Consider the following 57,671-nt stretch of genomic DNA (forward strand, 5'->3'; position numbering starts at 1 on the left):
CTCTTATGACCATTTAATGCAATAAATTGGCGAGGATCTCGCAGTCCACTATGGGTACCATCCTTAAAAAACATCAACAAATTTTGATAATAAACCACATAACTGCTGACATCTTTGTGTGAGCCTGCAGCTAATGGGAAAACCGTGTCAAGAAATGTTTTAGCTTGATCCACCACATTGACACTAGCAGACACTGCGTAGTCATCCATTGATACAATTTCAGCACTGATAAGGTCATTAATATTCTGTTTGTTTTGCGTATTTCTCATGGTTGATGTATTCATAGCCTTATCCTTTTCGCTCAATTTAAATGTCATATTCTATTTATTGCCGCACAATCGAATTTGTTTATATTGTAAAAAACTGTTTTATACGTTTTTTCGATTGCTTGATTTGTAGTCTAGCTAATTTTTTACTACAATTTCACAATTAAAATTTTACATTGTGAATTTTACAAAATGATTAAATCTCAAAGTTTACTGCGTAAATCCCATTTTCTAGGAACAAAGATCCGTAATCTTAGAAAACGTAACAACCTCACCATGGAAGATTTGTCTGCTCGTTGCATGAGAGTCGATCCAGAGTCTTCCCCGTCAATATCTTATCTATCGATGATAGAGCGAGGTAAGCGTGTCCCTAGTGCAAATATGATGGCTGTGATCGCCGTTGTATTTCAAAAAGATGTCGATTGGTTTTTAGATGACATGCCCGAAGATCAAGCAATTACTCCAGAAAAAGGCAGCCGAGGCGGAATTAGTGGTATGGCACTTGAGCCTAGTTTTCTCTTTTCAAAAGACATATTACAAATAGCCATCCCTGAAATGCTGTCTCAAACAGGAACCACTGGCCGACAATTTGCTCATTTACTCATTCGCGCGCACCAAGAGCATCACCAAAATCATTTTCCCGATCTTGAGCGCGCCGCGGAAGAAATAGGCATGAAACGTATGCCGTTAGCAGTAGACGATATGATGACTATCGCCCACAATATGGGATTAACGATAAAATGGGTGGATCAAGCACCTAAAGATGTGATAGATGAAATGGGCGTCACTTCCACCCAAGTTATCACCTCATTCTTTGAACCCCCTTCAACCATTTATATCAATAACAAACTTAACCATATCCCCATTAGACTCAAATACGATTTAGCCGTGCATATCGGTCATTGCGCCTTACACAATAAAGATGGGTTAAAATCTGTGTTAACCACAGGAAATCAAGTAAGCACACCTGAAGAGCTAGGCACCCCTGCCTCGTCGACGGTAAATGCCCAAGATATTCTGCATGCGTGGCGTGACTTCGAATCCAGTTTTTTTGCCGGCGCTCTACTCTGCCCTAAAGTCCCATTCAGACAACTGCTCGACCGCCATGGCTATGAAATCGATATTCATCAAAAACTTGGGGTCTCCGCATCTGTCGCTATGCGACGAATGACCGTTGTGTCACCTTACCCTCATTGGCATTATTTCGACGCCTACGCGCCTGGAAAATTAAAAGCCGTATACCGAGGTAATGGAATACCACTACCTTGGGGAAACATGAGACAAGTACAAGATCCTTGTCAGCATTGGGCAGTATTTAGGATGATAAATGCGCCTAGCCGAGGAACATCAGCACAAATATCGATTCTTAATGTGGCCGATGAGCCTAGGATTTACTGTTGTGAATCGACAAAAGTAGAGGACTTAGCGGGCAATAGTCATGTGCTTTGTGCCGGCATCGATCTCAACCCGGCTATTGAGGCCCAAGGTGGCGATGCACGATCGATAGCGAACTTACTAAAGCAAGCATGTGTCGATAATCGCGGTTCTGTCATGATCCCTCGCGCCATCAAAAAAGATCTCATGAGCGTTGCTAAAATATTGAATATTAACTGGATAGAACGTGGTATAGAGAATGAAGCCAGACTTATTTGTTCCAGAGGTGCGGCATGCCCACGCCAACCAAGCTGCTATGCATCAGGAAAAGCTGAATGCGACACTCTCAATTAGCCTAAAAGTAAGGAGGTTGACAATTACTGACGTTAAATGAAGCATTGAGACTCTTTAGCACTCATGATCCCGAGTTCAGATTACTCAAGCGAAAACTTCATAGTTACATGTACTTAAATTGGTAACTCAAATAGTAAACGCCATACCTGCACACCATCACCTGAACGCACACTTACCCCCAAGCGTTCTATCCCCATCCATTCCCACAGTATGGGTTTTGAAAAAGCTAAGGTGATCCCAACTTCAAGGCTATTAGACACTAGGACATCATCAGCAAAAGGCGTAGCAAAGCGTAACTTATCAAAATACCAGTAACCAGCTGCAAATATTCTTGGCTCGACATCTACGCCAAGCCAATCCCATCGCCAATATATACCTGTGCCCATATCGATACCTGACTGAACAGCAGAATACGTTTCACTTTCGGCGGTATCGACACTTCTATAGCCTGCAAAAAACAGACGATTAACCCAAATAGGATGCGTTTTTTTAAACGCTAAATCCAACAGGCTAGACACACCAGCAGACATAATACCGACACCAGAACCCGAATTATTATTGATGCCATAGCCCAAATCAAAGTAAGTTTGCAACTCATGATGTTCTGAAGTTCGTAGATGATATTCGATACCAGGAGTAAGGGTCACAGTGCCAATACTCGATGGAAAATCCCCATTAGGCACATCATCCCATTTAAAATTAAAAAAACCAAAAGAGATAGGTGTATGAAAGAACCATGACTCGGCATTATTGTTATCAATATTGAAATTCAATGGTACATTGACAACTGTGGTATTTTGCTCGGAAGTACGATACAGACCACTGCCAAGATAGTTAGCAAATGCGTAATGAGTAAAGTCTTCATTAGCATGAGTCGATGGGGAAATAAAAATAAAAAACACAATCAGAAAAGTTAAATTATTCAAAACCATACATAAAAGATTAATTTATTGGTATGGTTTGAATATAACGTGTCATGAGATTAAAATCTACCTTAATTATGTCTCGTCGTTACCCGTAAAATGATGTTCGGACATCATGTGCCCAAGTTCTGTAGACTTAGTTTTTAGATAGTCTTCGTTATAACGATTTTTACCTACTTGCAAAGGTATACGCGCAACAACCTCAATGCCTAACTCTTTCATAGCTTTGACTTTTCGTGGGTTATTGGTCATTAAGTTAACTTTCTTAATGCCAATCTTATCCATCATAGGTAAGATCATATCGTATTGGCGCATATCGGCAGCAAAGCCTAATTTTTCATTGGCTTCTACCGTGTTTGCTCCCTGATCTTGTAATTCATACGCACGAATTTTATTCAACAAACCAATACCTCGCCCTTCTTGACGTAGATAAAGAATAAAACCTTGTCCTGCTTCTGCAATATTTTGCATCGCAGTTTGCAGTTGAAATCCACAATCACAACGTAAACTGAATAAGGCATCTCCAGTTAAGCATTCTGAATGAATTCGACCTAACACAGCGGCGTCAGTATCAAACACACCAAATGTCAATGCGACATGCTCTTTACCCGTTTCTGTATCTTCAAAACCATGCATATCAAACACGCCCCAAGAGGTGGGTAGCGTTGAGGAAGCAACATACTTAATCGACATGAATAACCTTAAACGACTCTCTTCCCTGAAATGACTATCATCAAGAAAACAACGAAATGAATGCTTAACAATGAACTAAAGGGCCAAAAAGAGTACATTTTTATCTCTAAATAATGATCCCTATTTTATCTTTTTTTGCCAGTAAGTGAAATACCTTAGTGGTGTAATCATCTATGATGTCACCTTAAGGATAGTAGACCCACCGCAACTGAGTATAAAAAGGATAAATCTGCCACAGTCAAATAATTTTAAGCCGTTAATGTATGAGTCACTAAAACTCTTTTTCGGCAAAACCCGTCACAACTTCGATGCCCATTTCACGACCAAGTGCCGTCATTGGATGAACAACCACAAGTCCTTTAACTGACTTCTTTAACTTACCCATATCCGCTTGCTCACCTTTAGTTAGTGGGCGATTGAATTGCAAACTTAAAACAGATCCACCTTGTTTACTTAGCTCACGGGTCTTTTGTGCTTTTACGCTAGCAATGCGTTTATTAACAGCATTAATTTCTTGTCTGAATTGCAGCATAATGCCTTTATCACCGCGCTTTTCTGCAGCCGCTAGTTTACGGCGAAACTGCTCTAGCTTAGAGCTAAGTTCATGAAGTTCTTCTTTTAAATTCATTTTCGAGCCTTAAAAATTCTATAAAATGCAAAAACAGCCCTGATATAACGGCTGTTTTATAATAATTAATCTGATCTAATGGCGGCATTATAGCAGCATCTAAGCACATGCAGATACCGCTTTTGTGCGTGATATCAGATAACTTGGCATCTCATTGCACACGATTAGCACATCGATATTCAAGGCTTTGATGTACAAATGTCCATTTACTGAACAGACACCTTAGCCCAATTCATGTATTGCTCATCAGCAAGCTTGAGCATATCTAAATCTTCAGCGCTATCACCATAAGCATAAATGCATTCATAGCTTGTTAAATCAAAGCATTCACGAACCTTCTTAGCCTTTGCCTCGCCACTACAATCTCCAGCAAGGTAACACCCAGATAGCCTACCATCTCTCACTTCCAGCTCACTGCAGATTAAACTTAATCCGTAGGCTTGACACCAGTGCTTTAAATAAATATCGATCGAGGCGGAGACAACGACCACCTCATCACCATTTTTTTGATGCCAATCTATTCTCTCTGGTGCACAATCTCTCAAATACAGAGGAATCATTTTGCGGCTAAATTCAAGCCCAATGTGATTTAACTCATCATATTTTCGTTGTGAAAATGCAGCATAACTCGCTAGTATTCTCATTTTTCGTGCTGATAAATAACCCAGTTTATACATCAAAAAACAGGGGGCCAATAGTAAATGACCAATCATGTCTCGACACATAGACCCCGAATAATGTAAAAACGTTGTGTACATATCGGCATCAGTGATCGTTCCGTCAAAATCAAATAAAGCCAAATTCACACCACTCTCCTAATCAAGCACTAGTATTAACGCTCACCTTGAAGCAAGTCGATGATAATCTATTTTTCCCGCCCTATTCTATACCTTAAACACTGAAAAAATGCTGACACACTTTATGAGTAATCAATGGCATTATTTGAATGAAGAATGTGACAAAAAACGGCGATATTAGCTATGGCCTGTAACATTATCAGCCAACAATCGACAGTTAAATCTGATAATCAAATACGAGAATGTCTTCAAGTAATGGACGAAACACCTCTTTAAGTTGATCATGCTCAGCATGCGGTAAATAATGCTGACGCGCTTCTTCATTGTCAAACGTCATTAAAACGGAATGCGTATAACCTTTATTTTTATTTTCTTCACTATCATTCACGCCCCATTCAACGGCAACAACCCCCGTAATTTTACTCGGCATAGATTCAAATAATGCCCTAAGCGTATCGATTTGAGATGAATCGACTGATTGTTTAAATTTGATTAACAGAATATGTCGTATCATTATTCTTTCCATTACTGTAAAAATGTCTATGGCGCAGCCATAGATTGGGCAATAAAATAACGTTGGCCTGACTCAAAACCTATCTTGATTACGCATATTAATACGATGAAAAAATGCCGCAGCCTATAATCAGAACCATCAACTCGTGCTGTAGCCCATTATTCATTGGCAGCATGCATCGTCAATTGTACATCATTAAAACCCAGTAATGCCAACTCATCAGCAGTGAAGTTAATGTCCGTCAGTTGCACACTTGCATCTTTCATGCGCTCCTTTAGAGCCCTCTTCTCTCTTTTTATCTTCGGGACATGGCTCAATGAACGACCAATTTCGATATCACCGATGAACTGACTTTCAGCAAAAAAATCTCCTGAAATCGATGTACTAACGGGCCTCAGTACTTGTGATAATATATCGGTCATCCTAGATAAACCATATTTATCTATGGTCCATGACCAATCCCACCAATTAACCTCACCTTGAATGTAACGCTTATCCCATTGATAGTGAATACTGCTAGTCTTATCCTTCCAGCGTCCAACAGTAAAAGTGTGGGTTCGAGTTGGTCTATTTTTAGGGTGAGAGGGCCAAGCATTGCCTCCCCAACGTAAAAAACCATTAAATGTTAAATCATAGCTGACATCGGCATTAAATAAATAAGAATAAGAAATACTAGAGCGATATAGGGCAACCTTAATCGGGATTGATGAGTGAGCAGGGACCATTATCCTGGCCTCAATATTTGATTCATGGGTCTCAACCCCTGAATTTTGAGCAGTCCATGGCTGATCTGCCTCAATGCTTATCGATAATTCCGTTTTCCCAACATTAGGCCAACTAAATTTATCATGCACCATGACTTTTTCACTTAGGCTGTTCATATTGGTTTTTGACCAATGAGTTGATATGTCGTACCTAAGATTAACGATCACTTGTTGAGGTCTATCTTTGTCATTAATCGCATTAGCACTAATTGTTTTAACCCATTCTTTATCGACTGCATTGACGTCTCCATAAGAAAAGCTATTCTCATCTAAACGATAATCAAAATGACTAACGAAAATCGATGATTTATCCTGACATCGCTCTCCGTCACAATCCCCTTGGTTGTTACCTTGAATAAGCCAACCGTTTTCCTCCTTGATGATATTCATATCGTCACCAATATAATCACTGTCATTTCCCGCCAACCAAGCATAACCAAGGTAATGAGCTAAATAACTATTGGGTTTAATAAAGTACGTTTTATCATGAACCAGTTGCCATTGAATATCTACCTCATCACTTGCTGAAATGAAGTTAGTTGGTAATATCGCGATCTCATTTGCATGATTATTTGTCGGATAACATAAAGTATTACTCGCCCCGCCTGGTTTTATTTCCCCTCCATAACCCTGCCCCATAATCACCCAGTGATTTGCAAGGCCTGATATTTGCCACCTATCCATATTCTTGACTATCTGTGATTTAACAGGCTGGGCTTCATCGCGTGTTAATACTCGGTAACCCACCTCGCATGCCTCATCATCTAAACTAAAAAATTTTAATTTATCAGGATAAATAGGCTCTATTGTATAACCTGACGGTATATATGCTGTAATGAATAACAAGGTAAGTATTAATATTTTATTTCTCATGTAAAACCTTTATTAAAATGATCAGGCAATAATTCTCAACGCTTGAAGTAATTAGCTATATTCAGGCTCAAATTTTCAGCTTGCCAGAAACATTTTTATGCTACATTAATTGTTTATTGCATATTACAATAAACACAGTTAATTCACATTAAATATTCCACAACATAAATATCGACAACATAAGAAATAACAGGCTATAAACTCTGCTATTAATATTAACAATTCCTTAGGGGAATGTATAAAATGACCTATCAACACTATTTACAATGTTAATTTATTTTCATTAGATACTATTACCGTTCTCAATGGTAATAGTATCTAGCTCATCAAATCAGCACCGTAAAAATACCATAAAATTTATTGATTGACGGTAGTAATACTTAATTTTACATCATTAAAACCTAAAGATTCCAATTCATCAATCGTAAAATTAACATCGTTTAACTGCACATTTTTATTCTCTTGTTGTGCAGACACATCCCTTTTACTTCTTCTTTGTAGTGTGGATTTAGTCGGAGCATTACCTATTTCAATATCACCAGCAAACTGACTTTCTGCAAAGAAATTTCCCTTCACTGAGGAGCTAGTTGGACGCAATACTTTAGCAAGTGTATTTTTCATCGTAGACAAACCGTATTCCTTTATCATCCAGGACCAATCCCACCAATTAACCTCGCCTTGGATGTAACGCTTGTCCCACTGATAATTTATGCTGCTGGCATTATCCTTCCAACGCCCAACAGTAAAGGTATGAGAACGAGTTGGCCTATTCTCCGGATGAGTATGCCAAGCATTACCTCCCCAACGTAAAAAACCATTGAGTGTGATGTCATAGCTGATATCTGCACTGAACTGATAAGGATAAGAAATACTGGATTTATAAAGCGCAATCTTGATAGGAATTGAGGAATGAGCTGGGATCATTGGCCTAGCCTCAACAGTCACCCCATTAGTCTCAGAGCCGCCATTTTGAGATGCCCATGATTGATTCGCCGCAATTTCAATTGATAATTCAGTTTCTCCAACAAGAGGCCATTTAAATGTATTTTTCGTGGTCACTTTTTCACTCAAACCATAAGTATTGGTTTTTGACCAATCCGTTGATGTGTCATATCGTAAATTAATCACTACTTGTTGAGGCACATCTGTATTATTGACTGCGTTCGCACTAATGGTTTTCACTAACTCTTTATTCGATTCGGTAATACTACCATGAGAAAAACGGTTCTCATCTAAAGTATAGGCAAAATTGTTAACTCGAATCGTGGATTTATCTCTACATCGGTACCCATCACAGGAACCTTGGTTATTGCCTTTAATAAGCCAACCATCTCCTTCTCGAGTAATATCCATATCCTCGCCAACATAATCACTGTGATCCCCCCCGACCCATGCATAACCAAGATAGTGAGTTAAATAGCTATTAGGTTTAACAAAATTATTCCGATCATTAACCAATTTCCATTGAACATCAATCTCGTCCCCTGCAGGGATCTCGTTAGTAGATAAAACAGGAATAGTATCGCTATTATCATTTGTCGGATAACACCAAGTATTACTCGCGCTGCCTTGTTTTATTTCTCCGTAGTAACCAGGCCCCATAATGACCCAATGATTAGCAAGACCTGAAATTTGCCATGTCCCCATCATATTAACAATGGATGATTTCACTGACTGCGCTTCATCCCGTGTCAATGTTCGGTAATCAGTACCACACACCTCAGAACCTAAATTAAATATCTTTAATTTATCAGGATAAATAGGCTCTATTATATTGGCAAATGCCATCGATGGCAGATAGGCCATTGTCAATAATGAAGTACCGATCCATATTCTATTTCTCATGTAAAACCTCTCTATCAATGTTGTCAGATAATAAAATTCGACGTTTTAATTTAGCAACCAGTGAATAGTTATTGAGCTTACACAACCTAACCTGCTTAAAAAACAAACTAATGTCAAACAAAATATCGTACGGAATAACAACTTAATTGATGCTGAGATGTTGCAAATGTTAATAATGACATATGTGTTCAATTCAAAGTAAAAGACACATGTTAAGCATAAAAAAACCTTTACTCCCCGCTAATAAAACATAAACCTAAAGCATTAAACAGGGCATTCTGGAGAAATAAACACCAAGTTAATCATAAGCCTTGATAACTTAAGAGATTCATTAGGTCTATTCCAAGATGAAATGGTTAATCAGACTTCTTTTCTTTTTTTAAATATAAAATGAATATTATTTTATATCAATAAAATCAAATAAATACAGTTACCAATCCAATTTAAAAAATTGATATTAGCTTGTTAAATTAAAAACCTTCACTTGAAATAAATATTTACGAATATTACTTACCACAACCTTGTAACCATCAAAAAAACAAACAATGACAATCAATTTACAGCCAGAATATTCACATTGACACATACTAATCACTCATAAAAAAACAAAATCAGCAATACTGTACAACCTGATCCTTTTCTTTGGTTTTAGTGCAGAACATCATATAAAAAAGCAACATTAGTGCCTTACTAATTATGCCAATCAAAAGCATAATAATTCATACTAAAGATGGAGAGTAAAGTAAATCGCTAACTTGACTGAACACATGAACAATCAGCCTATTAAATCAACCCATCTGAGATTCAACATACGCATTCTCTTGATACTAACGAGTAGAATGACTCATGGTTGATTTTTTACCCCCAATTTGTGGGTAGCGAGTTTTTTTAGTACTTGATGTTGAACTTTTTCTCTTATAAGCACCACCCATTGAAGAACTGACACCCTGTAAGGCTGAAGGTAATTGGGCACCCGCTTGGCTAATTAAGCTAGATAAGGTATTAAGTAACGGTGCCATAAAAGTCAGATATTTTGCTTCTTTTCGACTAATGGCATCTAAGTTACTCTCCCATAACGCTGTCATATCAGGAGTGGTTGCACTCACAGGTAAGCTATTAATCAGCCCTCGCCCCACATCGGTAGCCTGTATGAATTTACCTTGTCTGATCAAAAAATTTCGCTTAAACAATAATTCAATAATTCCGCCACGCGTCGCTTCGGTACCAAGGCCATCGGTATCTTTTAATATTTTTCGGATCTCAGGATCTGTCACATAACGATTTATGCCCGTCATGGCACTAAGTAAAGTCGCATCAGTAAAGTGTTTAGGCGCTTGAGTCTGTTTCTCCACTAACACCCCTTGGCCTGAGTGCAGTGGCTGGCCCTTTACCAGTTTTGGTAACACTTGTAATGTGTCTAATTCATGATCTTTGTTATCATTAGAAACCCCATTTTTGGGATCTTCTCTAGTAAAAAGCTGCTTCCACCCTAATGCTCTATCTTGTTTAGCTTTCGTTTTAAACTTACCACCAGCAATATCAACTACAACTAACGTTTCGTGATATTGATAAGGACCATAAAACTGCGCCAAATATTGACGCGCCACCTGTAGATAAATTTGACATTCTCGCTGACTCAACACCTTTAGGTTGACCATTTTTTCAGTAGGAATAATGGCATGATGTGCATCGATTTTCTTATCATTCCACGCCTTAGACTTAATCTTTAAATCGGGCTGTTCAGACCCTATAATCAACTCGCTAGCCCCGTTTAATACCGCACCAACCACTGCAGATGCCATTGAGTACTGCTCAACGGGTAAATAACGGCTATCAGATCTGGGATAAGTGATTAATTTATGTTTTTCATAAAGTGCCTGACAAATATCAAGCACCTCTTTCGCACTCATACCATAACGTTTAGCAGCATCAATTTGCAGAGCTGATAAACTATATGGCAAAGGTTGATTCTGTTGCTTATCTTTACTTTCAAGACTCAATACATGAGCAGGTTGCTCTGTTATCCTACTAACAACATTTTGAGCAAGTCCTTTAGAAAGCACCCGCCCCTCTTCATCCATATAAGCTTGGCATGCAACACTAGGTTGCCATTTCGCTTTAAAATTTTCACCTTTTTCAGTGGTGAGATCAGCTAATACTTCAAAAAAAGCATTGGAAATAAAATTGGTAATATCTTCATCACGGCGTACCACTAATCCCAATAAAGGTGTCTGCACTCGCCCTACTGACAATACCCCTTGGTAACCCACTTTACGCCCCTGTATCGTATAGGCACGCGTCATATTAAGCCCATAAAGCCAATCTGCACGTGAGCGGGCTAAAGCAGATGTCGACAGAGGAATAAACTCTCGATTACTGCGCATCTGACCTAATGCTCGCTTCACTGCCTGTGGATTTAAATCATTGATTAACAAGCGTTGAGTTGAATGTAATTTCTCTCCTTTTACGCCAAAATGTGCAATAACCTCATCAACCAAGAGCTGACCTTCTCTATCAGGATCCCCAGCATTCACTAATTGTGTGGCTTGCTTAACTAGCTTTCGTAACACCGTAAGCTGTGAACGGGTTTTAGGTTTCACTTTCATTTTCCACTTTTGTGGAATAATAGGAAGATGTTCAAACTTCCAGGATTTAAACTCCGGATCGTATTCATCTGGCTCAGCTTGTTCTAACAAATGTCCAATACACCATGAAACACAATCTCCATTGGCTGAAATAATATGCCCATCGCCTTTTTTATGAGGTTTTGGTAACACATCTGCTATAGCACGTCCCAAGGACGGTTTTTCAGCGATATAAAGAATCATAAGAAACACTCAACACTGTATAAATTACCAGTAACTTTAGCCTAAAGTGCTAATGTCCGCAATATACCGTTATGATATTAACTTAACCCTTTTCTTTCTCATTTAAATTTAAGGTTACCCTATAATAAAGCTAACCCTATTGAAGAAAGGGGGTAAGCAATAAAATCTATTTCAAGAAGTGAATTTAATTAGTTATTTCTATTAGATTGGGGCGTGCATTTGACTTAACGCTTATAAACCGCTGATTTTCTATCTGTACAAAGAGACCGACCATCCCTCTGGATTGAAGTACATTCCTAAATCACGCCAACATGCTCATGTCAAAGATCAATAAAAAATGATGTTACTGCATAAACTCAGGAGAGAGAAATAATGGTATCTAATTGTTAATCTTTATATTTCGTTGCCACAACAGAGAAAAGATTTTCAATTTCAACCAATGCATCCACTAAATGGGGATCAAAATGTGTGCCTTTTCCCTCTAGCACAATACTCATTGCAGCATCGTGCTGCATAGCATCTTTATACACACGTTTGCTAATCAGCGCATCGTACACATCAACTATCGCCATCATACGGGCACATAAAGGAATATTATCCCCAACTAGCCCATCAGGGTAACCACTCCCATCCCATTTTTCATGATGATAATGAGCAATATCTTTAGCAATGTGCAAAAAGGTAAAACCATCTGTTTCATCCATTTGTTTTTCTGCGGCATCTAACGCCTTAAACCCAAGATAAGCATGGCTTTTCATCACTTCGAATTCTGCTCCCGTTAACTTGCCAGCTTTCAATAAAATACTATCAGGTACACCCACTTTACCTAGATCATGCAAAGGAGCTGAAGTCGACAACTGTTCAATGTAATCAGGAGTCAGCATGTCATGGTACTTATCTTTAGTACTCAGTTGAACGGCAAGCAGTTTCATATAAATTTGAGTACGTTTAATATGAAACCCTGTATCGGGATCGCGAGTTTCTGCAAGGTTAGCCATCGCCATTATGCTTACATTTTGAACATTGACTACTTCTTGAGTACGTCGCTTGACCTCCTTTTCAAGTAACACATTTTGATTTTTTAAAAAGTCTTTTGAGGCCTTAATGTCTAAATGGGTTTTCACCCGGGCCAATAATAAGGGTGGACTAATGGGTTTAGTCAGATAATCAGCTGCCCCCAAATTAAATCCCATGGTTTCATCTTCAATGCTGCTTTTAGCAGTCAGAAAAATAATAGGAATATCACATGTTTCATGATCACGTTTAACACGTCGGCAGACCTCATACCCATCCATCTCAGGCATCATGATGTCCAATAGGATAATATCAATTCCCCCTTTATTAATGATATTTATCGCAACCACACCATTCACCGCTGCCTTTACTTGATAATTATCTTTTAAAAGTTCGTGTAATAACGTCAAGTTATCTGGAGTATCATCAACAATGAGTACTGTTCGTTTACTATCCTCTGTAAAAAAACCACTATCCAACGTCATTTTTAACTCCACACAACAATAAAATTAAGCCTATTGAAATTATAAGTCTAAAATAAATATTGCACCTAAAAAATGTCTCATCTTTCTTTATCAGGTGAATATAGGTAAATATCAATGTCGGTTAAGTTACGCTGGAGCATAGTAAAATGTCTTTAACCAAAGCTCACTTAAGTTATACATCTAAGGCCTTATTCTCATTAATACTGACAAGCCTATTCATTTGCATCACTTTTACTGTTTATCATCAACAAAACGAAGAGCACCTTATTGACAACTTTACACGTTTACATACCGCCAACGACTTACTCCATGAACTAAGAATAAGCACCAACCAACAAACTGCATTTGCTAAACTTTATGCTTTAACTGGGAGTGAGCGTTGGCTTGCTTTGTTTGAGCAAGTGATGGCTATTCGAAATGGTACCGCAACGTTTCCGGAAGGCACCTCTATCACTTATTGGGAAAAAGTGTTAAACCCCGAATTTAACCTCATAAAACTGAACGATATTTCATCAATAGATAGCTTTCCTGTTATAGATAAAATAAAAAAAATGGGTGCAAATGATTATGAGTTAACTCAGTTAAGTCTGGCACTACAACAAGCAAACGAAACCGCTGCAGATGAGCGCCGTGCACTCACTCGATTAACCAATAACCCTAATGCTAACCCCGATGTCATGAACAATTTATTGAGTGTTCAATACCTCAGTGATACCTCTAAAGTGATAACAATGATAGGCATAGCAAGTCGTTCCTTGAATGATAGGGCTTATGCGGAGCAAACTCTCAACATTGAGTCTGAGGAATTCATTTACAACATTCAAATGCTAAGCCTCTTTGTTTTCATTATCAGTATTATCTGCTTCTTTGTCTTGCAATGGCGCCTGTATATTTATCCACTTAAGAACATGCAAAAAATTGTTATTGACCATGTGGCTGAAAATAACTTCAATTTTGTGTTAGATGAAAATACCAAAGGTGAGATGGGGGTGTTCAATAAAGCGCTAAATAATGTACTTAAAAATGTCTCTGGACAGCTGCAACGTAACGCATTATTGAAAGATTTCAGTGTGGTGCTGCGAGGACAAGAGAACACAGAATCATTAGGTAAAGATGTTAATCATTTTCTAATTTCAAAACTCAACCTACCTTTAATTGGGATATACGTCTTAGATGGTGAAGCCTTAGAACGAGTCGCTGGTATTGGCTACAGTTCAGACTCTCCAAAACGTTATACCCATAATGATTCAACACATAAAAGCATTTTATATGGTCAAGAATACCGTCACTTCAAAAATTTAAACGATAAATACTCTATCATGCTAAACGGCAGCAACCTGTCATTAGCTGAAATGCATTACTTCCCTTTAGTCGTCAATCAATCGCCTGTTGGCTTACTCGAAATAGGCACCTTGTCTCCCCTGGAAGACAGTGTCGAGCTCTGGATAAAAGATGTCATCGACGATCTGGCTATTGGCGTGCAATTGACCCGCAACCTAGAGATACAAAAGAAAACAGAACTAAAAGTCGTCGAACAGCTGGAGCTGAACCGTCAAATCTTAGACGCCATCCCGAACCCGATGTATTACCGCAATGTCGACAGCGAATACATTGGTGTAAATGAGAGTTTTACCGCTTTCTTTGGATTATTTGAAGCCGATATTATAGGTTCAACCCCTAAAGATATTTTTGAAAAAGAAACAGCCCAACAATTTGAAAACTCAAAGACTCAACTGCTTGAAAATATTGGCTCACTTGACTACGAGGCACGTTTAATTAATGCCAACGGTGATTTAAGAGATGTCATGGTATATGAAGCGACATTCTTCTCCACCAAAGGCGATCCCGATGGGGTCGTTGGTTTACTGCTCGATGTCACAGAACGTAAACAAATGGAAGTTGAATTAAGAAAAGCGAAGGAGGCCGCTGATGAGGTCAGTAGAGCTAAGGGAGATTTCCTTGCCAATATGAGTCACGAGATCCGTACGCCAATGAACGCCATTATTGGTATGTCTCACTTAGCACTCAATTCTGATCTCAACCCTAAACAACGCAGCTATGTGAGTAAAATCGACATGGCAGCAAAATCACTGCTCGGGATCATTAACGACATACTGGATTTCTCGAAAATGGAAGCAGGAAAACTGGTCACTGAGAATGTTGATTTTAGACTGGATGAAGTACTTGATAATCTCACTAACATCATTGCAGTAAAAGCTGATGAGAAAGGCTTGGAATTTCTATTTGATATCGACCCTCGTATTCCACTTGCATTAGTGGGTGATCCACTACGTATAGGCCAAATTCTTATCAACTTATGTGGTAATGCCATTAAATTTACTGAATCGGGTGAAGTCGTTGTCAAAGTCCAATTACTTGAACAAACCGACTCAATACTCAGTCTTCAATTTGATGTGAGTGATTCAGGGATCGGCTTGTCACCAGAGCAGCAAGAAAAGCTGTTTAAGTCCTTCTCTCAAGCAGATGCGTCCATCACTCGTAAATATGGCGGCACAGGCTTAGGACTGACCATCTCTAAACGGTTAGTTGAAATCATGGGAGGAAAAATTTGGGTCACCAGTCAAGCAGCTCAAGGTTCAACTTTCTCCTTCACTTTAGATTGTGAGTTGCAAGATGCAAAAATGAAGAAAAACTACCAACCAATCGAAAATTTAATTAATAAGCCTATGCTTGTTGTGGATGACAATGATGTGGCTAGAGAAATATTGGTTAACTTACTTACTATGATGAAATTTTGTCCTTCTGCTGTTAGTAATGGACAAGAAGCACTCTCGGCAATCGAAAATGAAAACATTAACCCGTATGAATTAGTTTTTATGGATTGGAACATGCCAGGCATTAATGGGATAGAAACCATTAAGAAGATCAAAGCAATGGATCTCATCAAACAACCAAAAATTATTCTAGTTACTGCCTACGGCCGTGAAGTCGGCATGACCGATGATATTCAACAATTGCTTGATGGGATCATTATCAAACCCGTTAACCCTTCCATTCTTTTTGATTCTGTAATGAATGCATACGGCATAGAAAACCTCAAGCTTAAAGACCATGGTAAACATGAAAACATTGAGGAAATAAAGTTAGACTTAAGTGGAAAGTCGATACTACTTGTTGAAGATAATGAAACTAATCAAGAAGTTGCTGTAGGAATGATGGAGCCTTTTAACCTTGATATCACTGTCGCAAATAATGGTCAGGAAGCCTTAGATAAATTAGCTGAAACCAGCTTTGATCTGATACTCATGGACATGCAAATGCCCGTAATGGATGGTATTACAGCTACGGAAACGATCCGTAAAAACACACAATATGACCACTTACCTATCGTTGCGATGACAGCAAATGCCATGGAAAGCGATGTGCAAAACTGTAAAGCCGCGGGCATGAACGACCACATAGGTAAGCCCATCGACTTTACGATCCTTAAAACAAAACTCAGACAGTATATCCTTGAGTTCACCCCTGAAAATTCAAAAAAATCGATTATTAATGAGCAAGAACACACTGATAAAAACGAATTCACAGAAATTAAAGAATCCAATCTTGAATGTAAAATAGATGAGGTACCTGGTATTGATATCGCGTTAGGCATATCAAGGATTGGAGGTAATACAACTAAATATTGGGAGATACTAGAGCGCTTTGTCATTTCACAGATTGAGGCAATGATTAATCTCAAGCAAGCTATGATCATTAAAGATATTGAAACAGCGACACGGACTGCACATTCACTGCGCGGGGCAGCCTCAAATATGGCGGCAGCAACCCTGTCTGATATGGCAAAAGAGATAGAGGATTCACTCAATAACCATATTTATCCTGAAGAAGTCGAAGTTGATAGGATCATCGAACACCTACACACCCTACGTACTCATATCGAAGTAGCAAAGCCAATAGTGACTGAGTCTCCAATTCCAAAGCAAGAGCCAGTAGAGTCTATTGATGATAATGTTTCTCTAGACACGTTAATCACTATGATAGAAAATTATGACACTCAAGCACTAGAGGAAATACACAGAGTTAAACACTCTCTGATTAGTCATCCATTAGATTTTAATGACATCGAGAAAGCCATTGAAACTTTCGATTTTGATAAAGCCAAAGAATTAACTGAAAAACTGATGGAAACGGCAACCCATAAATAAAAAAACCGATCCATAAAGATGAGAACGGTTTTTTTACTGTTGAAGAATATCGTCTAATCAAGTATTACAGTGCTTAACCCACTAAGGATGACAAACATTATGCAATTCTAAATTAGTTCCTATATCTTTATTTTTATTGGCTTTTGCATCATCATTACGTAATTGTGTAATGTGGTCAAGATAAGCTTGGTCGACATCATTTGTAATATAATTACCATCAAAAACGGATGTTTCAAAACGTTTTATCTCTGGATTTTCCATGCGAACGGATTCAATAAGATCTTCTAGATCTTGAAAAATCATACCATCCGCACCAATCATTTTACTGATCTCATCCACGTCTCTTCCATGTGCAATAAGCTCACTGGCCGTCGGCATGTCGACGCCATAAACATTCGGAAAACGAATTTCAGGCGCCGCTGAAGCAAAATAGACCTTCTTAGCACCCGCTTCACGGGCCATCTCAATGATCTGCTCAGAGGTAGTACCACGAACCACTGAATCATCAACAAGTAGTACGTTTTTACCTTTAAACTCCACCCCTATAGCATTGAGCTTACGACGCACTGACTTTTGGCGCTCTTGTTGACCAGGCATAATAAACGTGCGACCAATATAACGGTTTTTAACAAAACCTTGACGATATGGAAGCGCTAAATGACGTGCAATTTCAAGCGCGGTGTCACATGAAGTTTCAGGAATTGGAATGACCACATCAATATCATGGTCTTCCCACTCACGCTTAATTTTTTCGCCTAACTTAGCCCCCATATTGACACGACTGCCATACACTGAGACTTTATCAATAGTCGAATCTGGACGGGCAAAATAAACAAACTCAAATAAGCAAGGCGCATAGCTTGGTGAATCAGCGCATTGCTGAGTATATAATTCACCTTCAAGCGAAATATAGACCGCTTCGCCAGGTGCAACATCACGCATGAGCTTAAAACCAACAGCGTCTAAAGCCACACTTTCAGAAGCCACCATATATTCAGTGCCATTTTCAGTCTCTTGTTTACCAAGAACCAAAGGACGGATCCCGAACGGATCACGAAAAGCCACTAAACCTTGACCGATAATCAAGGCTGCAACGGCGTAGGCACCACGAGTCAATGAGTGTACTTTTGCTACGGCATCAAATACTTCTTCAGCGCTTAAATTTTCATTTTTACACTGCTGGATCTCATCGGCAAGTAGATTCAACAAAACCTCAGAATCTGAAGTGGTATTGACATGACGACGTTGCTTAATCAGGCGATCATGTAACTCAACCGTATTGGTCAAATTACCATTGTGAACCAATGAAATTCCAAATGGAGAATTCACATAAAAAGGCTGTGCTTCAGATGCACTTGAACTGCCAGCAGTAGGGTAACGAACATGACCTAACCCTGCACAGCCCTGAAGACGAAGCATATGTTTAACTTCAAACACGTCTTTTACCAGACCATTCGCCTTACGCAATCTAAATGCACTACCATCAACCGTCACGATACCTGCAGCATCTTGTCCTCGATGTTGTAGTACAGTTAGTGCATCATAAATTGGTTGGTTAACCGCAGTTCGACCAACTATTCCGACAATACCACACATGGGTAAGCTTCCTCATTGTAAGATGTTCTGATTAGTTAGAACCTTAAGCTATTAATAAAAAAGCTATTTAGGAACCGATAATACGTAAATCATTTTATATTTTTGGAACAAAACTAGACGTGTTTTCCACGTAATCAAAAAACCATTGAATAACGACACCAAATTCTGGCACTATTTTGGAACTCTGCCACCAATCGGTATTGGGTGCACCAGTAAAAGCATCCATAAAAAACAATAAAGCACTCGCAATTAACGCACCTCTTAGTGCACCGAAACACAAACCAAGTACTCTATCTGTCCCAGATAGCCCAGTTTTATCCACTAATTGCCCAACAAGGTAATTAATTAACGCCCCAAGAATTAATGTTGCAATAAAAAGGATAGCAATGGCAATGCCATTACGTAACATTTCATCTTGCATCTGAGTGAGATAAACTGAGAGATCTTGATAAAACTGACTGGCAACAAAAAATGCAGCAAACCAGACCACAAGTGACATGGCTTCTTTAACGAAACCACGAAGCAAACTAATAAGAGTCGATACTCCTATAACAGTAAAAATGGCGTAATCAATCCAGACCATTGGAAAAGTAATCCAGCAAAGGAGTTAAGACGGCAAGATCTTAACAGAGACTAAAGACATTCTCACCATAATGATGAAAAATATTGTTTCTATTTCTAATCACTGTTTTCGACTGAAGCTGCCTATTGACATAAATCGAGTAAAAAACAATCATGATTTAATGTGAAAAAACTGTATTTTGACTAAAAATAGAACGGTAACACCCTAATGTTAAAAAGCCATCGGATCGTAATTAACAATACGTCCAGTCAGTTTAGTTAATTTCTTAATATCGGAACGTAACGCTTGTAATTTGCTTTTTGATACATCAGGCCCTACAAATACCTTAGTGAGCTGCCCATCTATAGGGTGTTCAGGTAGTGTATAAGCAGTAAAACCTTTATTTCTTAATTGTTTAACTAATCCATTCACATTAGTCGCACTCTTAAAACTGCCTAACTGTAAGGTATAGGCCAACACACTCGACTTGTTAAGCTTATGAGAGATTGATGCCGCTTTACTCTCTTGAGCCTCTTTCTCCTCAATTGCATGCACTAATTCATCGAGTTCATCTGGAGCAGAGTTTGACCCCGATTCAATTTCACTCAGCTCCACAGACTTAATCTCTGCTTGAGGTAATTCGACCTTTTTCACTTCTGGACGCAGTGGGATCTCCGCAAAATGCTCAATTTGATGTTCTGTTTTACCGTCTAAAATATCCGGTAAAAAGATGACCCCTAAGGCAACAAGAACGATAACTCCGACTAGGCGGTTCTGAAAATGACTAGACAATTTGCCTCCCTAAAAAACCATTGAAATACTTAAAAATTGAGTGTTAAGGCTTTAAATTCAGCCACCGTATAAAAAGATCCAAAGACTATCACGGCATCATCCGGAGTCAGGATTAAACTAAGCTCACTCCATGCCAACGCTAGATTCGTATATTGTGATGAGGAGCTTGAATCACATAATGCCGCTTGTAAATCTTCAGGAGTCGCACTTCTATCCGTATCAAGCCCGATGAATACCCAATGATCAATTTTTTCGTCTAAAATATGGATGACTTGCGTGCAATCTTTATCTTTTAGCATGCCACATACGGCAAATAAACGTGTAGGCTTAATCGCGTTTAAACGAGTCGCGAGATACCTTGCAGCATGAGGATTATGGGCAACATCAAGCATGATCAAGGGTTGCTGACTCACCACTTCTAATCGGCCCGCTAAACGGGCATCTGAAATCGCCCGCTTAATGAGCTCAGTAGAAATATTGGGCCACCCCAACTCGATAACAGCCAGAGCGGTCGCAGCATTTGGAAGCGGTAATTGTGGTAACGGCAGTTGAGTCATTGAACGACTTATGCCATTAAAATCCCATTGTTGGTTATTGTCCACACTCAATTGATAATTAAAATGCTGATTAACACAGTAAAGATCTGTGCCTTTATGCTTCGCGACCTCTAACAAACTATTGGGGATGTCAGGCTCACCTACTATCCCAGGCTTTAGCGTCCTAAATACCCCCGCTTTTTCAGTCGCAACGGAATCTCGAGTAGTGCCTAAGTATTCCTGATGGTCTAGATCAATCGATGTGACCACTGCGATATCAGAATCAATCATGTTGGTCGCATCTAATCGCCCACCTAATCCAACTTCAAGCAAGATCACATCTAACTTTACTGACTTAAATATAAAGAGCGCTGCCAATGTTGCGAATTCAAAAAAGCTTAAAGAAATATTCTCCCTAGCAGCATTTATCATCTCAAATGCTTGAATTAACTGCTCATCCTGCGCATCCTTACCATTTATTCGAACACGTTCATTATACTTGAGTATATGGGGTGAGCTGTACACACCTACAGTGTAGCCAGCCAGCAATAAAATATGCTCAACGATAGCACAAGTGGTTCCTTTGCCATTCGTCCCTGCAACGGTCACCACCTTTGTCTCACCTAAACTTCTCAATCCCAAACGATCAGCAACGATAGAAACTCTCTCTAATCCCATATCAATCTCTTGAGGATGTATGGCAATAAGATGATCTAACCATAACGCTAAACTGGTATTTTTTTCGGAGGTAATGGACATTATTGTTAGCTTCCCAACTATTTGAATAATCTTAAAGATATAACACTACATACTGATACTCAATCCAGCATAAACAGGGGACCTAACGCAAGCTTTGGCAATTCATAACGCTCTGGATACGTCACCTCTACCATATACAGCCCATTAGGTTTAGCTGTTGGGGCAGCTTTGCTTCTATCTTTTAGTGCAAGCAACTCAGGGATCCACTCATGGGTCCGTGATCCCAAACCCACTTCAATCAACGATCCCACTATGTTTCGTACCATATGATGTAAAAATGCATTAGCTTTGATGTCGACACAAATATACATTCCCTGGCGAGTCACACTGACCTCATGAACATGACGGTTTGGTGATTTGGATTGGCAATGGAGTGCCCTTAAACTGGTAAAGTCATGCTCACCTACTAAATGCTGAGCAGCGTGATGCATCTTATTTTCATCTAAATGGGTTCTATAGTGACTCACCCCAGAACGTAAAATACCAGGACGTAACGGGTAATTATAAATCATATATCGATATCGACGCGCCGTTGCAGAAAAACGAGCATGAAAATCGTCATCAACCACTTTAGCCCACCTTACCGCAATATCATCAGGTAAGTTTACATTGACCCCTAAGGTCCAAGCTGACTCTTTACGTATTGCAGTGGTATCAAAGTGAACAACTTGTCCTGTCGCATGAACCCCTGTATCCGTTCTTCCTGCGCATTGAACACTAATCTTTTCATTCGCCACTGTTGACAGCGCTTTCTCTAGCTGAGCTTGAACTGAATCAACTTCCAGCTGACGCTGCCAGCCGAAATATTTACTGCCATCATATTCGATACCTAACGCTACTCGCATACCACCTCTATACATACCGCTAACCCACTATTAAAAATAACAGGTAATACTCAAATCTATTTGGTGCTAAATTCTAACATAATGGATGACCAATCTCATGCGGTAAAGTCGACAAATAACTTCAAATCTGGTTTACATCCATTATCTTAAATTAATAGCCAATTAACTGATCAAAAATGGCGCTGAGTGCGCCATTTTTGAGTCTAATAAAACCATACTCTAGTCGAGTGTTTTAACCAGCCCTTCAGCTTCTTCTTTCTGCCTATCATTTCCATCAAGCTCAACTTCCTTAAGTAAAGCGATGGCACTGTCATTATCTTCTATCTCTATGTAAGCTCGAGCCAGATCTAATTTAGCATTAATTGAATTTTCTTCATCATCAACGTCCACCATAGCAGCATTGCCCATCAAATTATCAAGTTCTCCCATATCAACATCGAGCTCTTTATATTGATCCATGTCGGCTGTATCTTCCTCAGCCTCATTCAATAACCGATCGATATCAATAAAATCATTATCTTTCTTAAACGCCGTAATGTCATCTTCAGCAATATCACTTACCGATACGTTAATCTCTTCTTGTGCATCTAAGTCCGCTTCATCGGCAGCTTCATCAAGGTTATCTATCTCTAGCTCAGCGGCAATGTCTGCACTTAAATTAGCCAAATCATCTTCGGCCTCTGTGTCTAAGCTCTCAATTGCTAACTCTGCCGCAATCTCTGTACTTTCATCAATCAAGTCATCTTCGGCGTCTATATCTGCTGCTGTTTCTTCGACGGTCGTATCACCTGCATCATTATTGTCAGGCTCATCACTCTCATCAAGTCCGGCAAGCAATGAATCTACATCCGCTTCATCGGCAGCTTCATCAAGGTTATCTGTCTCTAGCTCAGCGGCAATGTCTGCACTTAAATTAGCCAAATCATCTTCGGCCTCTGTGTCTAAGCTCTCAATTGCTAACTCTGCCGTAATCTCTGTACTTTCATCAATCAAGTCATCTTCGGCGTCTATATCTGCCGCCGTTTCTTTGACGGTCGTATCACCTGCATCATTATTGTCAGACTCATCGCTCTCATCAAGTCCGGCAAGCAATGAATCTAAGTCCGCTTCATCGGCCTCTTCATCAAGATTATCTATCTCTAACTCAGCGGCAATGTCTGCACTTAAATTAGCCAAATCATCTTCGGCGTCTATATCTGCCGCCGTTTCTTCGCTAGCCGTATCACCTGCATCATGATTGTCAGGCTCATCACTCTCATCAAGTCCTGCAAGCAATGAATCTACATCCGCTTCATCGGCCGCTTCATCAAGGTTATCTATCTCTAACTCAGCGGCAATGTCTGCACTGAGATCAATCGAATCATCTTCAGTGTCTATACCTGCCACCGTTTCTTCGCTAGCCGTATCACCTGCATCATGATTGTCAGGCTCATCACTCTCATCAAGTCCTGCAAGCAATGAATCTAAGTCCGCTTCATCGGCCGCTTCATCAAGGTTATCTATCTCTAACTCAGCGGCAATGTCTTCACTGAGATCAATCGAATCATCTTCAGTGTCTATACCTGCCACCGCTTCTTCGCTAGCCGTATCACCTGCATCATGATTGTCAGGCTCATCGCTCTCATCAAGTCCTGCAAGCAATGAATCTAAGTCCGCTTCATCGGCCGCTTCATCAAGGTTATCTATCTCTAACTCAGCGGCAATGTCTTCACTGAGATCAATCGAATCATCTTCGGCGTCTGTATCTGCCGCCGTTTCTTCGCTAGCCGTATCACCTGCATCATGATTGTCAGACTCATCGCTCTCATCAAGTCCTGCAAGCAATGAATCTAAGTCAGCTTCATCGGCCTCTTCATCAAGATTATCTATCTCTAGCTCAGCGGCAATGTCTGCACTGAGATCAATCAAGTCATCTTCGGCGTCTGTATCTGCCGCCGTTTCTTCGACGGTTATATCACCTGCATCATTATTGTCAGGCTCATCACTCTCATCAAGTCCTGCAAGCAATGAATCTAAGTCCGCTTCATCGGCGTCTTCATCAAGGTTATCTATCTCTAACTCAGCGGCAATGTCTTCACTGAGATCAATCGAATCATCTTCGGCGTCTGTATCTGCCGCCGTTTCTTCGACGGTTATATCACCTGCATCATGATTGTCAGGCTCATCACTCTCATCAAGTCCTGCAAGCAATGAATCTAAGTCAGCTTCATCGGCCTCTTCATCAAGATTATCTATCTCTAGCTCAGCGGCAATGTCTGCACTGAGATCAATCAAGTCATCTTCGGCGTCTGTATCTGCCGCCGTTTCTTCGACGGTTATATCACCGGCATCATTATTGTCAGGCTCATCACTCTCATCAAGTCCTGCAAGCAATGAATCTACATCCGCTTCATCGGCGTCTTCATCAAGATTATCTATCTCTAACTCAGCGGCAATGTCTTCACTGAGATCTGCCGAATCATCTTCGGCGTCTGTATCTGCCGCCGTTTCTTCGACGGTTATATCACCGGCATCATTATTGTCAGGCTCATCACTCTCATCAAGTCCTGCAAGCAATGAATCTAAGTCAGCTTCATCGGCCTCTTCATCAAGATTATCTATCTCTAGCTCAGCGGCAATGTCTGCACTGAGATCAATCGAATCATCTTCGGCGTCTGTATCTGCCGCCTTTTCTTCGACGGTTATATCACCGGCATCATTATTGTCAGGCTCATCACTCTCTAAGTCAGCTTCATCGGCCTCTTCATCAAGATTATCTATCTCTAGCTCAGCGGCAATGTCTGCACTGAGATCAATCGAATCATCTTCGGCGTCTGTATCTGCCGCCTTTTCTTCGACGGTTATATCACCGGCATCATTATTGTCAGGCTCATCACTCTCATCAAGTCCTGCAAGCAATGAATCTAAGTCCGCTTCATCGGCGTCTTCATCAAGGTTATCTATCTCTAGCTCAGCGGCAATATCTGCACTGAGATCTGCCGAATCATCTTCGGCGTCTGTATCTGCCGCCGTTTCTTCGACGGTTATGTCACCGGCATCATTATTGTCAGGCTCATCAAGTCCTGCAAGCAATGAGTCTAACTCTGCCTCATCAACCTGCTCATCAATGGTGTCGGTCTCTAATACTGCCGTAATTTCATCACGTAAATTCGCCAACTCATCTTCAGTATCTTGTACTGTTTCGTTTGCCGTAGTATGACTCGCATCAGCCTCATCAAATCCAGCAAGTAACGAATCTAAATCAGCTTCATCCTCTGGCTCTTCTGCTGTAACATCTCCTATCTCCGTTACATTTTCTTCCGCTATGAGAGAATCAAGATCTGCTTCGTCTTCATCAACTGGTACTGAACTCGTATCTTTCTCATCTGTATCAAAGCCTTCTAGGAGAGAATCTAAATCTTCCTCTTCATTACCATCTTGCTCGCCCATGGCTTCAGCCCAAAGCTCATCTAAAGATTGCCCTTCATCTTCACTGGCATCATCAATATCTTCCTCTTGGCTTTCGAGATCATTTGAGTCAATAAAGACTTCTCCTGCCATATCAGTTTCATCGCCATCAATTTCCATCTCAGCTTCTGGCTGCAATTCACTGGAGTCGACATTCATCAAGAGATCAAGAGAATCATCTTCTTCCCCATCCAGATCCACCGACATCTCATCGAGACTATCTTCAGCTCCATTGTTAATAACATTAGCACTTGCTACCGGCTCAATATCCGATTGTTCAGGGCTTTCCTCTGCAACACTCTCATTGCGACGACGCTTTAAAAATACCCAGAGTAAAAACAAAAAGGCAAAGGTTGAGATCCCAGCTCCCAGTAATAACACTAATGGATCGTCCATCAACGTTTTCCAGTTTATCTCATCTTCTTTGGGTGCAAGAAGCTCCAACTGAGCCTGTTTATCTTTTAAGGCTTCAGCATAAGCTTCAGCATCGGCAGATAATGATGCATTTTTTACACTGCTTGCTTGAAGCTGTTCCTGTAAAATAGCTATTTCTTCATTCTGCTCATCAATCTTCTTCGTGAGTCCTTCTATATCATTACCACTGATATTCAGTTCATCTTGCGCTCTTCCCAATGCATCAGTAAGCTGTAAATTCTTATCTTCTAATGCTTCAAGTTTCATCTCTAGTTGACGGTTAGTAATATTGTCTTGTTTAATCGATGTTTCAGAAGGACTGGGAGGCTCTGTTTGAGTAACAGATGAAGTTTCTGCTTTAGTCGTTGTGGGGGATAAAGTAACCGTCGGCTTAGCTACTACTTTTTTCCAGCCAACATCATTACGTTCTGCCCGTTGTTTCGCTAAACTTTTTGGGATAGCTAACATTTGTTCTTTAGGCGGGATAAGAAGTATCATTCCTAATACGAGACTATTGTAATTTGGATTAGAAAATGCATGAGGGTTTGCATCATAAATCGCCCCCATGACTTGATAAATACTAACGCTAGGATCAGGTTGCATCTTTTGCGCTATGCTCCAAAACGTATCTGAAGAACGTGTTGGACCATATTGCCTTCTAGTCTCCCTAGCCTCACCATTAGGCCCTGTTATCTTCAGGCCCGCTGCAGACGCTGTTTGTCCAATCGAACTGGTAACAATAATGAGTAATACGCAGATAATCAAACCGACAAAATACGGAGTGCGAAAGTTCATTAATTCTTCCCTTTCAAGTGCAGTGGTACTACTCATAAAATCTTAGCTTTAGGCAATTGTATTCATTGAGATTACTATAAACCAGAAATCCAAGGTCTGCTACTATTCACAATTCAAAACAACAGTAAAAATAAAAAAAGCCTGCATATGGCAGGCTTTCTTAACAAAATCGGCTATTAATAGGCTATTGAACTACATTATCAGTAATAATCTCTTATAAGTACTTCAGCTATCTGAATACTATTAAGTGCTGCACCTTTTCTAATATTATCAGAAACAATCCACAAATTAATGCCATTATCGTGTGAAATGTCCTTACGTACACGGCCCACATACACCGGATCACTACCCGCTGCATCAGTTACGACTGTTGGATACTCATCATCAGATTCAAACAATACTATCCCTGGCGCATCACGCAGCACAGATTTAACATTCTCAGCATCAACAGGTTGTAATGTCTCTAAATGTACCGCTTCAGAATGACCATGAAAAACAGGTACACGAACAGCCGTTGGATTAACAACAATATTTTCATCACCAAAAATTTTCTGGGTTTCCCAGACCATTTTCATCTCTTCTTTGGTATAACCGTTGTCCATAAACTGATCAATATGCGGTAAGGCATTAAACGCTATCTGTTTAGAATAAGCTTTTGGCTCAACAGGTAAACCTTGAAGTAAATTGGCACATTGACTTGCCAGCTCTTCAATCGCTTGCTTACCAGAGCCCGACACTGACTGATAAGTTGCCACATTTATTCGTGAGATCCCAAATGCATCATAGATAGGCTTTAAAGCGACCAACATCTGAATTGTAGAGCAGTTTGGATTAGCAATAATATTACGATTACGAAAATCGGCAATCGCTTCAGGGTTCACTTCAGGCACCACTAACGGTATATCAACCTCATACCTAAAGTGTGATGTGTTATCAATAACAACACAACCTTGTTCAGCAGCGATAGGTGCCCACTTCGCTGATACATCGCCACCAGCAGAGAAAAAACCTATCTGAGCTTGGGACCAATCAAACGTATCAACATCAAGAATTTCTACCTGTTTACCGTGAAAGTTAACCGTTTCACCTGCGCTACGGCTGCTGGCAAGTGGGTATAAATTCGCTACGGGGAAATGACGCTCTTGGAGGATCTCTATCATAGTTTGACCCACTGCACCTGAAGCACCTAATACGACAACATTAAATTCTTGTGACATAATTACCGACCAACTCCTGAAAAACCTAAATTGAGCAACCAATTTACCTCACATTGCCCAGAGTTTGCTAGCATTAACGCACTAAATTCACGTCTATGCTTATGATTTTTTCTCATTAAGTCAAAACTATTGTCATTAGACAAATTAATGAGGCCTTTTTTTGCCGGATCTTCAAACATTTTAGTTCTAAACACTTCATCGTCATCACGCAGATCGTACACAAAACGACACAGCTGAAGTAGCGACTTTTCAGACAATTCACCAGCCAATAGCACTTGTTCAATACTAAACGAAGGTAAAAGCGCAAACATATCTTTATCAGCTTGCATGCAAAGGGTTTCCATCAATGCTTGATAGAGCATAAACGTACCGCGAGCCTTACCTTCCAGGCTATAGCCTGCAATATGAGGCGTTGCAAATTCAACAAAAGGGATTAGTGTCTCCATCGGCTTGGGTTCGCCTTCCCAAACATCTAGGACAACCTTAAGATCTGGACGAGTTGACTTAACTTTGATCAAAGCTTGATTATCAATCACCTCACCGCGACAACAGTTCAATAACCAAGTGTTGACTTTTAAACGATTAAGTCTGTCCTCATCGAACAAGTACCACGTTTTATGCACACCACTTTTAGTAATGGGTACATGTAAACTGATCACATTAGCGCGATCAATAAGCTCATCTAAAGAAACAAACTCACGAGGGTCTAGGGTCTCTATCAAAGGATCATGTAATAGAACTTCAACACCATAAGCCTGAAGACATTTAGCCAATGCACTGCCTGTATTTCCGGCACCAATGATACCAACCACTTTATCCTTAAGAATAGCACCAAACCTATTTGCCAACTCCAGCATAGCGATAAAAGCAAATTCTCCAACCGCTGTGGCATTACAACCTGGCGCATTGGCAAACGAAATTTTGCGATAGTTTAGGTAATTGATATCAATATGATCTGTACCTATGGTCGCGCTGCCAATAAATTTAATATGATGATTCAGGGCTAATAGAGACTCATCCACATACGTCACTGAACGAACCAAAAGCACATCAGCATCTTTCACCATCTCAGGGGTTAATGTGCGGCCGTTGACCAGCTCAACCTGGCCTAGTTCTCCAAATAACTCTTGTACATAAGGCATGTTTTCATCGGCTATGATCTTCATTATTTCTCCTGAAGGTATTGGGTACGATATTCTAGCAAGATAGAGACAGCTTGAGAATTAAGCCAGATTAGATTTTCTGTTTAATTTGTATATCTAAGGAGTACTCTTAAATAATGTCACAGCAGCGCTTACTAGAATTTTGAATGATCTTACTCTGATTGGATGTTCCGCTTGATACCAGCGTAAATTTTATCCATTTGACCGTCTAATAGCCGCTTCGAACAACATAAATCCAATAGCAAAACAGCTAAACCCATAAACAGGATTATTTTGCCACCTTTGATACACATTGTTTTTTGTCATACGACTCCCCTATCCTCACTACTCCCTTGTATATTGACTCAACACCATCAAATTATGTAGACTTACCTATATAGTAAGGGGGTGAGTTAATATGAGCAAAAGAACTGCTAAAGAAAAATTACTAGAAGCTGCTGCAGATTTGTTTTACAACAATGGGATAACTGCCACAGGAATTGACACTATTACGGCAAAAGCCAAAGTGGCTAAGATGTCACTGTATAATAACTTTTCATCTAAATCTGATCTAATTGCTGCTTATCTAAAGCAGCGTCATGAAGAATGGCTTTCTTTATATGAAAAACAACTTTTAGGTACTTCAACTCCTCAAGAAGCTATTTTAGCTATTTTCGATGCTTATAGAAATCATGCGGAGCATGAATACGAGAAAGGGTTTCGCGGTTGTGGCTTATTAAATGCGGCTGCTGAATTACCAGCAGGTAGTGAGGGGCGCCGGACAGTAAGGGGGCATAAACAGGCAGTGGAAGATATTTTATTCTTACATATACACAGCATGTTAACTGATGACCAAAGAGCAAGAGATTTGTCTGAACAATTGTCTTTTATTTTAGAAGGCTCCATTGCTAGAGCTGGGCTTGAGGGAAATAGTGATAAATTATTATCCGCTAGACGAATTGCAAAAAAGTTAATTGAAAGAGAAATTAAATAAATGCAACCAATCAACTCTTCTCAAAAAATGGGCTCTTTTGCCATTTTAATGGCCGCTTTTCTATGGGGAACGACTGGTACTGTAGCCACATTTGCCCCTAATTTGAATCCTCTAGCTATTGGTGCTGCGGCTATGGGTGGTGGCGGATTACTGCAAGCATTTGTTGTCATAAACACATTTCAAAAACAACGGTATATATTCAGAAATAACAAAAAATTGATTTCACTTGGGGTCGTTTCTGTTTTCATCTATCCATTAGCTTTTTACTCATCAATGCACCTTGCTGGTGTCGCGATTGGTACCGTCGTATCCATCGGCACCGCGCCTCTAGCTTCCGCTATTATTGAAACACTATTTGATAAAAGCCCACTTTCTAAACGATGGCTAATGGGGTTCATCATCGGAACGATTGGCATTATTTTGTTGTCTATAGGAGAGTCCCATCATGCAACATATACAGTGAGTGATGGTAACAAGATGATGGGGATATTCGTGGGAGTATTGGCAGGGATAACTTATGCGCTCTACTCTTGGACTATAAAAGGCTTAATTAACGCAGGTGTCGATTCTCCATCTGCAATGGGAGTTGTATTCGGTTTAGGCGGTACTTTATTATTACCAACATTATTGTTTACAGGAGATGCTCTCTTTCAAAATACCATGAATATTACTGTTGTGGCTTATATGATCTTAGTCCCTATGTTTATAGGTTATGTGCTATTTGGTTTGGGGTTACGTTATGTGAGTGTAAGTGTGGCGACAACATTGACACTTTTTGAACCCCTTGTAGCAGCCTTACTCGCTGTCTTTGTCGTTGGGGAGAATATCAATCTCCTAGGCTGCTTTGGGATCATATTGATCTTTATCTGTATTGCACTACTTTCAACACCTGTAAGTGAAAAAAAATAGATAAAATAAGTGAGAAAACATAAAGATTCTGCAAGCTTGTAGTCCCTTTATCATCGCACTTTATGCCGTCTCATTGGCAACATTAAGTACATTCAATATTTCATCGACTGTATTAACGACAGTGAATAATGTAAGGTTTTCTTCTCGAGCAAAATTTTCGTTAACTAAATGTTCAATCAGCACAATAAGATGATCCCAGAAACCTTCTGTATTGAGAATAATAATGGGTTTATTGTGTAACCCTAGTTGTTTCCAAGTCAGAATTTCGAACGTTTCCTCTAAAGTACCAAGACCACCAGGTAACACAACAAAAGCATCTGCTCGCTCAGCCATGGTCACTTTCCGCTCATGCATACTTTTTGTACGAATAAGTTCAGTAACCCCAGTATGAGTAATTTCCAAATCACTCAAAAAATCAGGAATAACACCAATAACCTGACCATTATTTGCCAGCACTGAATCAGCAAGTAAGCCCATTAAACCCACTTGTGCTCCTCCATAAACAAGCCTTAAATTATTATTGGCAAACTCTTGCCCAGTCATCACAGCTATCTGTCGGAAGCTCTTTTTGACATTATCATTGGCACCACAATACACACACACATTTTTTACTTGCATCTTAAAAACTCCTAAGCGACTAGAGACCGTTTCATTTCTGTCGTCATAGTACGATCTATCACGTCTTCATAGTTAGGACCCGTACCTATAATTTGTATTGGGGCACCTATGTTGTCCTCAATGAAACGAATAAAATCTTGTGCAGCCAACGGTAAATCTTCAAAATTTTGTAGTCCACAAATATCCGTTTCCCACCCTTTCAGCACCTGATAATACGGCTCGTACTCATCTTGCTCCATTTCATTCCAATCATAGACAGTCTGTAATATTTCGCCGTTTTTACGATAGCCGATACAAACAGGGATCTCCTCAAGGTAAGACATTATATCCAACTTATTAAGGCATAGTTCTGTATAGCCATTAACATGCTGCGCATATCGTAAACTAACCAAATCAAGCCAACCACATTGCATTGGGTTCTCAGTACCATAGCTAAATTCATGACCCCGCTCCCGCAGCATGGCTTCATCATCAGGCTTACAGCGGCTAACAAAAGCTCCTGTTGAGTAACGTGTCACATAGGGTTTAATCACACCAATATTACGATTCACAGCAGAAAAAGATAATCCTGCACCATGAAGCAAACCTGCTGAGCTGGTTTCCGATGACGTGACATAAGGGTAGGTACCATGAACAATATCAAGCATAAACCCCTGACTGCCTTCTATTAATACGTTCAGTAATGGATTATCAGCAGCCCTTTGCGCAATATAACGACCGGTATCACCAATAAAGGAAGCTGCAAGATCCGCTTGCCTAACGTAATCGATAGGCAAATCTGCTGTAATATCTGTATGGTTAGTTCGATAGTTTTTAAGACTAACTCCAATCCTTAATCTCCTGTCAGCGTAAGCTGGGCCTACACCCTGACCAATCGTGCCTATTTTGGCAGCAATCGAACCTACTTTTTTATTACTATCTCTATCAATGTGTTCTGGTAAGGCCAAATGAGCGTTACTACTAATGATCAACTGACTACCTACTTTACCCAATTTTTCTTCGATCTGATTAATATCTGATTCAAACCAGCGCACACCTAAAATAACATTACCAGTCAACACACAGGTACACCCATTTAACATACCAGACGGTAACATCCGAAAACGATAAGTTTCATTAAGATGCATAAAAGTATGCTCTGCATTGCTGCCACCATTGCAGCGAATACATACATCTGTATTCTTCGACAAATAATAAGAAACCTTTCCTTTACCTTCATCCCCAAACTGGGCACCATTAATTATTGTGATCTGCATTTATCTCTTCCTATATTGACCTTAAATATGCTTTATATTTATCAAGTTGAAGCTGTCATCAGTCTCGTAATTCAATTCAGCAATAACGATGTCATTACCCCATTCCATGAAAGGATTTAACACTGGTTTATGAGCCCTGTATTAGCCTATATAATGTAACGTTGTTGTTATTTTTACTGGCGAGGAAATATACCGTTTGCTCTATAAGCTGTCTATCGTACTTTTGAAGGGGATTATGTTTCGTACAAAAAATACATTTACTTATTTCACTGGGATCAGAGCCAGAAATAACTAACTTTAACTTAGGATAGCGGAGCAGAAAGCTTTAAATTACAATTATAATCAGTAACCTAGCAGCGATAGCGAATTTTAACCCCTGACTCTAGCAAGGTTGAGCGGTAACCATCATCTAGTGCCGCCATTTTCCTTTCGGATCCTCAATTCATCTTCTATAAAAGTCATGTCTAATATCCAATACATATTTCCACTTGCCTGAGGCTCCTCACTGCCGTTAATGCTTGCTCTGCATTAACCTTCAGTGAGCTGATGTATCATCTAATTTCATGGGTGACTTTACCTGTTATCTTTTCATGAACTTCTGAGCTGATTTGATAATCCTTTGATAACCAATTTGAATTGACCCAGACCTGTTCGCATATCCTTGTTTCTATTCGACCATGGCCACAGTCTATATTAGTGGCTTGTTCATCATTATCTATCGAGAATTCTTCACGTTCTGTTTTATGCCACCAATCTACTAACTCTTTTTGCATCCCTGAATGATTGCCTTTTAGTGTAAGAACATAGTCGCCCTTTTTACTCACTATCTGTTTTGCTATCTGACTTTGGCATCTAAAGTAATGATGCTATTTTCAATATCCAATCGTTCAAGTAATTCAGGGATGGCTGTAATTTCATTGGATTCTACGTCAGTCGCCACTTGACCTAACACGAGTTGATTATTGCAACGCCATGCGCTCACTATATGTAAGGCATTTTGGCGCCCTTTGGTGGTAAATGAGCGTCGGCCGTCTTTCCATCAATGGCAATAACATCACAATCAGTGTCTTTAATTAAGGCGCCTATCCAAGGTTGAAATGATGCTTCAATCTCTTCTGATTTGAGTCGACAAATAACACGCACTATCGTGTCATGCTTGGAGATCCAGATTCAAATGGATGGTATTGTCTTAACCAATTTAGTTTAGAATGGCCCAAATCTTCAATATCATGCCATCCTTCAGCACCAGAAATACAGCGCTAATAGCCAACAAGAGGATGTTGAAAAGGTTATGTTTTTTACATCGCTCTATACATGATCTTAGATAGAGTCAAAGTGCTGTAAGAAAGTCGCTGGCATGGTAGTTATCTTGATATTAAGGTCATATCACGGAATACTCAAAAAGTTCAATTTATAATGACCTTACCATGCTGTATCTTCAATGATCACAGGTATAAATATTGAGATAAACTCGGCATTATGACTCATTATACTTAAGTGCTTTCATTACACCCATGATGTTAATACTTAAGAGCTATGTTTACACATTTAATAGAGTGGTGACTCACCTTTAGGCCTAGTTTTAAGCACTTTAAGAAACCACATATACTGCTCAGGATAAGCTTGGATCACTTGCTCTACAGCACTATTGAGCGCTAATGCTTCGTTATCTTTACCTTGCATATCATCAGGTGAGATAGCAGGCATAACAGTAAGATCATAACGATGCTTTTTCTGATCATAACCAATTTTTACCGGCATCACCTGTGCATTACCCACTTGTGCTAAGCGACCCACTACAGGCAAAGTCGCTTTAACTGTGCCTAAAAATGGCGTGAACACGCTTTTATCTCGACCAAGATCCTCATCTGGGAGATAAAAAAAGCTATTATCATTTTTAAGCTCTGCAAGTAACGCTCTTATTCCTGCCTCACGCATATAGATGTTACCCCCTTGACTGCTTCTCATCCGGTTATTAAACCAGTTAAACAAATCATTACGATGGGCTTTGGCCATACTCACCATCGGCAATTCTAAATTCAACCTCAATCCGGCGTACTCAATCCCCCAAACATGGGGCATGATAAAAATGACAGGGTTGCCAGCTTCTCGTGCTTGAGTAACATGTTCAAAACCATACAATCGAACTCTGTGTCTCATATGGGCTTTAGAACGTACTAACAACTCTGATTGAGCCAATAAAGTCATCACAAAACTTTCAACATTATCCTTTATCAAGGATTCGATTTCGGCTGTAGACTTTTCGGGAAAACAGGTCGTTAAATTAATTCTCGCCACTGAAATGGGTTTTTTAACTATCTTCATGACTAATTTAGCCAACAATCTCGCTAAAGGATCACGAAACCAAGCAGGGAGCAGTCCAAAAATAACTAAAATCAGGATCCCGATCCATGTCAGCCAATATTTGGGATGTAATAACGAAATCTGGAAACTTCTATCAAAATACTTAGACTTTCTCGACAAAAAACTACCTCTGACAATATCAACAACTGAAAAAGCCACTACAAGAGTGGCCTTGACTTTTAACTCATCTTACAATTACTTCTTAGTGTTAGCTTCTTCAACTCTGCTTTTTAGTTTCTGTCCTGGTCGGAACGTCACTACTCGGCGTGCAGAAATTGGAATATCTTCACCTGTTTTCGGATTCCGTCCTGGTCTTTGATTCTTATCCCTCAGATCAAAATTGCCAAAGCCAGACAACTTGACCTGCTCGCCACTCTCGAGTGCTTGGCGAATTTCTTCGAAAAATGCTTCAACCATCTCTTTAGCCACACGCTTGTTAATACCAAGTGTTTCAAAAAGATGCTCTGCCATTTCGGCTTTGGTAAGTGCCATACTTTTAATCCCTCAACAATGCGTTGAACTCGGACTTGAGAACAGCAACGACTGAATCAACCATCTCAGCTATCTCTTTTTCTTCAAGTGTACGAGTGTTGTCTTGTAATGTAAGTGCTATCGCTAAGCTTTTTTTGCCTAGTTCAACACCTTTACCCCGGTATACGTCAAATAAGTTTATGCCAACCAACTGATTTTGGCCAACTTTTCTTATCGTTTTTACTACATTTTCCGCTAAAACTGAGTCATCGACTAATATTGCAATGTCACGACGATTGGCTGGAAACTTAGATACAGTAAGGGCTAGCGGGGTTCTAGCATGGAGTAAAGCACCCAATTCGAGTTCAAAAACAATTGTTTTACCATTAAGGCCAAAAGACTTTTCTAAACTTGGATGCACTGCTCCAATGATACCAATAACACTATCATTTCTTAATATTTCAGCACATTGGCCAGGATGCAGTGCAGGACGGACTGCTGGCCTAAAACTAAATTCTTCATCAGAGACCGTCAAACCAATAATTGCCTCAAGATCGCCTTTAAGATCGAAGAAATCAACCGTCTTAGCATCCATATCCCAATGCTCGTCAGTTTGGGTTCCAGAAATAACCGCCCCTAACACTGCCTCTTGACGCACACCTGATTCAGCGGCGACATCTGGTACAAAACGTAGCCCAGATTCAAAAAGACGAACACGATTTTGCTGGCGACTTTGATTATACCCCACAGCACCTAACAAACCCGTTAAAGTCGATAAACGCATCGCAGACATTTCGACCGAAATAGGATTCGGTAATATCATGGCTTCAGCGTCTGGGTGGATCAGATTCTGCATCTTTGGATCAACAAAACTGTAGGTGATAGCTTCTTGAAAACCACGAGCGACTAATAAACTACGTACACGCTTCAAGCTAATGTCTGATTCTCTATGGTTTGGCATACTTAAAGAAGCCACTGGTGCGATATTAGGAATATTATTGTAACCGTAAATACGCGCAACTTCTTCAATAAGATCTTCTTCAATCGCCATATCAAAACGATACGTCGCAGTCACGACTTGCCATTCTTCGTGACCTACCACCACACTAAAACCTAAACGTTCGAGGATATCGGTAACTTCAGCATCAGCAATAACATGACCCAAAATACGATCGAGTTTACTACGACGTAACCTAATATCGACTGGCTTAGGCAAATGCGCTTCTGACGTTGCTTCGACAACAGGGCCTGCATCACCACCACAAATATCTAAGATCAAACGCGTCGCACGATCCATCGCCTTATGTTGTAGTTCAGGATCAACACCACGCTCAAAGCGATGTGAAGCATCAGTGTGTAACCCTAAACGACGGGTTTTTCCTAAGATTGCAAGTGGCGCAAAATAGGCACACTCCAACATAATGTCTTGTGTCTCACTGTTAACACCCGAGAACTCACCACCAAAAACACCAGCAATCGCTAAAGGCTTACTTTCATCGCTAATGATAAGGCTGTCAGCCGGAATGGTGATCTCATTGCCATCGAGAAGGGTTATTTTTTCAGTACCATTGCCCATACGGACCTGAATATCACCTTCAAGTTTAGCGAGATCAAAAGCATGCATTGGTTGACCAAACTCAATCAATACATAATTTGTAATATCAACAATAGGATCAATAGAGCGAATACCACTACGACGTAATTTTTCCTGCATCCACAGTGGTGTGGCGGCTTTTACATTAATATTTTTAACCACGCGGCCTAAATAACGCGCGCATGACGCGGGTGCTTGAAGCGCGATATTGATTGAATCGTCAATTGACGGAGTGACCGCTTCCCATCTCGGCTCGATTACCGCCAGACGGTTTAATACACCAACTTCACGAGCAAGACCTGCCATACCAAGACAATCGGCCCGGTTAGCCGTTAAATCGACTTCAATAACAGCATCATTCAGACTAAGGTATTCACGCACGTCGATTCCGACTGGTGCATCAAATGGAAGCTCTAAAATACCGTCACTTTCAATGTCAATACCAAGTTCGCCATAAGAACAAAGCATGCCACAGGATGGCTCGCCACGTAGTTTGGCTTGCTTGATTTTAAAATCACCTGGCAGTACAGCGCCAACCATAGCAACAGCCACTTTAATTCCCTGACGGCAATTGGGGGCACCGCAAACGATATCAATTAATTGATCTCCACCAACATTGATTTTCGTTACACGTAATTTATCCGCATCAGGGTGTTGACCACATTCGATCACCTCACCAACAATGACACCGGTAAACTCACCTGCTACATCCTCAATGCCATCAACTTCTAAACCCGCCATGGTTATTTGATGTGACAACTCATCACGACTAATATTTGGATTGACCCATTCACGAAGCCAAGATTCACTAAATTTCATGCTAATACAGCTCCGTTACTTAAATTGCTTGAGGAAACGTAAATCATTTTCAAAAAATGAACGCAAATCATTAACGCCATAGCGCAACATAGAAAGACGTTCGACGCCCATACCAAAAGCAAACCCTGAGTATTTCTCAGGATCAATACCAACACTACGAAGCACATTAGGGTGCACCATACCGCAACCTAATACCTCTAACCAACCATTCTTACCTTTGACATCCACTTCAGCAGATGGCTCAGTGAAAGGAAAATAAGAGGGGCGGAAACGCACTTCAAGATCTTCTTCAAAAAAATTACGTAGGAAATCGTGCAAAATACCTTTCAGCTCAGCAAAATTAACATTTTCAGCTACCAATAAACCTTCAACCTGATGAAACATCGGTGTGTGAGTTTGATCATAATCATTACGGTATACACGACCCGGAGAGATAATGCGTAATGGCGGCTTTTCATTTTCCATTGTACGGATCTGTACACCTGATGTCTGAGTCCGCAGCATGACTTTAGGATTAAAATAAAATGTATCATGCTCGGCGCGAGCTGGATGATGCTCTGAAATATTTAACGCATCAAAGTTATGAAAGTCATCTTCTATTTCAGGTCCTTCTTTTACATTAAAACCAAGTTCGCCAAAAAAGGTCTCAATACGTTCGATCGTGCGCGTTACTGGATGTAGTCCACCGTTACCAATGTGGCGACCAGGCAGTGTGACATCGATATTCTCGGCAGCAAGCGTCGCCTGAAGTTCAACGGCTTTCAGTCCCTCTACACGCTCAGACAAGTGCGTTTGAACTGCCTGTTTCGCCTGATTAACAGCTTGCCCAAAAGCAGGTTTTTCGGCTGGACTGAGTTTGCCCATCATTTTCATCATGTCTGTAATTTTACCCTTTTTACCTAGGTAATCGACACGAATGTCATCAAGGGCTTTTAAATTATCTGTCCCTTCGATGGCGGCTAAAGCCTGTTCTACGATCTCTGTTAACTGTGACATCATCTCTTCCAATGCGCGGCCCACAGGCCATAGTTCTAGTACTTGCTATTTTTGTTTGTGAAAATAGAAAAAGACTCAAATTTTACGTGACAAGGAGACTTTTGACCAGTGGGAATTTGCTGTTTTATCCTCTAAACCATTTATTTTTCGGCATGTTTAATTATTCGTCCCGAAAGATAACCCTATTTCATAAAAAACTATTGTTATAATAGTAAACCCACCTAGCGAGATGTTAAATAAAAAGGTAAGATAATCTATTAAAGATATGAATCAAGCTAAAAAAATAGATAAAACACCTAAATATTAACTATTTTATCTCTTATTAGAGAATAATTAACTTGATAATGACAAAAATTAAATTAAGGTATCTAGCATGACTTAATGTATTTTAAAGATACAAAAATCGTGGCCTTAGCAATAATTATGCGATTAATTGCACTGGATGGCAAAGCGTATCGTTAAACAACTGCGGTATGATGCTTAACAAACTCAACATAGATATTGGCTGCTTCTATTTTTTATCGCATAACTATAGCGGCCAATATATATTTAAGGATTAACGATTGCTATGGGTCATTCAACCCTGAGTCACTCCCCCATAAAAAACCTACGTTGGCGTGACAGCCTGCCGATCAAATTCTCTTTTATTCAATTTGTCATTGCATCCTTGATCATCATCTCCAGTGTATGGCTCATCTTCACCATAGAAAAAAACCACCACTTGGAAACCCAAATAGCCTTAAGTCAAAATCAAGGCTTAGCGTTTGTCGCCACACTGGAACAAACCACCACTAAGATAGAGAGCTTAGCGGGATCGATGGCATCATTGGGTGAATTGTATCGAAATAACCGCACGGTACTGGTTAAATCAATACCTGCACTGATGAATATTGATGGTAAACATCAACTCATTTCCGGTGGTGGCCTCTGGCCTGAACCTGGTATTTTCGATCAAGGGAAAGAACGCGACAGTCTTTTTTGGTCTAGAAATAACACCTTAGAGCTTGAGCAAGTAGAAGGGTATAACTCGCTTAATGGCCCAGATTATCATTTAGCTAGCTGGTATAAACCAATCCGTTTTTACCCTAGAAATACCACTCTATGGTCCCAATCCTACGTTGATACTTATACAAAAGAAGCCATGCTAACCGCATCTGTTCCTATGTGGTCAGAGCATCAATTTTGGGGGGTCGCAACCATTGATATTACCCTTTCAGGGTTGGCCCATTTTTTCTATGAAGCTACCAATGAAAAAACGGAAAGTACAGGCTATATTTTCGCTTTAGATCACCTCAATAAAGTGATCGCTTTTCCTGAAAAAAGCGTTTTACCGCCGTTAATTCAAGCACCAGCTCTATTTAAACCTTTCGAAGTACTCGCTGAAAGAAATCCAGAACTTGCAAAAATAAATCAAAAATTACGCAGCATAGATACAGAATTAATTAGGCGATCTAAACAGCACCCAGCTTATACAGATGAGCAACTGGCAGACTTATTAAAAAGTACCCCCGAATCGCAGCGAGATAAGCTCGCAGCACTGATTAATCTCAATGCCAGTCAAACTATCAATACACCGGAACTCATCAATTCATTTAAGCTCAATTTTGAAGGAGAAAATGAACAAATAGCACTCGTCTCTATTTTCTTAATGCCGAGAACCTATTGGAAAATAGTGCTGATCACGCCACTAAACACCATCAATGAGGAAGCCAATAATATCGCAGCACGAATTGGGTTTTACTTAGTATTAATGCAACTCTTTGGACTCATTTTACTTTTTATTTTACAGCATAAACTGTTTATTCATCCTATCTCAAGAATGGTCTATGCATTAAGAGGAAATCAGGTGGCTAAACTTGAATTAGAAGCCTCTACTCGAAATGATGAAATGGGGCAGTTGGCACACGCATTTATATTCCGTAACCATCAATTAGAAGTCGCTTTCGCCAGCTTAGATGCCAGTAACTTGGCATTAGAGGAACAACTTCAAGTTCAGAAGCTCGCGCAAAACGAACTAAAACTCAGAAAAGTACAACTCAACTCACTGTTAAACTCATCTTATAATCTTATTTTTATTAAAAATTTAGAAGGTTGTTACACATTAGTGAATGATCGATTTTGTGAGATTGTAGGAATAGAGAGACACGCTATCCTTGGGAAGAAAGACACTCAACTTTTTCATCCTAATATTGCCAAGTTAATACAGCAACATGACACAGTGACATTAAGTACCCAAGCACCACAAAGCTTTGAGCAAGCATTTCCATCTTCTCACGGCGACGTACTTTATCAAGTGACCAAGTTTCCTATTTTTAATGATGAAGGAGAGGTTATATCGACAGGTAATATGGCATTCGATATTAGTTCTCAGAAAGTGATCACACAAGAACTTCATGATACCAATACACAACTCATGACTGAACTGTCAGAATTAACGCTGCAAGTTACATTGATGAAACAAAGAATGTCAGCTCAGAAAGCAATGATCAATCAAATGGAATATGAAAATTCACATCACCGCCAGCAACATCATATGGACTCAAGTATTTACCTTTTATTTCCTAAAATGTTTTCTCAACTGGTTAAACGTCAAATGCAGCAGCAGGATAATCTTGTCGCTCAAGTCTGTCAAAATAGGCTAGATACTGACGTCAAAAGTGATGATAAAATGCTGGATCTTCTCACCCAACATACAGATACATTAAGGCACTTTCAACATATACTGGTGAGTAAAAATGAGACTCTAAAAGCCATTAACCTCTCCAAATTTTTACTGCATTTTACTGCCGTATTTGAATCAAAGTTAGCAGAAGAACACATAAGCATTGAATTTACGTGCAATGAAAAAATCAATATCAACGTCCCTTCATGGGAACTGATGTTGCTGTTTTACTCAATCGTTAATAACAGCCTCACTCACGCTTTTATTGAAGCGCAGTCGGATAAAAAAATCACTATCGAAGTAAAACAAGACAGCGACATCGTCTCTATTAGTATCGAAGACAATGGGGTAGGATTAACAGCAGACAAACTCCACAACCTCTCTAAACAACTAGCACTAGAACCAACACTAAATACACGAAGTTTGTCAACTCTTAATGTCTGGCTAAAAACTAAATTCAATGGTCATTTAATACTTGATGCAACATTAAACCAGTTTACCCGAACCACTTGCTATTTCTCTAAGAAATCATAATGATACGACAAACAACTGAAATCAAAAAGATGTCGAAGCCTCTTTTTGATTTCATCAATCCCTACAGTGAAACATCCACTAAATAATGTCCCTGCAACCAATTACGCCCGATAAGCAATTTGTGACTCATCTTACTTCTATCCTTTAAATTCACTTTTACCTTATACTCTTGGCCTTTCTCACCTAAGGTTAATTCAACCTTGTATCTAAGTTCTCGGCCTTGCGCACTGCGTATAAACTCTGTATCGACGATCATTGCATGAACTCGTTTAGTCTCACCTAATTCATTTTCAGTCGTAAAACTCAACGTCTTGCCTATATTTTTCTCCATGTCTTTCACGCCATTTTCAACATGCAGATCAATAGCATGCAGTGAAGTTAACCCCGCACCACTATCGATCCGAGTATTAAACATCATTCCCGTCTCAAGAATGTTAATAGAAGCAATGGGACCAATTATTTTTTTGTCAGAAACATCAACAATATACTTATTTTTTAGCCAGTTTCGACCGACTAATAATTGATAATCCATATGACTGCGATTTCTTAAATTCACCGTCACTTTTTTCTCTTGACCTTTGTCGCCGATATGCAATTCAACCACATATCGTGTTTCACGCCCTTGTGCATTTTTCGCCGTTGATGTTCTAATGATCTTCGCCTTTAGGCGCTGTTTTTCACCTGCGGCATTCTCGGTGGTAAATATGAGCATTTTACCCACATTATCTTCCATCTTTTCAGCACTACCACCTTCGATATCAAAATCATAAGCATTTAATGAAGTAATGCTCGCTCCGGTATCGATTCTAGCATGATAGCTCAACCCCACTTCACTCACAGACATATAGGCCGTTGGGCCTATAATCATTTTATCATCAGCCCAAGTTGTGCTACTTAAAAGTACAATAAAAAAGCAAACCACTTTACTCATTTCTGCTACCTATTATCCAGAGATTGTCATTTTCGCTCATACTAACAAATAAACAAAAAGCCGACATAGGGTCAGCAGATTAAATATTATTTAAACGGTTTACTGTGATGCTTTACGTTAAGGTTCTCTCATCCAATCAGAAGCATCTGCAGTGTCACTTTTTTCGAACACTTTCACCGGACATGGGATCATATAACTCAATACATTTGCCATACCTGCCACACGTTGACTATCGGTTATAATGGCAACTCGATAAAAATCCGTCAGATGAAATAAACCAATTTTAGCATCATCCCAAAGAGTACCCACTGTCACGCCCTTAAATTTATCATCAAATTCATACCAAAGTTTAATACTGGCATGATCTTTTAACTTATTTTCAATAATAGGTAATAGTTGTTGATCATAATCATCACCTGTCACAATACCAGATGCCCTAATGGCGACTGTGTCATGATCAAAACCATTTAACAATTCAATCATAGTACCCCTGCCCAATCAAGATTGTGCTGCAAACCGACTCTCAACATTCCATGTGAACACACTAATAGCTAACAATAAACAAAGATTCATCTTATGCATGAAAGACTCAATTAAAAGGCTAAAAATCGGCCAATAAACATCTATAATATCAATATCAATCCTACTGTTTAGCATGACGACTTGCCAAGTAAGATCGCTATTTCTTGATCGAATAAATTTTTGATTAAACCTGAAAATTCAGTAATAAATAAAATTTGCTCCTGCGTCACTTTCTGATGAGCAACACTGGAAAGGACCTCTATAATATCATATACAATTGCATCGACTTCCCTAATGACTTTGTTTCTCTGAGCAAAATTTAACGAAGGATTCTGTCCACACACCATAATAATTTGCGCTGCGAGTTGCTCTTCAAATAACGCTAATACGGTGTCATCAATCGAAGAATCATTGCGTTTATCTTCGAAAAGAGACAAATGTTCAGTGAGGTATTGTATCAAGTGTGTATACCCGTCTTTGTCAGTAATCATCTTTGTCTCAATTGCGCTGTTCAATTAAAGCATGGCTGATGTCATGTGCATTATCCAGTTTAATTGCCACATTGATAACTTAACGCGTTAAGCTCAATATAAAGGATACTGGTACTGAATGCCCAATCGAACTGAGCCCGGCTATTTCACGTAATTTTTCAACACCAATAGCAAGACCAAATTGGTCAGCATTGATGATCACAGGTTTAGTGCTCACGACTAACAGCGACTTATCACTAAGCTTAATGACGCTTACCGTCATGGGTAACATTTGTGTCTTATCATGAAATGACAACTCTGCAGTAACTTGCATTTCAGCATGTGAGCCCACATTAATCGTCGCTAAGGCATCAAGTGATATTGCCGATTTAAGCTCCAACCTTGGAAAAGCAGCCACTTCAAACAGCATCTCTTTTATTCGTGTATCACGGATCTCAATATTGGTCCATACACTCGTCAGTTCGATAGATAACTCAAAGTTTCCTTTATCATTTAAACTCCCAGAAAAATCTTTAAACTCATGTACTTCAGAAATATTCACTTTTTTGGTCGTAATAAAGTTTATTGCAGAAGCGTCATTATCGATCAGCCATGGCGTTGCTGATGCCATAAAACCGATTGAACTAAGTAACAAAGCTGTTAATGTTCGTCTCATCGCCGTTCCTTTAAGTACATTAATTGATGTTATCTAAAACACAGTATATAAATCAAATTGATAAAATGTAAATATAGTGATATTCAAATAAAAATCATTGACATAAAAAAGGACTGTTTTCACTGCCCTTTTTTATGAGACCTTAAGGAGCAAGTCGAGAAATCTCCCAACTCGATTGCGCTTTAGTATAAAGAAAACGATCATGTAGCCTGAATTCCCCCCCCTGCCAAAACTCAATACTAGAAGGCCTAACGACATAACCTCCCCAAAAAGTAGGTAAGGGCACTTCGCCTTGACTAAATTTGGCTTTCATTTCTTCATATTTAGCTTCAAGTACTTGTCTAGCCGAAATTTTACTTGACTGTTTGGAGACCCAAGCAGCAATCTGACTCTCCTTAGGCCGCGTGATAAAATATTTGAGCACCTCTGCCGTCGATAGCGCTTCAGCCTCCCCCGTAATCGCAACTTGCCTTTCTAAAGAATGCCAAGGAAACAATAAACTGACTTTACCGTTATGTGCTATTTGCTGGGATTTACGACTTTTAAGATTAGTGAAAAATACGAACCCCTCATCACCAAATCTTTTTAATAAGACAATTCGTTGAAAAGGTTGTCCATTTTCATCAACTGTCGCAATAGACATGGCAGTTGGATCACTTAATAAGGCAGAATCCCTCGCTTCTTCCATCCATTTAGAGAATAAACTCATCGGATCGCCCGGAAGTACAGCTCTATGGAGATCACCCAAGGTGTATTCTCGTCTGATATCACTCAGTTTTGACATCTATTCTTATCCTTGTCTGTACTAAAAGAAGCACTAGCCTCATTAAAACCTACCGATTTCGCTTATTAAACTCAGCCCATACATGTAACATCTCAAGGCCTAAGGTGGCCCCAGCTAACGCGGTGATCTCTGCATGATCATAAGCTGGTGCCACTTCAACAACATCCATCCCAATCACTTTCACACCCGCAAGGCCACGAATAATTTTCATTGCCTTATCACTCGTCAAACCACCACACACAGGTGTTCCAGTACCTGGCGCAAATGCAGGGTCAAGACAATCGATATCAAACGTAATGTATAAAGGAAGATCGCCAATACGATCAATTATTTGAGCAACGATGTCATCCGCACTTAACTCATTTGCAGATGCCGCATCGATCACTTTAAAATCGTGAACATCACGGTTATATTCTGTCCGGATACCTATTTGAATGGAATGACTGGCATCGATAAGTCCTTCATTAGGCGCATGGAAAAACATGGTGCCATGATCATACTGACTTCCCTGACTGTACGTATCGGTATGTGCATCAAAATGCAGTAAAGCCATCTTACCATGGGTCTTATGGTGAGCTCGCAGTAATGGCAACGTCACAAAATGATCGCCACCAAAGCTCAACATCGCTTTACCAGACGCTAGAATCGCTGTAGCAAACTCTTCCACTCTCTGAGTAAAGTCAGCAGAATCACCACAGTCATACACCAAATCGCCTGCATCAACAATATTCAAATGCTCACTTAATTTGAAATCCCATGGCCAGCGAGTGTCTTCCCAAGCAAGATTAACTGACGCCTGACGTATTGCACCAGGTCCCATACGTCCACCAGAGCGCCCTGTTGTAGCCATATCGAAAGGCAGACCTAAGACAACCACATCGGCATCACTCTTTAATGGATTAAAATCTAATGGCTGTCTTAAGTAACCAAATGCATTGGAATAAAGAGAATAATCAGGCTTATCTGCAATCGTGGTCATACACACTCCGTAATAATGTAAATTTGATCTTACAATCGTTCAGGCAACAAAACTTCACTGGTGAGCTGTTGATATTGATTGAATTGAACCCTGTCCTTGCCATTGAGCGGCAAAGCACAGCTCGCCACTAATCGATAAGGCGGAAAATCATCTGTGGTAATCGTGCCATTGAAACCAATCACGTCCCAGCTTTGAGGCTGTAATTTATTCAATAAAGCGGAGAACGGACAGCATTTAAAATTCGCATTCGTTTCAATGCTCACATAAGAGCTTTCCTCTTGAGGAGTAATATGAATGGTCATGTATTTATCCCCGCATAAGCCATTAATTGAATAACCACAAGGATCGAACAAGTGATCGTCAAACGTGAAATTGGCAAACACTCTCTCCAGCGCTAATATATCCCGGATCCCCTGACAGCTCTGCTTATCACTTCTAAGGTAGTCTGCTATTGCCCCCTTAATATGGTACATCATCAATTCACGATTTGACTGAATCACACCACCTGACTGAATACTGTCCGCAGTAAAAATATAGTGATGATGTGTGTCTAAATGGCCGATCCGATATGCTGCACCAGCCAAACTCTTTCTAAGCCGCAATACATCGTTGGTAAAACAGCTGGTTTGTAAATGGGATAAGTATTCACTTTTACGTTGATAACTGGCAGAAGCGATGGTCGCTCTGCCCAGCTTTTCGGTAAATAAGATCACAGCGTCGACCAATGTTGTGGTGCCGCAGGTGAGCATCAAAAACCTATCATCCCAAACAAATAAGCAAGACTCACTAAGTAAGTAGGCATCACAAAAATCATTACTCATTGTCGAGATAATTTCTGCATTCGCACTGGCCACGACGTCAGCCCAAAACTTATTCCCAAGAAGACGTAAAGGAGCCGTTGAAGGCGAAACAAACACCTCGACTCTTTTTTCCGATCCTTCAAAGAACATCTGTACACTTATCCAATATCAGGCCCATATGGACCAGACATAGCTCAACGCAAGCAATGATATCATGATGAGAAATCTTCAAGATACGTGTACCCTTCTAAGCCCAATTGCAGCTCTTCAAGAATATTGGCCCTTTCATGTTTCTCAATATGCTTATTCACTAATTCTTCATAGGTGCGCATAAATGACACGGCATCTAAATTAACGTATTTGAGTACATCTGCAACCGTATCCCCTGCTAATATTGATTCTATATTAGCCTTACCATCATCACCTAAACGAATCACCGCAGAGTTGGTATCACCAAATAAGTTATGCATATCGCCTAAAATCTCTTGATAGGCGCCTACTAGAAAAAAACCTATCAAATAAGGACTTTTTGCACTCCATGCAGGAACAGGCAGCGTCGTTTCAATGCCTTGACCATCAACATATTGATCGATAGTGCCATCTGAGTCACAAGTGATATCCAACATTACAGCACGACGCTCAGGCGGTTTATCCAAACCTGAAAGCGGCATGATAGGGAACACCTGATTAATCCCCCAAGCATCTGGTAAAGATTGGAATAATGAAAAGTTAACAAAAAATTTGTCCGCTAACTTTTCGGTCAATTCATCAATAATGGGCCGATGGAAGCGATATTTACTGCTCATCACACCTTGCAGTTCGTGACAAACTCGCAGGTTGACCTGCTCAGCCCACGCCCGCTCAGTTAAACTTAACTGACCTAAGGCGAACAAAGAATGCACTTCGGTCAAGTCACTTTGACAATCATGGTAGATTTCAATCAGTGCCCGTTGGTCGGCTCTGCCACTGATCTCATTCCACGAGTGCCACATATTGTGCAGCAACTGAGGCGCATCTGCAGCAGGCGGGCTAATTTTTTCAGGTTTATACGCTTCAGTACCAATAACATCCGTGATTAACACAGCATGATGCGCGGTAAGATAACGACCCGATTCTGAGATGATTCTCGGCATCGGCTGCTCATATTCGTGGCAAAGATCAGTTAACACACTAACAATGTTATTCGCGTATTCCGTTAATCCGTAGTTCATCGAACTCGAGCTTTGACTACGGGTTCCATCATAATCAACTGCAAGTCCACCACCCACATCGAAACACTCGACTTTAGCACCCAGTTTTTGTAGCTCACAATAAAAACGACCCGCTTCACTCACACCTTGGCGAATGTCGCGAATATTGGCAATTTGAGAGCCTAAATGGAAATGTAATAACTGTAAAGAATCCAGCATACCTTGATGCTTTAATGACTCAATAACCGTTAATACTTGCGAAGCTGAAAGTCCAAATTTAGACTTCTCTCCACCACTGGCTTGCCATTTTCCTTTGCCTTGAAATGCAAGCCGTACACGTAAACCTAAGCGAGGTATTACCCCTAACTTTCGTGATTCTTCTAATATCACCTGCAACTCAGATAACTTTTCAAGCACGATGTAAACTTTATGGCCTAATTTTTCTCCAATCAACGCCAAACGAATATACTCAACATCTTTATATCCATTGCAAATAATCACCGAACTGGCTTTTTGCGCCATGGCTAATACCGCCATCAATTCAGGTTTACTGCCGGCTTCTAAGCCTAGTTGCGGGACTTCTTTTTCTGTCTGACTTGCCAAAATCTCTTCAACAACGGTTTGCTGTTGATTGACTTTAATCGGGTAAACTAACAAATAATCAGCTTGATATTGATACTTCTGTATTGCTTGATTGAATGCCTGACACAGACTATTGACTCTATGGTGCAAAATATCCGGAAATCGCACCAGCACAGGTAAAGCAACGCCTGACTTAACCATACTCTTAGCTAATTCATTGAGCCCAATAGTGCACTCTGGTCGAGTTGGATCCGGTGAAACAGTGACTTCACCTCCATCACTGATGCCATAGAGTCCCTGACTCCAATAATTAACGTTATACCCTGTACGGGCATCATTAATAGACCAATTACTCATATCATTAAACCTATAACAACCATTAGTAAGTAACATAATTGATAATTATGTTACATCGAATTAGAGCGAGACTAAACAGCGCCAATGAGTCTTGTGTAAACTCATGTACAACCTAAAAAGCAGGTTGAAGGCAATAGTGACTAACCAATAAAATTTCGGCGTAATTAAACACCCCAAGCGATGATTATGCAAGGCGAATTATCCTATGAACATCATTAACTTTTAGATTAGTTAAGATAAAGATTAACATGACGCTTTTTTGAAAGTAGCCATAATCTGCCTTTATTTTAAAAATACTTAAATGAGAATAAAATCACCGGAAGATTATTGGATCTTTTTCCACTATAATCCGCAATCGAAGATATATCGCCAGTAATTGAGAATCACATGATACAAATAGGTAAAACCAGCACACTTGAAGTAGTCAAACGCGTTGATTTTGGTGTTTATTTAGATGGACAGGAACTAGGTCAAATCCTCCTACCCACCAAATTAATGCCAAAAGAATGTCACCTCGGTGACATGATATCAGTATTTATTTACCTAGATTCAGAAGACAAACTCATTGCAACCACACACAAACCTTTAGCTGAGGTCGGCCAATTTGCCTATTTAGAAGCCGTCTCTACCGGACAGTTTGGTGCATTTCTAAACTGGGGGTTAGACAAAGATTTATTACTGCCTTTTGGTGAACAACACCGAGAAATAGAAGAAGGTCGTTCTTATCTTGTTTATATTTACCAAAGTCATGTTGATGACCGTATCGTCGCCTCATCAAAAATCGATAGATTTCTCGATAAAACGCCCCCTCCCTATGATGCTGACGAACAGGTTAACCTGATTATTGGCGGCACGACGGATTTAGGTTACAAGGCGATTATTAACCACAGCCATTGGGGAGTAATTTTCAAAAATGAAGTTTTTCGCACTTTAAGTTTCGGCCAGCGACTCAAAGGATTCATTAAACAAGTGCGTGGCGATGACAAAATTGACCTCATTTTACAAAAAGGTGCCAAAGAAGAGTTGGACAAACACTCAACCACGATTATGTTTAAGCTTAAACAAGCGGGAGGGTTCCTGCCATTAAACGATAAGACGGATGCAGATATCATTTATGCTACACTGTCGATGAGTAAAAAAGCCTTCAAGAAGAGTATCGGTGGCTTATATAAAACGCAACAAATTACCATTTCAGTGGATGGCATTACATTAGTAAGCACCTCTGACTAGTTATCAAGCAATAAACTCACATTTCAGGATTCCTCCCTTTGATAAAAAGCATGACTCTGTTATAACAAAGTTATGCTTTTTTTATGGATCATCAATAATGAATTTATCACTTCATGAAGCTAGAGTCATAGGGTGCCTTCTTGAAAAAGAAATCACGACTCCAGATCAATATCCATTATCACTCAATTCACTCACATTGGCCTGTAACCAAAAGTCGAGCCGAGATCCTGTCATGTCCATCACCGAATTAGAGACACAGACGGCAATTGACTCATTAATGACAAAACGACTCGTCACAGATCAAACTGGCTTTGGATCTCGGGTCACGAAATATAAGCACCGATTTTGTAATACGGAGTTTAGTGATCTTCAAGTGACAGCAGCTCAATGTTCCCTCATCTGTCTCTTGCTTCTTAGGGGATCTCAAACTGCGGGGGAATTGAAAAGCCGCAGCGGTCGTTTACATCAATTCAATGATCTTAATGAAGTCGACAATGCCTTGCGCGCACTCACGCAAACGGAGCCCCCCTTGGTACACCAATTAGCAAAAGAAGTTGGTCGACGAGATCCACGTTTCGAAGAATTAATTTCCGATCAGGTTAAAGGTGGATCGGTTGATATGTCGAATAAAAATAGGCCTCATAGAGAAACACCAAACAAGACTTCTAATGAAGTTAATGCATTATCAGAAAGAGTGAGCCTACTAGAGCAGGAAATCATCAGCCTTAAGAAGGCTTTACAAGATTTACGCTAACAATGATCACGCAACAATACTTTACACTATGCAACTATCAACACCATGATAATAAGGGAACACATTGGAATCTAACCTCTCCTCCGGTATGGTACGTAATACCCTCATACTGGCCAAATTTGAACTTAAAAAACTCCTCTTTAATCCAAGAGGTTTGATTTCACTCTTCGCGTTTTCACTGGTGTGGTTACTGCTTCTCCTTTACCCCATACGAACCGCATCGAGTTTTTTATTAACTGAAGAGTTCAAACAACTCATCAGTGGGATCTTTGGTGAAAACTCCATTAATGAACTATTTCAATGGAAAGTGGCAGAAATCGCCATTTTCTGGATAGCCGCACTCTACCTGTTTCCACTATTCAGCATCTTCGTCACAGCAGATCAATTTGCGTCAGATAAACATAGAGGCTCATTTCGCTTTCTCACATTAAGAACCAGTCGCGACAGTATTTTTTTCGGGCGCTTCATCGGTCATATGCTGATCCAATCTTTGCTACTTACGCTCACAATACTTGCTACCATTATACTGGCAATATCAAGGGATATAACGCTCCTGCTACCCGCTGTAACCTCTGGAACTTTAGTTTTTATCAATTTATTCATCATTTTACTCCCTTATACTGCCATGATGGCCATACTCTCTTTGTATGCAAACACGGCAAGACAAGCCACTATCTATGCCATCCTATTTTGGGCCGTGAGTGCCGTCATGATTGCGATTGTGCATAGCCAATTCGCTTCGCTTGCCCAATGGTTACAGTGGATCCTGCCAGGTGCTCAAATTAGTATGATGATCAATACTCAAGGATTCGGTAGCTTTGTTTACGCGCCGATCCCACTACTGCAAGCTGGGTTCTTACTCTTTTTAGGACGTCAGTACATTCAAAGGAGTTCACTATGAGCCTAATAAAATGTGAGCAACTAAGTCAATTTTACGGCAGTAAATGTGCCCTAAACAATGTCTCTATTGAACTAAAAGCTGGCGCTCCCATCGCGTTAGTGGGCCCCAATGGGGCAGGCAAAACAACGCTATTTAGTCTATTGTGTGGTTATTTATTGCCGAGCTCTGGTTCGGTCACTATCATGGGTAAAAAACCTGGTAGCGCGAGTTTACTCGGCAATGTTTCTTCACTACCACAAGATGCCACTCTAGATCCAAACCTCAACTTGATAAGCCAATTTACCTTATTCGGCACCCTACAGGGACTGTCAGAAAAAGCATCAAGAGATGAGGCACATAGAGTCCTCTCACTGGTCGGTCTCAACGAAGTAAGCAAACAAAAGCCGCAGTCTTTAAGCCATGGCATGAGTAAACGAGCATCCATCGCACAGGCCTTAATTGGCAAACCACAGTTAGTATTACTCGACGAGCCAACAGCAGGACTCGATCCGGTGAATGCAAAAGTGATCAGAGATCTGGTTAAGTCTCTTTCTCCGCAGATAACCTTTATTATCAGCTCACATAATTTAGATGAATTGGAAAAACTCTGTGATCAGGTGCTCTATCTGGATCAAGGTCAACTAGGTCAATCCGTCTCCATACAAGAAAATGTAACCGATGAATACATTACCCTTTCGATGCAACGTTGTGATAGCACTCATCTTATTAGTGAAATACTCAGCTTTAAAGGCATCAATTCTGTCATTGCTAAGCAGGAAAATGAGTTCTTAATTCACTATAATGCCAGTGATGTAACCGATCTTGAAATACAATTATTTCAGCTGTTTACACAAAACCAGTGGCAATATAAAACCATACTTAAGGGCAGAAGTTTAGAAGATAAATTATTTTCTTAGGACTCATCGCAGATCCTCTTAAAAGCACCAGCATACAGGGTGCTTTTATACATCATAGTAAGAGGATCGGACTTGATATGTTATTTATAAGAAGAGTAATGTGTACCATTCATTATTTTTAGGCATAAAAAAGAGCTGTAATAAATTACAGCTCTTCAAAATTCTTTTGGATTAGCTAAAAGCTAATCAAAGGCAAAGCTTAAACGACAGTAACGTTTTCAGCTTGTGGACCTTTCTGACCTTGAGTCACAGTGAATTGTACTTTCTGACCTTCGTCAAGAGTTTTGAAACCGTCAGAGTTGATTGCACGGAAGTGAACAAAAACATCTGGACCAGACTCTTGCTCGATAAATCCAAAACCTTTGTCAGAGTTGAACCACTTAACAACGCCAGTAACTTGAGACATGATATAAATCCTGTAACTTAATAAAATATAGCCTAAACGGCAGTAGAGCTTGAAAATGCCGGCATCACTTTATGTTAACAGGACGAACAAATCGTATTGGAACATGAAATAAATGCAACTTTCGAGCTGTGTCCACTATAAATGATTCTGGAGGTATGTCAACAATGAAATGACGAGGAAATCTACTTTTTACTGGCAGATCTGACCCTTAGTTTCCATTGCATAATCATCAACAAATTGAATTAAAAATCATCATTTCGATGGTTGTAAAAACGTACTCCCCTCTAGATAGCCTTAAAGACTTCTATTTTGAAATCTAATTCGCATGTCAGGCCCTCTGTTACCAAAGTAGATTTCTGTTCATCTGTCAATTTCCAGCTATATGGCGTCATATTTAAAAAGTGACCAATATCAGTTTCATCTTGAAGGCACATAACTGATGTTAAATTCTCACGATGCAATAATTCAAACTGTGGGATCTCACTACTGCCTGTCATATGCAACTTAGGATCTGCATAAATTAATTGCTTGAGTGCAAAATGATGGTGCTCCCCTGCAGACGCAGTGATCAATATGCCTTCTTTTTTAACCACTCGCCTTAGCTCATCATCCTGTGAGGGAGCATAAATACGCAGCATAAAATCAAAACTGTCATCCGCAAAAGGCATTTCAAAAGCACTGGCCACACAAAAGTCGATGTCTTTATATCGTTTTGACGCATATTTTAATGCTGACTTTGAAATATCGAGTCCTTGCAGAGTAAACTCACCCAAAGCAGACAAGCTGGCTTGCAGACGGTGGCTATAATAACCTTCACCACAACCTATATCCAATCCCGTTTTAGCTGCTTTACCGTAACAAGAGGCAAGTTCATTAATCCGATCGCTTAACCCCTGATAATGACCTTTATTCAAAAACTCTCGCCGAGCAAACATCATGTCTTTATTATCACCAGGGTCTTTCGATCCCTTATTTTGTACTGGTAACAAATTCACATAGCCCTCTTTAGCACAATCAAATCGATGGTTACTCGGACAACACCACGTTTTCGCTTGTAATAAAAGCGTCTGCTTACATATGGGACATTGGTATTTCATGCTCTCTTCCATCGAATTGTGGATAAACTAGGCTGCTCATACGTATGATTAACTACCACCGTTGATAACGTCCTATGATACGCTACCCGTATTAATTAGAGATCATATTTTTTCGTGAATACGGCTAATATTAACTCACTAAGATTGTTAGATTGGGATCATTGAACTGTGATTGGATAAAGAGCTGGTAACGGCACGATTCACTCCATTGACCATTAACAATATAAATCATCGTCGAAAATAGCATCCTAATTGATATTTTACCTACCTAGAATTACCTCTACCGAAAATTTTTTACATAAAGTATATTAGGTATAAATCGTCTATTTAAATATAGTCAACGCATGTCCCCTTATTGTTAAATAATAATGCATCATCATTATTTAACAATAAGTAATTTGACAGTATCTCTTATATTAACTCACTTAATAATAATGAGAAAATCACTCACGGACAGAAAGCCTGCATTGGCTTAGTTGTTTCAATACAAGGAATATATTGTGTATATAAACATTAATGCATATCAAAATAATAGTACTAATGAAGCACTCGTTTCAGCACCATTTGATGTTGTGGATAAAGCCACTTTACAACGTGTTCTCGCTGCTTCTGCAATTGGAAATTTTGTAGAATGGTTTGACTTCGCTATTTATGGTTTTATGGCTGTGATCATAGCACAGCACTTTTTCCCCACAGGGGATCCTTCCGTTGCTTTAATGCAAACATTTGCGGTCTTTGCCGTCTCTTTCGCTTTGAGGCCTCTCGGGGGAATATATTTTGGGTCTTTAGGCGATAGAATTGGGCGAAAAAAAGTACTCGCGTTCACCATTATATTAATGGCAAGTGCTACAGCAATGATCGGAGTACTTCCTACATATGACAGTATCGGACTTGCTGCACCGCTGCTGCTTATATTTGCACGTTGTATACAAGGATTTTCAGCAGGTGGAGAGTATGCTGGTGCCTGTGCGTTCGTGATGGAACACTCACCACGTAATAAAAGAGGGCGTTACGGCAGCTTTGTGCCAGTATCGACTTTTGCAGCCTTTGCGAGCGCGGCATTATTAAGTTTACTCATGAATGAGTCTATCTCTGAACAGAATATGCAAGATTGGGGATGGAGAGTCCCATTTTTATTAGCAGCACCACTGGGGTTAATCGGTTTATATATTCGTATTAAACTCGATGAATCACCCGCTTTTAAAGTACTAAAAGCAAAGAATGGACCTGAATGTGTGCCACTCAGATCGGTGATATCACAACATAGAACACGTATGATTTGTTTAATGGCCTTTATATCGGCGACTGCATTATCTTTTTATATGTTTACGAGTTATTTTTCCACATATATGCAAACAGTAGGTGGTGCACCTCGCAGTACAGCATTACTTGCCAGTCTTATCGCCTTAGTATTCGCAGCCGCGTTATGCCCTATCATTGGCCGCTATACTGATTGGATCGGACGTAAGAATACGATAATAACAGCATGTACAACTCTCATACTCACCGTGTTTCCGGCTTATTATTTAGCCGGAAGTGGCACTCTTGGTTATTCAATTCTCGGGGCGGGATTAATGGCAATTGGTGCCGTAATATGCAGCGTTGTCACGGCGATATTGTTATCTGAGTTATTCCCAACAGAAGTGCGTTATACCGCATCAGCATTGTGCTATAACGTGTCTTATACTATTTTTGGCGGCACAGCACCTTTAATTGCCACCTGGTTAATCAGTATTACAGATAGTAATTTAGCCCCAGCATGGTATTTGATCATCATTGCTATTGTTGCATTGATAGGTGGCTTAACATTACCTGAAACGAATGGTTGCTCACTTGATGAATGAGCTTAATTCATCCGCTTGTGAACGAGGGGAAAGTCAGCTCAATAGACACTGAATATAACCATACTAGCCTTAATTCCCATTAACATAAAAAACTTACTCGTCCTCTTATACCAGAGGACATAAGCTATTGCATCGGTTTTCGATAACACACGTATTTTTTTACTCTGTACCTGAAATCAACAAAGCACGCTGTACTTGATCAGATGTCATTCCTGTCACTTGCATTTTTGCCCCTAGTTTGGACTGTATAGTGGCAATACTCACTGGCTCACGATCAAGAATAATCATCATATTATGACCTATATTATCTTCAGTTGCTTTACTCAACTTTTCAGCACCGATAGCAGTTAACTCGATATTAATAGAGGGTTTATCACTGGAGTTAGAATGCAAATCAGCGCTG

General features: G+C 39.9%; 48 protein-coding genes (2 of these 48 running past the window's edge). 10 read left to right on the forward strand and 38 right to left on the reverse strand.

Going from position 1 to position 57,671, the window contains the following annotated elements; all coding sequences use genetic code 11:
* On the reverse strand, nt 1-284 hold the 5' portion of the coding sequence (locus HQQ94_RS14335; RefSeq protein WP_173295056.1) for a malate synthase. It extends 229 nt beyond the left edge of the window; only the first 284 of its 513 coding nucleotides appear in the window; its start codon is at nt 282-284; the stop codon falls past the left edge of the window.
* 174 nt (nt 285-458) lie between these two features.
* Here HQQ94_RS14335 and HQQ94_RS14340 point away from each other — a divergent pair, with 174 nt between their 5' ends.
* Nucleotides 459-1,994, forward strand: a complete 1,536-nt coding sequence (locus tag HQQ94_RS14340) for a DUF3612 domain-containing protein (protein ID WP_173295057.1) — start codon at nt 459-461, stop codon at nt 1,992-1,994.
* A 113-nt stretch (nt 1,995-2,107) separates the two neighbouring features.
* Here the strand turns inward: HQQ94_RS14340 and HQQ94_RS14345 are convergent, their stop codons facing one another.
* The 9 genes from HQQ94_RS14345 to HQQ94_RS14385 form a co-directional block, all read right to left on the reverse strand.
* Nucleotides 2,108-2,926 carry a hypothetical protein gene (locus HQQ94_RS14345; protein ID WP_173295058.1) on the reverse strand — a complete coding sequence of 273 codons (819 nt, stop codon included), beginning with the start codon at nt 2,924-2,926 and terminating at the stop codon, nt 2,108-2,110.
* Nucleotides 2,927-2,992: 66 nt separating this feature from the next.
* Complete coding sequence (ribA, locus tag HQQ94_RS14350; RefSeq protein ID WP_173295059.1) at nt 2,993-3,610, reverse strand: GTP cyclohydrolase II; 618 nt, start codon at nt 3,608-3,610, stop codon at nt 2,993-2,995.
* A gap of 271 nt (nt 3,611-3,881) precedes the next feature.
* Nucleotides 3,882-4,238, reverse strand: coding sequence for a YibL family ribosome-associated protein (locus tag HQQ94_RS14355; protein ID WP_173295060.1), 357 nt, complete (start codon nt 4,236-4,238; stop codon nt 3,882-3,884).
* A gap of 206 nt (nt 4,239-4,444) precedes the next feature.
* Nucleotides 4,445-5,044, reverse strand: coding sequence for an HAD-IB family hydrolase (locus HQQ94_RS14360; RefSeq protein ID WP_173295061.1), 600 nt, complete (start codon nt 5,042-5,044; stop codon nt 4,445-4,447).
* 208 nt (nt 5,045-5,252) lie between these two features.
* Nucleotides 5,253-5,549 (reverse strand): Dabb family protein, encoded by a 297-nt coding sequence (locus tag HQQ94_RS14365; protein WP_173295062.1) that lies wholly within the window; start codon nt 5,547-5,549, stop codon nt 5,253-5,255.
* Between the two features lie 158 nt (nt 5,550-5,707).
* Entirely contained in the window at nt 5,708-7,186 is a 1,479-nt protein-coding gene (locus tag HQQ94_RS14370; RefSeq protein ID WP_173295063.1) for an aerolysin family beta-barrel pore-forming toxin, read from the reverse strand.
* A 357-nt stretch (nt 7,187-7,543) separates the two neighbouring features.
* Nucleotides 7,544-9,031 (reverse strand): aerolysin family beta-barrel pore-forming toxin, encoded by a 1,488-nt coding sequence (locus HQQ94_RS14375; protein ID WP_173295064.1) that lies wholly within the window; start codon nt 9,029-9,031, stop codon nt 7,544-7,546.
* 827 nt (nt 9,032-9,858) lie between these two features.
* Nucleotides 9,859-11,859: a DNA topoisomerase III gene (locus HQQ94_RS14380; RefSeq protein ID WP_173295065.1), complete on the reverse strand. Its 2,001-nt coding sequence runs from the start codon at nt 11,857-11,859 to the stop codon at nt 9,859-9,861.
* A gap of 386 nt (nt 11,860-12,245) precedes the next feature.
* Entirely contained in the window at nt 12,246-13,358 is a 1,113-nt protein-coding gene (locus HQQ94_RS14385; RefSeq protein ID WP_173295066.1) for an HD-GYP domain-containing protein, read from the reverse strand.
* Nucleotides 13,359-13,504: 146 nt separating this feature from the next.
* Here HQQ94_RS14385 and HQQ94_RS14390 point away from each other — a divergent pair, with 146 nt between their 5' ends.
* Nucleotides 13,505-17,527, forward strand: coding sequence for a response regulator (locus tag HQQ94_RS14390; RefSeq protein WP_173295067.1), 4,023 nt, complete (start codon nt 13,505-13,507; stop codon nt 17,525-17,527).
* A gap of 81 nt (nt 17,528-17,608) precedes the next feature.
* Here HQQ94_RS14390 and purF read toward each other — a convergent pair whose 3' ends face one another.
* From purF to HQQ94_RS14430, 8 genes are all read right to left on the reverse strand, one after another.
* Entirely contained in the window at nt 17,609-19,123 is a 1,515-nt protein-coding gene (gene purF / locus HQQ94_RS14395; protein ID WP_173295068.1) for an amidophosphoribosyltransferase, read from the reverse strand.
* A gap of 94 nt (nt 19,124-19,217) precedes the next feature.
* Nucleotides 19,218-19,706 (reverse strand): CvpA family protein, encoded by a 489-nt coding sequence (locus HQQ94_RS14400; protein WP_173295069.1) that lies wholly within the window; start codon nt 19,704-19,706, stop codon nt 19,218-19,220.
* Between the two features lie 210 nt (nt 19,707-19,916).
* Nucleotides 19,917-20,477, reverse strand: a complete 561-nt coding sequence (locus tag HQQ94_RS14405; protein WP_173295070.1) for an SPOR domain-containing protein — start codon at nt 20,475-20,477, stop codon at nt 19,917-19,919.
* A 29-nt stretch (nt 20,478-20,506) separates the two neighbouring features.
* The gene (gene folC / locus HQQ94_RS14410; protein WP_173295071.1) at nt 20,507-21,772 is read right to left on the reverse strand and encodes a bifunctional tetrahydrofolate synthase/dihydrofolate synthase; all 1,266 of its coding nucleotides are present in this window, start codon (nt 21,770-21,772) and stop codon (nt 20,507-20,509) included.
* 59 nt (nt 21,773-21,831) lie between these two features.
* Nucleotides 21,832-22,617 (reverse strand): tRNA pseudouridine(38-40) synthase TruA, encoded by a 786-nt coding sequence (truA, locus tag HQQ94_RS14415; protein ID WP_173295072.1) that lies wholly within the window; start codon nt 22,615-22,617, stop codon nt 21,832-21,834.
* 219 nt (nt 22,618-22,836) lie between these two features.
* The gene (locus HQQ94_RS14420; RefSeq protein WP_173295073.1) at nt 22,837-27,309 is read right to left on the reverse strand and encodes a FimV/HubP family polar landmark protein; all 4,473 of its coding nucleotides are present in this window, start codon (nt 27,307-27,309) and stop codon (nt 22,837-22,839) included.
* 164 nt (nt 27,310-27,473) lie between these two features.
* Nucleotides 27,474-28,490, reverse strand: coding sequence for an aspartate-semialdehyde dehydrogenase (locus HQQ94_RS14425; RefSeq protein ID WP_173295074.1), 1,017 nt, complete (start codon nt 28,488-28,490; stop codon nt 27,474-27,476).
* A 2-nt stretch (nt 28,491-28,492) separates the two neighbouring features.
* Nucleotides 28,493-29,656, reverse strand: a complete 1,164-nt coding sequence (locus HQQ94_RS14430) for a 4-phosphoerythronate dehydrogenase (protein WP_173295075.1) — start codon at nt 29,654-29,656, stop codon at nt 28,493-28,495.
* 394 nt (nt 29,657-30,050) lie between these two features.
* Between HQQ94_RS14430 and HQQ94_RS14435 the strand changes: the two genes are divergently transcribed.
* Entirely contained in the window at nt 30,051-30,626 is a 576-nt protein-coding gene (locus tag HQQ94_RS14435; protein WP_173295076.1) for a TetR/AcrR family transcriptional regulator, read from the forward strand.
* A complete protein-coding gene (locus HQQ94_RS14440; RefSeq protein ID WP_173295077.1) occupies nt 30,627-31,535 on the forward strand; it encodes a DMT family transporter in 909 nt (302 codons plus the stop codon). It begins immediately after the preceding gene.
* Nucleotides 31,536-31,595: 60 nt separating this feature from the next.
* Here HQQ94_RS14440 and HQQ94_RS14445 read toward each other — a convergent pair whose 3' ends face one another.
* From HQQ94_RS14445 to pheS, 9 genes are all read right to left on the reverse strand, one after another.
* On the reverse strand, nt 31,596-32,153 hold the full coding sequence (locus HQQ94_RS14445) for a TIGR00730 family Rossman fold protein (protein WP_173295078.1): 558 nt from the start codon (nt 32,151-32,153) through the stop codon (nt 31,596-31,598).
* 11 nt (nt 32,154-32,164) lie between these two features.
* Nucleotides 32,165-33,409: an adenylosuccinate synthetase gene (locus HQQ94_RS14450; protein ID WP_173295079.1), complete on the reverse strand. Its 1,245-nt coding sequence runs from the start codon at nt 33,407-33,409 to the stop codon at nt 32,165-32,167.
* A 551-nt stretch (nt 33,410-33,960) separates the two neighbouring features.
* Nucleotides 33,961-34,182 carry a hypothetical protein gene (locus HQQ94_RS23095; RefSeq protein WP_375335698.1) on the reverse strand — a complete coding sequence of 74 codons (222 nt, stop codon included), beginning with the start codon at nt 34,180-34,182 and terminating at the stop codon, nt 33,961-33,963.
* 62 nt (nt 34,183-34,244) lie between these two features.
* On the reverse strand, nt 34,245-34,391 hold the full coding sequence (locus HQQ94_RS23100; protein ID WP_375335699.1) for a hypothetical protein: 147 nt from the start codon (nt 34,389-34,391) through the stop codon (nt 34,245-34,247).
* Nucleotides 34,391-34,552 carry a hypothetical protein gene (locus HQQ94_RS23105; RefSeq protein WP_375335700.1) on the reverse strand — a complete coding sequence of 54 codons (162 nt, stop codon included), beginning with the start codon at nt 34,550-34,552 and terminating at the stop codon, nt 34,391-34,393. Before HQQ94_RS23105 ends, HQQ94_RS23100 begins: the two co-directional genes overlap by 1 nt.
* Before the next feature lie 405 nt (nt 34,553-34,957).
* On the reverse strand, nt 34,958-35,893 hold the full coding sequence (gene lpxM / locus HQQ94_RS14460) for a lauroyl-Kdo(2)-lipid IV(A) myristoyltransferase (protein ID WP_173296657.1): 936 nt from the start codon (nt 35,891-35,893) through the stop codon (nt 34,958-34,960).
* Nucleotides 35,894-35,968: 75 nt separating this feature from the next.
* Nucleotides 35,969-36,265, reverse strand: coding sequence for an integration host factor subunit alpha (gene ihfA, locus HQQ94_RS14465; RefSeq protein ID WP_173295080.1), 297 nt, complete (start codon nt 36,263-36,265; stop codon nt 35,969-35,971).
* Between the two features lie 4 nt (nt 36,266-36,269).
* Nucleotides 36,270-38,657 (reverse strand): phenylalanine--tRNA ligase subunit beta, encoded by a 2,388-nt coding sequence (pheT, locus tag HQQ94_RS14470; protein ID WP_173295081.1) that lies wholly within the window; start codon nt 38,655-38,657, stop codon nt 36,270-36,272.
* Nucleotides 38,658-38,672: 15 nt separating this feature from the next.
* On the reverse strand, nt 38,673-39,653 hold the full coding sequence (pheS, locus tag HQQ94_RS14475) for a phenylalanine--tRNA ligase subunit alpha (RefSeq protein WP_173296658.1): 981 nt from the start codon (nt 39,651-39,653) through the stop codon (nt 38,673-38,675).
* Between the two features lie 568 nt (nt 39,654-40,221).
* Here pheS and HQQ94_RS14480 point away from each other — a divergent pair.
* Complete coding sequence (locus tag HQQ94_RS14480) at nt 40,222-42,849, forward strand: PAS domain-containing protein (RefSeq protein WP_173295082.1); 2,628 nt, start codon at nt 40,222-40,224, stop codon at nt 42,847-42,849.
* Nucleotides 42,850-42,910: 61 nt separating this feature from the next.
* Here HQQ94_RS14480 and HQQ94_RS14485 read toward each other — a convergent pair whose 3' ends face one another.
* The 8 genes from HQQ94_RS14485 to speA form a co-directional block, all read right to left on the reverse strand.
* Nucleotides 42,911-43,780, reverse strand: a complete 870-nt coding sequence (locus tag HQQ94_RS14485) for a RimK/LysX family protein (protein WP_173295083.1) — start codon at nt 43,778-43,780, stop codon at nt 42,911-42,913.
* Nucleotides 43,781-43,897: 117 nt separating this feature from the next.
* Entirely contained in the window at nt 43,898-44,263 is a 366-nt protein-coding gene (locus tag HQQ94_RS14490) for an STAS/SEC14 domain-containing protein (RefSeq protein ID WP_173295084.1), read from the reverse strand.
* Nucleotides 44,264-44,430: 167 nt separating this feature from the next.
* Nucleotides 44,431-44,793, reverse strand: a complete 363-nt coding sequence (locus HQQ94_RS14495) for a DUF3802 family protein (RefSeq protein ID WP_173295085.1) — start codon at nt 44,791-44,793, stop codon at nt 44,431-44,433.
* A 79-nt stretch (nt 44,794-44,872) separates the two neighbouring features.
* Nucleotides 44,873-45,448: a YceI family protein gene (locus HQQ94_RS14500; protein WP_173295086.1), complete on the reverse strand. Its 576-nt coding sequence runs from the start codon at nt 45,446-45,448 to the stop codon at nt 44,873-44,875.
* A gap of 142 nt (nt 45,449-45,590) precedes the next feature.
* Entirely contained in the window at nt 45,591-46,232 is a 642-nt protein-coding gene (pdxH, locus tag HQQ94_RS14505; RefSeq protein WP_173295087.1) for a pyridoxamine 5'-phosphate oxidase, read from the reverse strand.
* A 49-nt stretch (nt 46,233-46,281) separates the two neighbouring features.
* Nucleotides 46,282-47,211, reverse strand: coding sequence for an agmatinase (gene speB / locus HQQ94_RS14510; RefSeq protein ID WP_173295088.1), 930 nt, complete (start codon nt 47,209-47,211; stop codon nt 46,282-46,284).
* A gap of 29 nt (nt 47,212-47,240) precedes the next feature.
* The gene (locus tag HQQ94_RS14515) at nt 47,241-48,161 is read right to left on the reverse strand and encodes an adenosylmethionine decarboxylase (protein ID WP_173295089.1); all 921 of its coding nucleotides are present in this window, start codon (nt 48,159-48,161) and stop codon (nt 47,241-47,243) included.
* A gap of 62 nt (nt 48,162-48,223) precedes the next feature.
* A complete protein-coding gene (gene speA / locus HQQ94_RS14520; RefSeq protein WP_173295090.1) occupies nt 48,224-50,140 on the reverse strand; it encodes a biosynthetic arginine decarboxylase in 1,917 nt (638 codons plus the stop codon).
* A gap of 387 nt (nt 50,141-50,527) precedes the next feature.
* Between speA and HQQ94_RS14525 the strand changes: the two genes are divergently transcribed.
* From HQQ94_RS14525 to HQQ94_RS14540, 4 genes are all read left to right on the forward strand, one after another.
* Nucleotides 50,528-51,370, forward strand: a complete 843-nt coding sequence (locus tag HQQ94_RS14525) for a S1 RNA-binding domain-containing protein (RefSeq protein WP_173295091.1) — start codon at nt 50,528-50,530, stop codon at nt 51,368-51,370.
* Nucleotides 51,371-51,467: 97 nt separating this feature from the next.
* The gene (locus HQQ94_RS14530; RefSeq protein WP_173295092.1) at nt 51,468-52,124 is read left to right on the forward strand and encodes a YceH family protein; all 657 of its coding nucleotides are present in this window, start codon (nt 51,468-51,470) and stop codon (nt 52,122-52,124) included.
* Between the two features lie 88 nt (nt 52,125-52,212).
* A complete protein-coding gene (locus HQQ94_RS14535) occupies nt 52,213-53,025 on the forward strand; it encodes an ABC transporter permease subunit (protein WP_173296659.1) in 813 nt (270 codons plus the stop codon).
* The gene (locus tag HQQ94_RS14540; protein ID WP_173295093.1) at nt 53,022-53,921 is read left to right on the forward strand and encodes an ABC transporter ATP-binding protein; all 900 of its coding nucleotides are present in this window, start codon (nt 53,022-53,024) and stop codon (nt 53,919-53,921) included. The genes HQQ94_RS14535 and HQQ94_RS14540 overlap by 4 nt, the downstream gene beginning before the upstream one ends.
* 199 nt (nt 53,922-54,120) lie before the next feature.
* Here the strand turns inward: HQQ94_RS14540 and HQQ94_RS14545 are convergent, their stop codons facing one another.
* Both HQQ94_RS14545 and rlmA read right to left on the reverse strand, forming a co-directional pair.
* A complete protein-coding gene (locus HQQ94_RS14545; RefSeq protein WP_012155714.1) occupies nt 54,121-54,327 on the reverse strand; it encodes a cold-shock protein in 207 nt (68 codons plus the stop codon).
* 284 nt (nt 54,328-54,611) lie between these two features.
* On the reverse strand, nt 54,612-55,424 hold the full coding sequence (gene rlmA, locus HQQ94_RS14550) for a 23S rRNA (guanine(745)-N(1))-methyltransferase (RefSeq protein ID WP_173295094.1): 813 nt from the start codon (nt 55,422-55,424) through the stop codon (nt 54,612-54,614).
* A gap of 500 nt (nt 55,425-55,924) precedes the next feature.
* On the opposite strand from rlmA, the gene HQQ94_RS14555 reads away from it, so the two are divergent.
* Nucleotides 55,925-57,268 (forward strand): MFS transporter, encoded by a 1,344-nt coding sequence (locus HQQ94_RS14555; protein ID WP_217274042.1) that lies wholly within the window; start codon nt 55,925-55,927, stop codon nt 57,266-57,268.
* 159 nt (nt 57,269-57,427) lie between these two features.
* Here the strand turns inward: HQQ94_RS14555 and HQQ94_RS14560 are convergent, their stop codons facing one another.
* Nucleotides 57,428-57,671, reverse strand: partial view of a hypothetical protein gene (locus tag HQQ94_RS14560; RefSeq protein ID WP_173295095.1) — the 3' end only. The gene runs 320 nt beyond the window's last position; the window shows 244 of its 564 coding nt (coding positions 321-564); the start codon falls outside the window, past its right edge; its stop codon occupies nt 57,428-57,430.

The sequence above is a fragment of the Shewanella sp. VB17 genome, assembly GCF_013248905.1.
Taxonomy (GTDB): domain Bacteria; phylum Pseudomonadota; class Gammaproteobacteria; order Enterobacterales; family Shewanellaceae; genus Shewanella.

Bases quoted from the DNA above. Each gene is read 5' to 3' on its own strand.
- HQQ94_RS14530 (WP_173295092.1), top strand. From the start codon at position 51,468: ATGAATTTATCACTTCATGAAGCTAGAGTCATAGGGTGCCTTCTTGAA.
- HQQ94_RS14450 (WP_173295079.1), bottom strand. From the start codon at position 33,409: ATGCAGATCACAATAATTAATGGTGCCCAGTTTGGGGATGAAGGTAAA.
- HQQ94_RS14525 (WP_173295091.1), top strand. From the start codon at position 50,528: ATGATACAAATAGGTAAAACCAGCACACTTGAAGTAGTCAAACGCGTT.
- pdxH (WP_173295087.1), bottom strand. From the start codon at position 46,232: ATGTCAAAACTGAGTGATATCAGACGAGAATACACCTTGGGTGATCTC.
- rlmA (WP_173295094.1), bottom strand. From the start codon at position 55,424: ATGAAATACCAATGTCCCATATGTAAGCAGACGCTTTTATTACAAGCG.
- HQQ94_RS14495 (WP_173295085.1), bottom strand. From the start codon at position 44,793: ATGATTACTGACAAAGACGGGTATACACACTTGATACAATACCTCACT.
- HQQ94_RS14425 (WP_173295074.1), bottom strand. From the start codon at position 28,490: ATGTCACAAGAATTTAATGTTGTCGTATTAGGTGCTTCAGGTGCAGTG.
- folC (WP_173295071.1), bottom strand. From the start codon at position 21,772: ATGTCCATTACCTCCGAAAAAAATACCAGTTTAGCGTTATGGTTAGAT.
- HQQ94_RS14445 (WP_173295078.1), bottom strand. From the start codon at position 32,153: ATGCAAGTAAAAAATGTGTGTGTGTATTGTGGTGCCAATGATAATGTC.
- HQQ94_RS14540 (WP_173295093.1), top strand. From the start codon at position 53,022: ATGAGCCTAATAAAATGTGAGCAACTAAGTCAATTTTACGGCAGTAAA.
- HQQ94_RS14390 (WP_173295067.1), top strand. From the start codon at position 13,505: ATGTCTTTAACCAAAGCTCACTTAAGTTATACATCTAAGGCCTTATTC.
- HQQ94_RS14430 (WP_173295075.1), bottom strand. From the start codon at position 29,656: ATGAAGATCATAGCCGATGAAAACATGCCTTATGTACAAGAGTTATTT.
- HQQ94_RS14515 (WP_173295089.1), bottom strand. From the start codon at position 48,161: ATGTTCTTTGAAGGATCGGAAAAAAGAGTCGAGGTGTTTGTTTCGCCT.
- HQQ94_RS14480 (WP_173295082.1), top strand. From the start codon at position 40,222: ATGGGTCATTCAACCCTGAGTCACTCCCCCATAAAAAACCTACGTTGG.
- truA (WP_173295072.1), bottom strand. From the start codon at position 22,617: ATGCGAGTAGCGTTAGGTATCGAATATGATGGCAGTAAATATTTCGGC.
- HQQ94_RS14440 (WP_173295077.1), top strand. From the start codon at position 30,627: ATGCAACCAATCAACTCTTCTCAAAAAATGGGCTCTTTTGCCATTTTA.
- ihfA (WP_173295080.1), bottom strand. From the start codon at position 36,265: ATGGCACTTACCAAAGCCGAAATGGCAGAGCATCTTTTTGAAACACTT.
- ribA (WP_173295059.1), bottom strand. From the start codon at position 3,610: ATGTCGATTAAGTATGTTGCTTCCTCAACGCTACCCACCTCTTGGGGC.
- HQQ94_RS14490 (WP_173295084.1), bottom strand. From the start codon at position 44,263: ATGATTGAATTGTTAAATGGTTTTGATCATGACACAGTCGCCATTAGG.
- pheT (WP_173295081.1), bottom strand. From the start codon at position 38,657: ATGAAATTTAGTGAATCTTGGCTTCGTGAATGGGTCAATCCAAATATT.
- purF (WP_173295068.1), bottom strand. From the start codon at position 19,123: ATGTGTGGTATTGTCGGAATAGTTGGTCGAACTGCGGTTAACCAACCA.
- HQQ94_RS14420 (WP_173295073.1), bottom strand. From the start codon at position 27,309: ATGAGTAGTACCACTGCACTTGAAAGGGAAGAATTAATGAACTTTCGC.
- HQQ94_RS23095 (WP_375335698.1), bottom strand. From the start codon at position 34,182: ATGCAAAAAGAGTTAGTAGATTGGTGGCATAAAACAGAACGTGAAGAA.
- pheS (WP_173296658.1), bottom strand. From the start codon at position 39,653: ATGTCACAGTTAACAGAGATCGTAGAACAGGCTTTAGCCGCCATCGAA.
- HQQ94_RS14400 (WP_173295069.1), bottom strand. From the start codon at position 19,706: ATGGTCTGGATTGATTACGCCATTTTTACTGTTATAGGAGTATCGACT.
- HQQ94_RS14375 (WP_173295064.1), bottom strand. From the start codon at position 9,031: ATGAGAAATAGAATATGGATCGGTACTTCATTATTGACAATGGCCTAT.
- HQQ94_RS14355 (WP_173295060.1), bottom strand. From the start codon at position 4,238: ATGAATTTAAAAGAAGAACTTCATGAACTTAGCTCTAAGCTAGAGCAG.
- HQQ94_RS14485 (WP_173295083.1), bottom strand. From the start codon at position 43,780: ATGAGTAAAGTGGTTTGCTTTTTTATTGTACTTTTAAGTAGCACAACT.
- speA (WP_173295090.1), bottom strand. From the start codon at position 50,140: ATGAGTAATTGGTCTATTAATGATGCCCGTACAGGGTATAACGTTAAT.
- HQQ94_RS14340 (WP_173295057.1), top strand. From the start codon at position 459: ATGATTAAATCTCAAAGTTTACTGCGTAAATCCCATTTTCTAGGAACA.
- HQQ94_RS14345 (WP_173295058.1), bottom strand. From the start codon at position 2,926: ATGGTTTTGAATAATTTAACTTTTCTGATTGTGTTTTTTATTTTTATT.
- speB (WP_173295088.1), bottom strand. From the start codon at position 47,211: ATGACCACGATTGCAGATAAGCCTGATTATTCTCTTTATTCCAATGCA.
- HQQ94_RS14370 (WP_173295063.1), bottom strand. From the start codon at position 7,186: ATGAGAAATAAAATATTAATACTTACCTTGTTATTCATTACAGCATAT.
- HQQ94_RS14535 (WP_173296659.1), top strand. From the start codon at position 52,213: ATGGTACGTAATACCCTCATACTGGCCAAATTTGAACTTAAAAAACTC.
- HQQ94_RS14545 (WP_012155714.1), bottom strand. From the start codon at position 54,327: ATGTCTCAAGTTACTGGCGTTGTTAAGTGGTTCAACTCTGACAAAGGT.
- HQQ94_RS14500 (WP_173295086.1), bottom strand. From the start codon at position 45,448: ATGAGACGAACATTAACAGCTTTGTTACTTAGTTCAATCGGTTTTATG.
- HQQ94_RS14435 (WP_173295076.1), top strand. From the start codon at position 30,051: ATGAGCAAAAGAACTGCTAAAGAAAAATTACTAGAAGCTGCTGCAGAT.
- HQQ94_RS14380 (WP_173295065.1), bottom strand. From the start codon at position 11,859: ATGATTCTTTATATCGCTGAAAAACCGTCCTTGGGACGTGCTATAGCA.
- HQQ94_RS14365 (WP_173295062.1), bottom strand. From the start codon at position 5,549: ATGATACGACATATTCTGTTAATCAAATTTAAACAATCAGTCGATTCA.
- HQQ94_RS14385 (WP_173295066.1), bottom strand. From the start codon at position 13,358: ATGACGTTGGATAGTGGTTTTTTTACAGAGGATAGTAAACGAACAGTA.